This window comes from Staphylococcus croceilyticus (assembly GCF_002902575.1).
In the GTDB taxonomy this organism is placed as follows: domain Bacteria; phylum Bacillota; class Bacilli; order Staphylococcales; family Staphylococcaceae; genus Staphylococcus; species Staphylococcus croceilyticus.
On record NZ_PPRD01000020.1, the window covers coordinates 1 to 48,812 of the forward strand.

Sequence of the window (48,812 nt, forward strand, 5' to 3'; positions counted from 1 at the left end):
TAGTTGGACTGACGTTCCGCTAGAGTAGGACGTTGCCAGGCAATACCGAGACCGTAAGGTCTCTTTTTTTATGTCTAAAATTTATTTTATAGAACATATTTACGTTTATTTAGCTTTACGAAGAGAAAGCGTTTGAAGCTAATGAATTGAGAAAATAGCGGAGCGAATTTAGTAGGGCTAAATGAGCAAGATATTTTAGAAAATGAAGCAAGATGCGAGCGCTTGTCTCGAAGTAAAGGAAGCTCCTTAGCGCCGATGGTAGCAGACTGACGTTCCGCTAGAGTAGGACGTTGCCAGGCAATGAAATCGTATGGATGCGATGAGCCGATATCGAGACCGTAAGGTCTCTTTTTTTATGTCTAAAATTTAATTTATAGAACATATTTACGTTTATTTAGCTTTACGAAAAGAAAACGATTGAAGCTGATGAATTGAGAAAATAACGAAGCGAATTTAGTAGGGCTAAATGAGCAAGGTATTTTAGAAAATGAAGCAAGATGCGAACGCTTGTCTCGAAGTAAAATTAGAGTATTTAAATTTTAGAGGTTGAATTGTAAAGTATTTTCATATAGTATATGTGATATATTTAGTATAATAAATATATCAAAGGAGAATAAAATATAATGCGAATTGGTTTATTGTTAATTAGGCTTATGCTAGGTATTACTTTTATAATACATGGATCTCAAAAAGTATTTAGTGGCTTCCAACAACCAATGGAAATGATGTCTAATTTAGGTTTTCCAGCTTTTTTCGGAATTTTATTAGGTCTGTTTGAATTTATCGGTGGTATTTTGATGGTTATTGGATTATTTTCAAATTATATTGCTGCAGGTTTCATTGTTATTATGCTAGGTGCTTTATTTACAGTGCATCTCTCTCAAGGTTACATGGCATCTGAACTTGTAATTTTATTATTAGTTATGAGTATCTCTGTGATGATTTCATATGATTGGAAGAAAATACTAGAGTTTTATTAATCAATGAGTAATATAGCTCTTTAATTAAAAGAGGGTACGTTACGAGTAGTCGACTCAAAAACGTACTCTCTTTTTTATACAGTTAAAGATTTAATTAATACTTCTGTGTAATCTTCAAGTTGATGATTAGGTATCCCACCAAAGCCAATAATAAATTTTGGAAGTGCTTGTTGAACTTCTTCGTAATCATAGACATTTAATTTTAATTCATAATGTTGCGCATTATTTAAACATTCTTTTAAAGTCATACCGTTTTGTACTGTAATGGTAAAATGCATGCCGGTAAGTGCACCTTCAATTTTTAACTGATCTTTGTAAGGTTCTAATTTTTTTAAAATATAATTTAATTTATCACGATAAATTTTTCTCATCTTATTTAAATGACGTTCAAAACTACCTGAAGACATAAAGTTAGCAATAAGTTGTTGGATGTGGACGGGTACTGTATTACTTTCTTTATGTGATAGCTCATAATATTTTTTTAGTAATTTATTTGGTAATACGATGTAAGCAATGCGACAACTTGGATAGAGTGATTTTGAGAATGTACTTATATATATAACTTTTTGTTTTTTATCTAAGCTTTGTAATGCTGGAATAGGTTTACCATAATATCTAAATTCAGAATCGTAGTCATCTTCAATAATATAGCGTTTTGGAGTTTGATGTGCCCACTTAATAAGTTGAGTTCTTTTCTTTAAATTCATTACATACCCAGTTGGAAATTGATGTGATGGGGTGATATATAGGATGTTATTCTCTGAATGAACTACTTCACTTACATTAATGCCATCTTTTTCTACAGTTGCTTGAATATAATCACGATTTTGTTTATCTAATACATGCTTAATGGGAGGATAACTTGGTTTTTCGATAATAAATGATGAATCTTTTAATAAATCTATCACCATATTTAATAATTGTTCAGTTGAAGAACCAATAATGATTTGATTTGGATGACAAGTTACTCCTCTACTGTTAAATAAATAATGTGCGATTTGTTGTCTTAAACTTGCTTCACCTTGAATATCCCCTTTTTCTAAAAGAGAGAGTTGATTATCTTCAAAGACTTCTTTGGCGTATTTTCTAAAAAGATTGAGCGGAAAGTATTCAGCATCTATTTCTGCAAGATTGAAAGCATATCGGTATTGGCTATTCGTTGTTGAAGGTACCGCTTTTTCAATATTTGAATGAGGAACATTTATTATTGGAAGAGATTGAATATCAGATACATAATAGCCTGAACGTGGTTTTGAATATATGAAACCCTCATCTAATAAAAGTTGATAGGCATGTTCTATAGTAGTATGGCTTAGAGATAAATGTTCACTTAATTGACGTTTAGATGGGAATTTATCATTAGCTTGATATTGTCCTTCGATAATTTGATTTTTTAACTTTTCATAAAGAGAAATATATAATTTTTGCTTATTAGACATATTGAACTGACCCCTGATTTTATAAATAAATTGTACCTTTTTAAATATCAGTTTATAACTTACAATGAATTTAATCAATCGGAAAAGGGGTAAATTATATGTCTAAAATTGTAGGATCAGATAGAGTTAAACGAGGAATGGCTGAAATGCAAAAAGGCGGCGTTATTATGGACGTTGTCAATGCAGAACAAGCTAAAATCGCAGAAGAAGCCGGTGCAGTAGCAGTTATGGCTTTAGAACGTGTACCATCTGACATCAGAGCAGCTGGTGGGGTAGCACGTAGCGCTAATCCTAAGATTGTTGAAGAAGTTATGAATGCAGTATCTATTCCTGTTATGGCTAAAGCACGTATTGGTCATATTACTGAGGCACGTGTATTAGAAGCAATGGGCGTAGACTATATTGATGAATCAGAAGTGTTAACGCCAGCTGATGAAGAATATCATTTAAGAAAAGATCAATTCACAGTACCTTTTGTTTGTGGTTGCCGTAATTTAGGTGAAGCAGCACGTCGTATTGGCGAAGGTGCAGCAATGTTACGTACTAAAGGTGAACCTGGTACTGGTAACATCGTTGAAGCAGTAAGACATATGAGAAAAGTTAACTCTGAAGTTAGTCGTTTAGTAGTGATGAACGATGATGAAATCATGACATATGCTAAAGAGTTAGGCGCACCATACGAAGTATTAAAACAAATTAAAGATAACGGTCGTTTACCAGTAGTTAACTTTGCGGCAGGTGGTGTAGCAACACCTCAAGATGCGGCATTAATGATGGAATTAGGCGCTGATGGTGTATTTGTTGGTTCAGGTATTTTCAAATCAGAAGATCCTGAGAAATTTGCTAAAGCAATTGTTCAAGCTACAACTCATTACCAAGATTATGAATTAATCGGTAAATTAGCTGCAGAATTAGGTACTGCTATGAAAGGTTTAGATATGAACAAAATTTCATTAGAAGAACGTATGCAAGAGCGTGGTTGGTAAGATATGAAAATAGGTGTATTAGCATTACAAGGTGCCGTGCGTGAACATATTCGACACATTGAATTAAGTGGTCACGAAGGTATTGCAGTAAAAAAAGTTGAACAATTAGATGAAATAGATGGCTTAATTCTTCCTGGTGGTGAATCTACGACTTTAAGAAGACTTATGGATCTCTATGGTTTCACGGAAAAGTTACAACAATCTGATTTACCAATGTTTGGTACATGTGCAGGGTTAATTGTCCTTGCTAAAGATGTCGAAGGTGAAACAGGCTATTTGAAAAAATTAGATATTACTGTGGAACGTAATTCATTTGGTAGACAGGTTGATAGTTTCGAAGCTGAACTTGATATTAAAGGCATTGCTGAAGATATAGATGGTGTGTTTATTCGTGCACCACACATTTCTAGCGTAGAGGATGGTGTAGAAGTATTAAGTTCTGTAGGTGACAAGATTGTTGCCGTTAAACAAGGAAAATATTTAGGGGTATCATTCCACCCTGAATTAACTGATGATTATAGAGTGACACAATACTTTATTAATCATATGGTTAAGTAATATAAATTATAAGGAGGCGCTCAAAATGAGTGCCTCCTTTTTCAAAAATATAAACCTAGAACTTACGCGTTCTAGGTTTGTTTAAATTTTATATTAAATAAAGAATCCAGCGATTGCTGCTGAGATAAATGAAACTAATGTCGCACCGAATAATAGTTTAAGACCGAAGCGGGCTACGACGTCACCTTTCTCAGAGTTAAGTGATTTAATGGCACCTGAAATGATACCGATTGAACTGAAGTTCGCGAATGATACTAAGAATACTGATGTAATACCTTTCGCATGTTCAGAGATACCTTTTAAGTGACCTAATGATTGCATTGCAACGAATTCATTAGATAATAATTTAGTTGCCATGACTGAACCTGATTGAACAGCGTCTTCCCAAGGTACACCAGCTAAGAACGCTAATGGAGCAAAGACAAATCCAATTAATGTTTGGAAATCCCATTTAATTGCGCCACCAGATACTAAACTAAAGGCACCACTGACTAAACCATTTAATAATGCGATGATAGCAATATAACCAATTAACATTGCGCCAACGATAACGGCAACTTTAAATCCGTCTAAAATGTATTCCCCTAACATTTCGAAGAAGGATTGTTTTTTCGTTTCGCTTTCATCTACTAATAATTTATCGTCTTTTTCATTAACTTTATATGGGTTAATAATTGAAGCAATAATGAAACCACCAAATAAGTTTAAAACAACGGCTGTTACAACATACTTAGGTTCAATCAATGTGAAGTAAGCACCGATGATTGATGCTGATACTGTAGACATTGCTGAAGCTGTTAGTGTGTATAAACGTTGTTTTGGAATGTAAGGTAACTGTTGTTTTAATGAAATGAACACTTCAGATTGTCCTAAAATGGCAGCGGCTACTGCATTGTAAGATTCTAAACGTCCCATACCATTAATTTTAGAAATTAAGAAACCTAATACGTTAATGATCCAAGGTAAAATTCTAGTGTATTGTAAGATACCAATTAATGCTGAAATAAATACGATTGGTAATAATACGCTAAAGAAGAATGGTGGATTCTTAGGATCTACATATTTAAATCCACCAAATACGAAGTTAACCCCTTCTGCTGCTTTTTGTAATAAATAGTTAAACCCTTCTGAGATACCACCAATGACTGTAATACCTACTGTTGTTTTTAATAGAATAAACGCGAAAATAAGCTGGATAACAAGCAATATCCCAACATATTGCCAGCGGATATTCTTTCTGTCAGAGCTAAATAAAAAGGCAAGTGCTAAAAAGAAAATTATCCCTATAATCCCAATAAGAATATGCATGATTCTACTCCTTTAAATTTTTACTTTACCTTATATAATACAATAAATCAGTGTATGTAACATCATAATTTTTTAATTTATAAAAACAAATTGGTTGAAAAAGGTCAAATATGCTCATATAATATAGTCAAAGAAGGTCAAAAGAGGTGGTAAATCATGCACAACATGTCTGACATCATAGAACAATACATTAAAAAATTATTTGAAGAAACTAATGAAGACGTGGTAGAAATTCAACGAGCAAATATTGCTCAACGTTTCGACTGTGTGCCTTCTCAACTAAATTATGTAATTAAAACAAGATTTACAAATGAACATGGCTATGAAATAGAAAGCAAACGTGGTGGCGGAGGTTATATCCGAATCACAAAAATTGAAAATAAAGATGCAACGGGGTATATTAATCACCTAATGCAACTTATCGGTCCATCTATTTCACAACAACAAGCTTATTACATTCTTGATGGTCTATTAGATAAAAATCTAATTACCGAAAGAGAAGCTCGAATGATACAAGCTGTTGTCGATCGTGAAACTTTAAAAATGGATGTTATTGCTAGAGATATTATTAGAGCAAATATTTTAAAACGTTTGTTACCAATTATTAATTACTATTAATAGAGAAAAGCGAGGTGTCTATGTGTGCTTTGCGAAAATTGTCATTTAAATGAAGCAGAGGTTAAACTCACGGTTAAAAGTAAAGAAGGCTCTTCTGAAAAGTGGGTATGTTCGATTTGTGCGCAAGGAGATAATCCATGGCATCAAAATGAACATACATCGTCACATTCTCAGTTTCAAGATGATATAGAAGAAGCATTTGTGGTGAAACAAATTTTACAACATCTTGCTACTAAGCATGGAATTAATTTTCATGAAGTGGCTTTTCAAGAAGAAAAACGATGTCCAACATGTAATATGACGTTAAAAGATATAGCGCATGTAGGGAAATTTGGATGTGCCAATTGTTATGCAACATTCAAAGACGACATTATAGATATTGTGAGACGTGTACAAGGTGGACAATTTGAACATGTAGGTAAAACACCTCGCTCTTCACATAAAAAACTTGCTATAAAAAAACAGATTGAAGAAAAAACAAAATATTTAAATATATTAATAGAAGAACAAAACTTCGAAGAGGCTGCTGTGGTTAGAGATGAAATTAAAGCCTTGAGAGATGAAAGTGAGGTGGGACGTCATGAGTGATATCAACCCTCATATTAGTGAATGGATGAAAGAAACATCTGAAGCGCCTATCGTTATGTCATCACGTATTCGTTTAGCGCGTAATTTAGAAAACCATGTCCATCCATTAATGTTTCCATCTGAGCAAGCAGGTTTTAGAGTGATTAATGAAGTTCAGGATGCATTGCCTGAATTAGCATTGTTGAGACTAGATACGATGGATCAACAAAGTAAAATGAAACTTGTGGCGAAACATCTTATTAGTCCTGAATTAATTAAACAACCTGCCTCAGCGGTGTTATTAAATGAGAATGAATCGATGAGTATCATGCTTAATGAAGAAGATCATATTCGCATTCAAGCAATGGGAAGTGATTTGTCATTACATGATTTATATAAACAGGCATCTGAAATTGATGACCAGCTCGATGAAAAGCTTGATATAAGTTATGACGAGCATTTAGGCTATTTAACAACTTGTCCTACTAATGTAGGTACGGGAATGAGAGCAAGTGTCATGCTTCATTTACCTGGCTTATCCATTATGAAAAGAATGAATCGTATTGCTCAAACAATTAATCGTTTTGGATTTACGATTCGAGGTATATATGGAGAAGGTTCACAAGTTTACGGACATATTTATCAAGTTTCAAATCAGCTTACACTTGGTAAAACAGAAGAAGAAATTATTGATAATTTAACAGAAGTTGTTCAACAGATTATTAATGAAGAGAAACAAATTCGTGAACGTTTAACTCAATATAATGAACTTGAAACATTAGATCGTATCTATCGGTCATTAGGTATATTACAGAATAGTCGAATGATATCAATGGAAGAAGCGTCTTATCGACTAAGTGAAGTGAAATTAGGCGTGGATTTAGGCTATCTATCGTTAAATAATTTTAAATTTAATGAGCTGATGGTCAGCATTCAATCCGCATTCTTATATAATGACGAAGATGAAACAATATCTGTTAACCAACGACGCGGAGATATTTTAAGAGAACATACAAAATAGGAGGTATAGAACGATATGCTATTTGGTAGATTAACTGAGCGCGCACAACGTGTGTTAGCACATGCGCAAGAAGAAGCAATCCGTTTGAACCATTCAAATATAGGTACAGAACATTTATTACTTGGTTTAATGAAAGAACCTGAAGGTATCGCAGCTAAAGTTTTAGAAAGTTTTAATATTACTGAAGATAGAGTGATTGAAGAAGTTGAGAAGCTCATTGGTCACGGTCAAGAACAAACAGGTACGCTTCATTACACACCAAGAGCGAAGAAAGTCATTGAACTTTCTATGGATGAAGCTAGAAAGTTACACCATAATTTCGTAGGTACAGAGCATATTTTATTAGGTTTAATCCGTGAAAATGAGGGCGTAGCAGCACGCGTCTTTGCCAATTTAGATTTAAATATTACAAAAGCACGCGCACAAGTAGTAAAAGCATTAGGTAGCCCAGAAATGAGCAATAAAAATGCGACAGTAAATAAATCTAATAACACACCAACTTTAGATAGCTTAGCACGTGATTTAACGGTAATTGCTAAAGATGGAACGTTAGATCCAGTCATTGGTAGAGATAAAGAAATTACACGTGTCATTGAAGTATTAAGTCGTCGTACTAAAAATAACCCAGTTTTAATTGGTGAACCTGGTGTAGGTAAAACAGCTATTGCTGAAGGTTTAGCACAAGCAATCGTGAATAACGAAGTACCTGAAACATTGAAAAATAAACGTGTCATGTCATTAGATATGGGTACAGTTGTGGCTGGTACAAAATATCGTGGTGAATTTGAAGAACGCTTGAAAAAAGTAATGGAAGAAATTCATCAAGCAGGTAATGTCATCCTATTTATCGATGAATTACACACATTAGTAGGTGCTGGTGGTGCTGAAGGTGCTATCGATGCCTCAAATATTTTAAAACCTGCATTAGCACGTGGTGAATTACAATGCATCGGTGCCACTACATTAGATGAATACCGTAAAAATATTGAGAAAGACGCAGCATTAGAACGTCGTTTCCAACCAATTCAAGTGGATGAACCTACAGTAGAAGATACAATTGCTATTCTTAAAGGTTTACGCGATCGTTATGAAGCGCATCACCGCATTAACATTTCAGATGAAGCGCTTGAAGCGGCTGCGAAATTAAGTGACCGTTATATTTCTGATCGTTTCTTACCAGACAAAGCCATCGACTTAATTGATGAAGCAAGTTCTAAAGTAAGATTAAAAAGTCATACAACACCTAACAATTTAAAAGAAATTGAACAAGAAATTGAAAAAGTGAAAAACGAAAAAGATGCTGCTGTGCATGCACAAGAATTTGAAAATGCAGCGAACTTACGTGATAAACAAACTAAATTAGAAAAACAATACGAAGACGCTAAAAATGAATGGAAAACATCTCAAGGTGGCCAATCTACTTCATTATCTCAAGAAGATATCGCTGAAGTAATTGCTGGTTGGACTGGTATTCCATTAACTAAAATTAATGAAACAGAATCTGATCGTTTATTAAACCTTGAAGACACATTGCATCAACGTGTCATTGGACAAAACGACGCTGTCACTTCTATTAGTAAAGCCGTGCGTCGTGCTCGCGCTGGATTGAAAGATCCTAAACGTCCAATTGGTAGCTTTATCTTCTTAGGACCTACTGGTGTAGGTAAAACAGAATTAGCTCGTGCATTAGCTGAGTCAATGTTCGGTGAAGATGATGCTATGATTCGTGTTGACATGAGTGAATTCATGGAGAAACATGCAGTGAGCCGTTTAGTCGGAGCGCCTCCAGGTTATGTAGGTCACGATGACGGTGGTCAATTAACTGAAAAAGTAAGACGTAAACCTTATTCAGTTATTTTATTCGATGAAATCGAAAAAGCACATCCAGATGTGTTTAACATCTTGTTACAAGTACTTGATGATGGTCACTTAACGGACACTAAAGGACGTCAAGTTGACTTCCGTAATACAGTGATTATCATGACATCAAACGTAGGTGCACAAGAATTACAAGACCAACGTTTCGCTGGTTTCGGTGGCGGTTCTGATGGTCATGATTACGAAACGATTCGTAAAACAATGATGAAAGAATTGAAAAATGCTTTCCGTCCAGAATTCTTAAACCGTGTTGACGATATTATCGTCTTCCACAAACTTACTAAAGATGAATTGAAAGAAATCGTAACAATGATGGTTAACAAATTAACTAAACGTCTTTCAGAACAAGATATTGATATCGTGGTAACAGATAAAGCTAAAGAGAAAATTGCTGATGAAGGATATGATCCAGAATATGGGGCACGTCCGTTAATCAGAGCGATTCAAAAAACAATTGAAGATAACTTAAGCGAATTAATCTTAGAAGGTAATAAAATCGAAGGTAAAGAAGTTATCATCGACCATGATGGTAATGAATTTAAATATGATATTCGCGAAAAAAGTAACGATAACGCAACTGAAGAAGAAACAACTTCTGACGTTGAAGCGTAAACAATAATGAAAAGGTCAAGACGATAGGTCTTGGCCTTAATTTTATGTATAGATTTTTACTCCTCTTTATTTTCTATCTTTACATTTGTCATTATTAATCGATACATATAAAATAGATTTGTTCATAGAAAATTCGGAGGTGCAATTTTGGCCAAAAAGAAAGTGATTTTTGAGTGTATGGCTTGTGGCTACCAAACACCTAAATGGATGGGTAAGTGTCCCAATTGTGGTGCATGGAACCAAATGGAAGAAATAGTTGAAAAAGCTGCAAACCCTAAACATGGGGTTAAAGCAAAAGAGTCTAGCGCTAAAGTCCAAAAATTAAACAACATTAAACATGAAGCGACACCAAGAGTCCAAACAGAATCTAAAGAATTTAATCGCGTTTTAGGTGGCGGTATTGTCAGCGGTTCATTAGTACTTATCGGTGGCGATCCAGGTATCGGTAAATCTACGTTATTATTACAAATTTGTGCATCGCTATCGCAAAAATTAAACGTACTCTACATTACAGGTGAGGAATCGCTAAATCAAACTAAATTACGTGCAGATCGTCTTGAAGAAGATTCAAGTAATTTAAATGTTTTAGCTGAAACAGATTTAGAAGTAATTCATCAGACTGTACAACAAGAACAACCAGATATTTTAGTCGTGGATTCTATTCAGACGATATATCATCCTGAAATTAGTTCGGCTCCTGGCTCTGTGTCACAGGTGCGTGAAAGTACGCAAAGTTTAATGAATATTGCTAAACAAATGAATATTGCTACTTTTATAGTTGGACACGTGACTAAAGAAGGACAAATTGCTGGACCACGATTATTAGAACATATGGTAGATACAGTATTGTATTTTGAAGGCGATGAACATCACGCTTACCGTATTTTAAGAGCAGTTAAAAACCGTTTCGGCTCAACAAATGAAATGGGCATTTTCGAAATGAAACAAAGTGGGCTAAAAGGCGTACAAAATCCTTCTGAAATGTTCTTAGAAGAACGTTCAACTAATGTTCCAGGATCTACAATCGTTGCAACAATGGAAGGTACGCGACCACTGCTTATTGAAGTGCAAGCTTTAGTAACGCCTACCACATTTAATAATCCAAGACGTATGGCGACTGGTATTGATCATAACCGCTTAAGTTTATTAATGGCAGTATTAGAGAAAAAGGAAAATTATCTCTTACAACAACAAGATGCTTACATCAAGGTAGCAGGGGGCGTACGTTTAACAGAGCCTGCAGTAGATTTAAGTGTGATTGTAGCTACTGCATCAAGTTTCAAAGATAAAGCAGTAGATGGACTAGATTGTTATATTGGTGAAGTCGGTTTAACGGGTGAAGTTAGACGTGTTTCACGTATTGAACAACGTGTACAAGAAGCAGCGAAGTTAGGCTTTGAAAGAGTGATTATTCCTCAAACGAATATTGGCGGATGGACATTCCCAGAAGGTATTCGTGTAGTAGGAGTGTCAACTGTGCATGAAGCATTAAAATATGCATTTAAAGCATAATTAAGACAGCTAAAGAGGTGAGATTTATGAAGGTATTGAAGGGTATAGTCGTGATTATCTATATCATTCTTGGCACAGCCCTTGGTATTCTGTTAATACCCGAGATACTACGTGATTTAAATATTAAAGATTATCCTATTTTAACAAATTACTACGTTGATGGTTTCATAGGCATCGTGTTGTTTTTCTTAATATTTGGTTTGTTTATAAATAAAGTCACTAAGACATTAAAAGATGTAGAACAATGGATTCTACAACGTAGTGCAGTCGAAATCTTATTTGCCACATTGGGTCTTATTATTGGTTTATTCATCTCTGTGATGGCTTCGTTCATACTAGAAATGATTGGCAATTCAGTGTTAAATCATTTAGTGCCGATAATTATTACGCTATTATTATGTTACTTAGGTTTCCAATTTGGTTTGAAAAAGCGCGACGAAATGCTTATGTTTTTACCAGAGAATATGGCACGTTCAATGTCTAAAAATAATGTCAGTGCTATACCTAAATTACTAGACACAAGTGCGATTATTGATGGACGTATTTTAGATGTTATCCGTTGTGGATTTATTGATGGTGAAATTCTTATACCTCAAGGTGTGATTAATGAACTTCAAGTTGTAGCCGATGCTAATGATAGTGTGAAACGTGAGAAAGGCCAACGTGGTTTAGATATTTTGAATGAATTATATGACTTGGATTATCCAACACGTGTGATTCATCCTCAAAAGTCACATAGTGATATTGATGAGTTATTAGTGAAATTGGCGCAATCTTATCATGCGCATGTCATTACAACAGATTTTAATTTAAATAAAGTATGTCATGTACAAGGGATTAAAGCGTTAAACGTTAATGATTTATCTGAGGCAATTAAACCAAATGTGCATCAAGGTGATCGTATTAACATCTTATTAACTAAGATGGGTAAAGAGCCGGGCCAAGGTGTAGGTTATCTTGATGATGGTACAATGGTTGTTGTTGATAATGCGAAGCAACTTGTTGGTAAACAAGTAGAATTAGAAGTTATCAGTTTATTGCAAACGTCATCCGGACGTATTATTTTTGCTAAAAAATTAGATGATGTTAATTAGGCTGGTTAAGTGAGTTAGCTATTATAATATATGATTAGCATGAAACGCATGCGAGATGGATGAGGAATCAGAATTGATAGAGACGCATGGGTTTCATGTGGAACGCTAGCTGTTTAGGGCACTCTTTTAAAAAAATAAAAAATGCTGTATACAGAGATGACGTGAGACTTATCAAAGTGTTGATTTAGTGCTACAATAGTGTAGAAATGTGACGTTTTATCTAAGTATAGAGTGGGTGAGGAAAGTTATTCGAAAACGCGTCTTTATAGATAGTTTGGGATAGCTTTTTTCTAATGGAAGAAGATGTTTCTGAGGCGACAATAGTGTGCCCTGTGGTTAGATGAACCGTGATTGATTAATGAATAATTATTAGGAGTGAATATAATGAGTGAACGCGTAAGAGTTAGATATGCGCCGAGTCCAACTGGATATTTGCATATTGGTAATGCGAGAACGGCATTATTTAACTATTTATTTGCTAAGCATTATGATGGAGATTTCGTAGTGCGTATTGAGGATACTGATAGTAAACGTAACCTTCAAGATGGTGAAGCTTCTCAATTTGAGAACTTAAAATGGTTAGGTTTAGATTGGGATGAATCAGTGGATAAAGATAATGGTTATGGTCCATATCGTCAGTCTGAACGTGGTGATATTTATAATCCATTAATTCAACAATTATTAGATGAAGATAAAGCATATAAATGTTATATGACGTCAGAAGAGCTTGAAAAAGAACGTGAAGAGCAAATTGCACGTGGTGAGATGCCTCGCTATGGTGGTAAACATGCGCACTTAACTGAAGAAGAGCGTCAACAATTTGAAGCGGAAGGTCGTCAACCATCAATTCGATTCCGTGTGCCACAAGATAAAACTTATACGTTTAATGATATGGTTAAAGGCGAAATTTCATTTGATTCTAATAACATTGGCGACTGGGTTATCGTGAAGAAAGATGGTATTCCTACTTATAACTTTGCTGTAGCAGTTGATGATCATTATATGGAAATTTCAGATGTTATTCGTGGCGATGACCACGTATCTAACACACCTAAACAATTAATGATTTATGAAGCGTTTGGTTGGGAACCACCTCGCTTTGGTCATATGTCATTAATCGTTAATGAAGAACGTAAGAAATTAAGTAAACGTGATGGTCAAATTTTACAATTCATCGAGCAATATCGTGATTTAGGTTATTTACCTGAAGCGTTATTTAACTTTATTACATTATTAGGTTGGTCTCCTGAAGGTGAAGATGAGATCTTCTCTAAAGAAGAATTTATTAAGATTTTTGATGAAAAACGTCTTTCTAAATCACCAGCAATGTTTGATAGACAAAAACTTGCTTGGGTTAATAACCAATATATGAAAGAAAAAGATAGTGAAACAGTATTTGAACTTGCATTACCACATTTAATTAAAGCGAACTTAATTCCTGCTGAACCTAGTGAAGAAGAAAAAGATTGGGGCCGTAAACTTATTGCACTTTACCAAAAAGAAATGAGTTATGCAGGCGAAATCGTACCATTATCAGAAATGTTCTTTAAAGATATGCCTGAATTAGGTGAAGAAGAACAAGAAGTACTTAATGGTGAACAAGTACCTGAATTAATGTCTCACTTATACAGTAAATTAGAAGCTTTAGAACCATTTGAAGCTGCAGAAATTAAGAAAACAATTAAAGAAGTTCAAAAAGAAACTGGTATTAAAGGTAAACAATTATTTATGCCAATTCGTGTAGCTGTCACAGGCCAAATGCATGGTCCTGAATTACCAAATACAATTGAAGTATTAGGTAAAGACAAAGTGTTGTCACGCTTGAAAAAACATGTTTAAAATAAAGGTCTGAACAAAAGCGTTTAGGATTTGAGCAGAACCGAAAAGCGAGCAAAACTGATTTCCAAGTTTTGACGAGACTTTGAGTGTAACCCCAACTCGCGTTGTTCGTAGACTTTCTATTTGAAAGTCTTTATGTTGGGGCCCCGCTGCCGAGAATTCTGCTTTTGGGAAGCCGTAAATAAAGGTCTGAACAAAAGCGTTTAGGGTTTGAGCAGAACCGAAAAGCGAGCAAAACTGATTTCTAAAGCGGATGTATCTTTGTACTTGAAATTTTACATTAAAGCTCATATGATTAGGTTACACATGAAACAAAGGATTAGTAAATATCAGATAATGTATTCAGAGAGTGTGCGGTCGCTGCGAGCACATCATTATCAATATTGAATGCACCTTTGTATTAAGTATCAATTGAATATGTAAATGAGTATGATAAAGAGGCTGTCTTGATGAATTAAAGGATAGATGGGTTATCTTTATCTAAATACAGAGTGGAACCGTGCGGTAGCGCCTCTAGCATATATATGTGTTAGAGGTGCTTTTTTATTAACTAAAATTTAGATTGAGAAGTCGTAATTGTGGAATTGATTACTTTTAAAAACTGAGGGGGAGACAGTCTTGATAAAAAGAATTAGAGACGATGTGAAAATGGTATTTGAACAGGACCCAGCAGCACGTACAACATTTGAAGTTATTACAACTTACGCTGGTTTACATGCGGTATGGAGTCACTTGATTGCGCATAAATTATATAACAAAAAACGATATGTCCTTGCTAGAATCATATCTCAAGTTTCTCGCTTCTTTACAGGAATTGAAATTCATCCTGGGGCCAAAATTGGGAAACGTTTATTTATCGACCATGGTATGGGCGTCGTGATTGGAGAAACATGTACAATTGGCGATAATGTAACGATTTATCAAGGCGTAACACTAGGCGGTACGGGTAAAGAAAAAGGAAAACGTCACCCAGATATTGGCGATAATGTGCTAATTGCGGCAGGTTCAAAAATATTAGGTAACATTCAAATAGATTCTAATGTTAATATTGGAGCAAATTCAGTCGTATTACAATCTGTGCCTAGTTATACAACAGTAGTAGGTATTCCAGGCCATATTGTGAAACAAGAAGGGAAACGTATTGGTAAAACATTCGATCACCGTAATTTACCGGATCCATTATATGAACAAATTAAACAACTAGAAAAACAACTTGAAAAAGCTAAGAACGGAGAGATTAAAGATGATTACATTATATAATACATTAACGCGTCAAAAGGAGACGTTTGAGCCTATCGAACCAGGTAAGGTGAAAATGTATGTATGTGGTCCAACAGTATATAACTACATTCATATTGGTAACGCGCGTCCAGCTATTAATTATGACGTTGTACGTCGTTACCTTGAATATCAAGGCTATGAAGTCACTTATGTTTCAAACTTTACGGATGTAGATGATAAATTAATTAAACGCTCACAAGAGCTTAATGAAAATGTACCTGAAATTGCAGATAAATATATCAAAGCATTCTATGAAGATGTCGGTGCTTTGAATGTTAAAAAAGCCTCTTCAAATCCTCGAGTAATGAATCATATGAATGAAATTATTGCATTCATCAAAGAGTTAGTAGATGAAGGATATGCATATGAAAGCAATGGTGACGTCTACTTCAGAACACGTAAATTTGATGGCTACGGTAAATTAAGTCACCAATCAATTGATGACTTAAAAGTAGGTGCTAGAATCGAAGCGGGTGAACAAAAAGAAGACGCCCTAGATTTCACTTTATGGAAAAAAGCGAAACCAGGTGAAATTAGTTGGGAAAGTCCATTTGGTGAAGGACGTCCAGGTTGGCATATTGAATGTTCAGTAATGGCTTACCATGAACTGGGTAAAACAATTGATATTCATGCTGGTGGTTCAGATTTACAATTCCCTCACCATGAGAATGAAATTGCTCAATCTGAAGCACATAACCACGCACCTTTTGCGAACTATTGGATGCATAATGGTTTCATCAATATTGATAATGAAAAAATGAGTAAATCTTTAGGTAACTTTATTTTAGTGCATGACATTATTAAAGAAGTTGATCCAGATGTACTACGTTTCTTCATGATTAGTGTGCATTATAGAAGCCCAATTAACTATAACTTAGAATTAGTGAATGCTGCAAAAAGTGGCTTAGAACGTATTCGTAACAGTTATAAATTAATTGAAGAACGTGAAGCTATTGCGACAGATCTTACAGATCAGTCTGATTATATTGAACAAATTGATACTATTTTAGAACAATTTGAAACAGTGATGAATGATGACTTTAATACTGCCAATGCAGTAACTGCTTGGTACGATTTAGCGAAACTTGCGAATAAATATGTATTAGAGAATACAACATCAACACAAGTAATCGCCCGTTTTAAAGAAGTTTATCGAATTTTTAGTGATGTTCTTGGCGTGCCACTTAAAGGTAATGACTCAGACGTGTTATTAGATGAAGATATTGAAAAGCTTATCGAAGAACGTAATGAAGCACGTAAAAATAAAGACTTTGCTCGCGCTGATGAAATTAGAGATATGTTGAAAGAACAAAATATTATTTTAGAAGATACGCCTCAAGGTGTGCGTTTCAAACGTGGTTAATATGGAGCCAAAATTATTAAACCCTTTAACGTTAGCATATATGGGGGATGCAGTATTGGATCAACATGTGCGACGTTATATTGTCTTGAAATTACAAAGTAAACCTAACCGTTTACATCAAGTATCTAAGCGTTATGTTTCTGCTAAAAGTCAGGCGCAAACATTGGAAACGTTGATTGAAGCACAATGGTTTACGGACGAGGAAATGGACATCGTTAAAAGAGGTCGTAATGCTAAAAGTTATACCAAAGCTAAAAATACAGATATACAAACATATCGCAAAAGTTCAGGCTTAGAAGCAGTCATAGGATTTTTATATTTAGATCATCAAGAGACTAGATTAGAAGCGTTGCTTGATGAAATTGTTCAATTAGTCAATGAAAGGGAGTGAAATCAGTGGAAGATATCGTAATTGTTGGTAGACACGCTGTTAAAGAAGCGATTGTCTCTGGACATACCATCAATAAAATTTGGATTCAAGAAGGCATAAGAAAACAACAAATTAATGACATCTTACAAAATGCAAAAGAACAAAAATTAATTGTTCAAACAGTGCCAAAATCGAAATTAGATAATTTAGCAAATGCACCTCATCAAGGTGTAGCAGCATTAATTGCACCATACGAATATGCAGATTTCGATCAATTTGTTAAAGCGCAAAAAGAAAAAGAAGGTCTATCTACAGTTGTTATTTTAGATGGTCTTGAAGACCCACATAACTTAGGATCTATTCTGAGAACTGCTGATGCTAGTGGTGTCGATGGTGTCATCATACCTAAAAGACGTTCTGTTGCCTTAACTCAAACAGTGGCAAAAGCATCAACAGGTGCCATTCAACACGTACCAGTAATGCGTGTGACTAACTTAGCTAAAACAATCGATGAGTTGAAAGACAATGGTTACTGGGTAGCTGGTGCTGAAGCGGATAATGCTACTGATTATCGTGAGATGGCAGCAGATATGCCGTTAGCGATAGTGATTGGTAGTGAAGGTCAAGGTATGAGTCGATTAGTTAAAGATAAATGTGATTTCTATATTAAGATACCAATGGTTGGTCATGTTAATAGCCTTAATGCGTCAGTAGCAGCCAGTTTAATGATGTATGAAGTGTATCGTAAAAGACATCAACTCGGAGATAACGCATGAAGGATAGATATTTAATTATCGATGGCTATAATATGATAGGGCAATCTCAAAAATTGAGTAAGATTGCACGTGAGAATTTACAAGAAGCACGTGAACAATTGCTTGATGCCATTGCCAATTATAATGCTGTTGTTGCAGATGAGATTGTATGTGTATTTGATGCTTATGAACAATCAGGTATTGAAAGAGAGTATATTTATCACGGTGTGAAGACAGTTTTTACTAAAGAAAAAGAAACTGCAGATAGCTATATCGAACGCTATGTTTATAATTTGTATAATAAGCATACAACGCATATCACAGTTGTAACGAGTGATATGAGTGAACAACATGCGATATTTGGCGCGGGTGCCTATCGTGTGTCATCTAGAGAAATGTGGCGTGATTTGAAAGAAAATGCAATCACAGTGAGTAAGTCTTTAGATGATTTTAGTGAAAGTAAGCCAAGAACTCGAATTTCGCTATCAAATGATGTTTTAGCAGAATTTGAAAAAATAAGACGTGGCAACCATAAAAAAGAGTAAAGTTGGCCACTTGCCATTTAATATCAGTCCTTTATACACTATGCCTAATTTAATATGAAAGGTATAGTGTATGACTCAAAATTTCAAACAACTAGAACAAGCATTCATTAACTTCCAACAAAGTACAAATCGTCGTGAACAAGAACAATTATTTACATTTATAGTAAGCCAGTTACATTTAAGTCTTTCAATAAAGTTTAAGCAAGCGGGTGTGTCTGTTTCAGATATTGAAGATTTAGTACAAGAATTATTTATTAGAACGTATTTGTCACTGCAAACTTTTGATTTTACGCTAAACATTCCATTTGAGCACTACTTGAATTGTATGGTTCGCTCGCTTAGGAATGATTTTTGGAGAAAAAGATATGCAGAGGCTAATAGAAATGAATCTTTAATAAATGAATATGTTGTGAGATATAAATGGAACAAATCTTCTAACCAAACTGAAGCATATTGCTTAACACAAGCTCAAAGCGAGGAAATACGTGAGAGCTTATTGTATTTGAGTGACTTAGAAAGACGTGTAGCGCAATTAATGTTAAGTGATTATTCTCCAACAGAGATAGCTAGAAAGTTAAACATTAAAGATAAAGTAGTTTACAATAGTATTCAACGTTGTAAAATGAAAATGAGAAACTATTTAAATTAGTATTATTGCTAGCTAATTAAAGCAACGGCACTACTGTGCTAGTTTGACATTTCTTGTGAAATTTATGTATAGTATACTGGTATTAAAATGAGTAAAGGTGAATTGTTGTGAAAAAAGTACCTTTAATTTGTGAAGTTTGCGGTAACAGAAATTATAATGTCCCGAAAAATGAAAATTCTGCAACGAGATTAGAATTAAAAAAATATTGTCCAAGATGTAACGCTCATACGACTCATAAAGAGTCAAAATAAGCTTGGTAATGAGTAATATTTTAGATAGATGGCTAATCAACGGTAAGTATGGAGGTAATTTTGATGGCTAAAGATAAAGGCACAGGTAAAGAAAAAGAAAGTTTCTTCCAAGGCGTTAAAAGTGAAATGGAAAAAACGAGTTGGCCTACTAAAGAAGAACTTTTCAAATATACTGTAATCGTAGTATCTACAGTAATTTTCTTCATGGTGTTTTTCTGGTTGTTAGACGTAGGTATTGGTAATTTAATTCAATTATTTAGATAAGAGTAATAATTAAAAATAAGTTTATCGACAATGTAATTTTAAGTATAAAGACTGAAAGTTTTATCTGAAGTCTGAGAGAAGGAGTGACAACATGTCTGAAGAAGTCGGCGCAAAGCGTTGGTATGCCGTGCATACGTATTCTGGATATGAAAATAAAGTTAAAAAGAATTTAGAAAAAAGAGTAGAATCAATGAATATGACAGAGCAAATTTTTAGAGTTGTCATACCTGAAGAGGAAGAAACACAAGTTAAAGATGGAAAAGCTAAAAAACAAGTTAAGAAAACATTTCCTGGTTATGTGTTAGTAGAACTAGTTATGACAGATGAGTCATGGTACGTTGTACGTAACACACCAGGCGTAACTGGTTTCGTTGGTTCAGCAGGTGCAGGTTCTAAGCCTAATCCATTACTTCCAGAAGAAATGAGATTTATTTTAAAACAAATGGGTCTTAAAGAAAAAACTATTGATGTCGAATTAGACATTGGTGAACAAGTTCGTATTAAATCTGGTCCTTTCGCTAATCAAGTAGGCGAAGTACAAGAAATTGAACCTGATAAATTTAAATTAACTGTATTAGTTGATATGTTTGGTAGAGAAACACCAGTTGAAGTTGAATTTGATCAAGTTGAAAAATTATAAATTTTAATCAGAAGAAAAAAGACACTGAAAAACAAAGTCTCTTAAAAAAGATGAAATTTTACTATTGATTTTTAAGTGAATTCAGTGTTAAAATAATGTGGTCGCGTTTTTAGAACGCTCATTTCGTCACGAAATGTTTATGAGTGGGAGGGCAAAACTGAGCCCTGTGACCACATCACGATATCAAGGAGGTGCACATCGTGGCTAAAAAAGTAGAAAAAGTAGTTAAATTACAAATTCCTGCAGGTAAAGCGAACCCAGCACCACCAGTTGGTCCAGCATTAGGTCAAGCAGGTGTGAATATCATGGGATTCTGTAAAGAATTCAACGCACGTACGCAAGAACAAGCAGGTTTAATCATTCCGGTAGAAATTAGTGTATATGAAGACCGTTCATTTACATTCATTACTAAAACTCCACCGGCTCCAGTACTACTTAAAAAAGCAGCTGGCGTAGAAAAAGGTTCTGGTGAACCTAACAAAACTAAAGTTGCTACAGTAACTAAAGATCAAGTACGTGAAATTGCACAAACTAAAATGCAAGACTTAAACGCTGCAGACGAAGAAGCAGCTATGCGTATTATCGAAGGTACTGCACGTAGTATGGGTATCACTGTACAATAATTTTTGAACATAAAAGTTAGATTATCGAAATAAAATTAAGAGGTTGAAACAAAAGTTTGTTTTTAGGACGCCGTTAATCGGTTCTTAGAGTATAAACGATTATGTGTAAACCTCGTTAGACGATGGCAGGTAACAGAAACGACAACCAATAATATTGTCTGTGATGAATTTTGTAAGTTTTGAAACCTTAAGGTAATTTGAAACGTGAAATATTCATCTGTTATCTGCTCTTAACTTGTGTAATACACAAGTAAGCGTGGGAGGAAATTCCGCTAAAACCACTAAAGGAGGAACAATAAATGGCTAAAAAAGGTAAAAAGTATCAAGAAGCAGCTAATAAAGTTGATCGTACTAAACACTATAGTGTTGAAGAAGCAATCAGCTTAGCTAAAGAAACAAGCATTGCTAACTTTGACGCATCAGTTGAAGTAGCTTTCCGTTTAGGAATTGATACACGTAAAAATGACCAACAAATCCGTGGTGCAGTAGTATTACCAAACGGTACTGGTAAATCACAACGTGTATTAGTATTTGCTAAAGGTGACAAAGTCGCTGAAGCAGAAGCAGCAGGCGCAGATTACGTAGGTGAATCTGAATATGTGCAAAAAATCCAACAAGGTTGGTTCGACTTTGACGTAGTAGTAGCTACTCCAGACATGATGGGCGAAGTTGGTAAATTAGGTCGTGTATTAGGACCTAAAGGTTTAATGCCAAACCCTAAAACTGGTACAGTAACTATGGACGTTAAAAAAGCTGTTGAAGAAATCAAAGCTGGTAAAGTTGAATACCGTGCTGAAAAAGCTGGTATCGTACATGCTTCAATCGGTAAAGTTTCATTCAGCGATGAACAATTAGTTGAAAACTTTAAAGCTTTACAAGATGTGTTAACAAAAGCTAAACCATCTTCAGCTAAAGGTACTTACTTCAAATCTGTTGCTGTAACTACAACAATGGGTCCTGGAGTTAAAGTAGACACTGCTTCATTCAAATTATAATTTAAATAATATATGATATAGATTAAAGACTGAGAGAATTTGATGTAATTTCGGCATAGCACATATGATTATATATTTGCTTAAGAAGTTTAAAATTAATTTCTTTCAGTCTTTAAAAAAATGTTGACATATCACAATAAACAGGTTATATTACTTATTGTGATTATTTTACCTAAGACAGTAGGAGTTATATAATAACTTAAAATTTATCCTACCGAGGCTAAATTGACTTGAACGTGATGATTATTAAAATGATCTTTCAAGCACTTTTTGCCGTGGGTAGAAAGTGCTTTTTTTATTGAAAAATAAAAAAAAGCACCAAAAATAAAAATGGAGGTGTCTGAATGTCTGCTATTATTGAAGCTAAAAAACAACAAGTTGATGTTATTGCTGAACAACTTAAAAATTCAGTTTCAACTGTTATCGTTGACTACCGTGGCTTAACTGTTGCCGAAGTAACGGAACTTCGTTCACAATTACGTGAAGCTGGTGTTGAGTATAAAGTATACAAAAACACAATGGTTCGTCGTGCAGCTGAACAAGCAGGTATCGAAGGCTTAGATGAATTCTTAACTGGTCCTACAGCGATCGCTACTTCTACTGAAGATGTAGTTGCTCCAGCGAAAGTTATCGCAGGATTTGCTAAAGAACACGAAGCTTTAGAAATTAAAACAGGCGTTATGGAAGGTAGCGTTATCTCAGCAGAAGAAGTTAAAACTGTTGGTTCATTACCTTCACACGATGGTCTTGTATCTATGCTTTTATCAGTATTACAAGCTCCAGTACGCAACTTCGCTTATGCGGTTAAAGCTGTTGGAGAACAAAAAGAAGAAAGCGCTGAATAACTGCGCGTAAAATATTAAAATAAATGGAGGAATAATAAAATGGCTAATCAAGAACAAATCATTGAAGCAATTAAAGAAATGTCAGTATTAGAATTAAACGATTTAGTAAAAGCAATTGAAGAAGAATTTGGTGTAACAGCAGCAGCTCCTGTAGCAGCAGCTGGTGCAGCTGGTGGCGGCGACGCAGCAGCTGAAAAAACTGAATTTGACGTTGAATTAACTTCAGCTGGATCTTCAAAAATCAAAGTTGTTAAAGCTGTTAAAGAAGCAACTGGCTTAGGCTTAAAAGATGCTAAAGAATTAGTTGACAACGCTCCTAAAGTAATCAAAGAAGGCGTTGCTAAAGAAGAAGCTGAAAAACTTAAAGAACAATTAGAAGAAGTTGGAGCTACTGTAGAATTAAAATAATTCTAGTATCTTAACTTAATATTAAAGTTATCTATATAACTCATTACTTTCTAAAGCAAAGAGGCTAAGATAGCTTGAATTCTTTGAGAAATTAAAACCCCGTTATCACGATAACGGGGTTTTTACTTCATTTTCTAGCAAATAAAAGATGAACAATGATAGAGAGGTGTAATAATGGGGCATTATTATGATGAGAATCCTGAAGTTCAAAGTGATGAAAAGGTGATTCATTACCATTATCACCAACATGAATTAACTTTAACTACGGATGCTGGTGTGTTCTCTAAAGGGAAAGTTGACTTTGGTTCTGATACGCTTGTTCAAACATTTCTAAATGAACATCCTCCAGGTCCAAGCAAAAAGGTTATTGATGTTGGCTGTGGTTATGGGCCAATTGGTCTGATGATTGCAAAAGTTTCACCACATCATCACATCACAATGGTTGATGTGAATCAACGTGCTTTAAACTTAGCTGAAAAGAATAGAAAAGCGAATCACATAGATAATGTAGAGATAAAAGAAAGTGATGGCTTATCGCAAGTTGAAGATAATAGTTATGATTTTGTTTTAACTAATCCTCCTATCCGTGCAGGTAAAGAGGTTGTTCATCGTATTTTTGAAGAGGCATATTCAAAGTTAAAAGATCAAGGTGAATTATATGTGGTCATTCAAAAGAAACAAGGTATGCCTTCTGCTAAAAAGAAAATGGAAGAGATATTTAATAATGTAGAAACTGTGAATAAAAATAAAGGCTACTACATCTTGAAAAGTCGAAAAGGTTGATTTCAAGGTAGTATTCTGATATAGTTATAAAATGTAAAAATTTATGTTCAATAAGTGTGTACTTTTACGCAAAATGAGTACGTAAAACAAGAATAATTGCAGAATCGAAAATGGTGTCATCAGTTGTGTTGCCGTTTTCTTTTTGTCTTGTTATGCGACTTTTTGTTTTGTGTATCAGTTTAGCACGCAATATTTGAGGGGTGAATCTGTTTGGCAGGTCAAGTTGTCCAATATGGAAGACATCGTAAACGTAGAAATTATGCGAGAATTTCAGAAGTATTAGAATTACCAAACTTAATAGAAATTCAAACTAAATCTTACGACTGGTTCTTAAAAGAAGGTTTATTAGAAATGTTCCGTGACATTTCACCAATTGAAGATTTCACTGGTAACCTTTCTTTAGAATTTGTAGATTACAGATTAGGTGAACCAAAATATGATTTAGAAGAATCTAAAAACCGTGACGCTACTTATGCTGCACCTCTTCGTGTTAAAGTACGTCTAATTATCAAAGAAACTGGAGAAGTCAAAGAACAAGAAGTGTTCATGGGTGACTTCCCATTAATGACGGATACAGGTACGTTTGTAATTAATGGTGCAGAACGTGTTATCGTTTCTCAATTAGTACGTTCACCATCCGTTTATTTCAATGAAAAAATCGACAAAAATGGTCGCGAAAATTATGATGCGACAATCATTCCTAACCGTGGTGCATGGTTAGAATACGAAACTGATGCTAAAGATGTAGTTTATGTTCGTATTGATAGAACACGTAAATTACCTTTAACAGTATTATTACGTGCTTTAGGTTTCTCTAATGATCAAGAAATTATTGATTTATTAGGTGATAGTGAGTATTTACGCAACACACTTGAAAAAGACAGCACTGAAAATACTGAACAAGCATTATTAGAAATTTATGAACGTTTACGTCCTGGTGAACCACCAACAGTTGAAAATGCTAAGAGTCTATTATACTCACGTTTCTTCGACCCTAAACGTTATGATTTAGCAAGTGTTGGTCGTTACAAAACAAACAAAAAATTACACTTAAAACACCGTTTATTCAACCAAAAATTAGCTGAACCAATCGTTAATAGCGAAACTGGTGAAATTGTTGCTGAAGAAGGCACAGTTTTAGACCGTCGTAAATTAGACGAAATTATGGAAGTTTTAGAAACAAATGCTAATAGTGAAGTGTTTGAATTAGAAGGTAGCGTTATTGACGAACCTGTTGAAATTCAATCTATTAAAGTATATGTACCAAATGATGAAGAAGAGCGTACAACTACTGTAATCGGTAATGCTTTACCAGATTCAGAAGTGAAATGTATTACTCCTGCTGACATCATTGCCTCAATGAGTTATTTCTTTAACTTATTAAATGGCATTGGTTATACAGATGATATTGACCATTTAGGTAACCGTCGTTTACGTTCAGTTGGTGAACTTTTACAAAACCAATTCCGCATCGGTTTATCAAGAATGGAACGTGTTGTACGTGAAAGAATGTCAATTCAAGACACAGATTCAATTACGCCACAACAATTAATCAATATCCGTCCTGTAATTGCATCAATTAAAGAGTTCTTCGGTAGCTCTCAATTATCTCAATTCATGGACCAAGCTAACCCATTAGCTGAGTTAACACATAAACGTCGTCTTTCTGCCTTAGGACCTGGTGGTTTAACACGTGAACGTGCTCAAATGGAAGTACGTGACGTTCACTATTCTCACTATGGTCGTATGTGTCCTATCGAGACACCAGAGGGACCAAACATTGGTTTGATTAACTCATTATCAAGTTATGCGCGTGTTAATGAATTTGGTTTCATTGAAACACCATATCGTAAAGTAGACTTAGATACTAACTCTATTACAGATCAAATCGATTACTTAACAGCTGATGAAGAAGATAGCTATGTAGTTGCCCAAGCGAACTCTCGCTTAGATGAAAATGGCCGTTTCTTAGACGACGAAGTTGTTTGTCGTTTCCGTGGTAACAACACAGTTATGGCTAAAGAAAAAATGGACTACATGGACGTATCTCCTAAACAAGTAGTATCAGCTGCGACAGCATGTATCCCATTCTTAGAAAACGATGACTCTAACCGTGCGTTAATGGGTGCGAACATGCAACGTCAAGCGGTACCATTGATGAATCCAGAAGCACCTTTCGTAGGTACTGGTATGGAACACGTAGCAGCACGTGACTCAGGTGCGGCAATCACTGCTAAACACAGAGGTCGTGTTGAACACGTTGAATCTAATGAAGTATTAGTACGTCGTTTAGTTGAAGAGAACGGTACTGAACACGAAGGTGAATTAGACCGTTACCCATTAGCTAAATTCAAACGTTCTAACTCAGGTACTTGTTACAACCAACGTCCAATCGTTTCTGTTGGCGATGTAGTTGAATACAACGAAATCTTAACTGACGGACCTTCAATGGAACTAGGCGAAATGGCTTTAGGCCGTAACGTTGTAGTTGGTTTCATGACTTGGGACGGTTATAACTACGAGGATGCTGTAATCATGAGTGAACGTTTAGTTAAAGATGACGTTTACACTTCAATTCATATTGAAGAATATGAATCAGAAGCGCGTGATACTAAACTAGGACCTGAAGAAATCACTCGTGATATTCCTAACGTTTCTGAAAATGCACTTAAAAACTTAGACGATCGCGGTATCGTTTATGTTGGTGCTGAAGTTAAAGACGGTGACATCTTAGTGGGTAAAGTAACGCCTAAAGGTGTAACTGAATTAACAGCTGAAGAAAGATTATTACACGCTATCTTCGGTGAAAAAGCACGTGAAGTACGTGATACATCATTACGTGTACCACATGGTGCAGGCGGTATCGTACTAGATGTTAAAGTATTCAATCGTGAAGAGGGCGATGATACTTTATCACCAGGTGTAAACCAATTAGTACGTGTTTATATCGTTCAAAAACGTAAAATCCATGTTGGGGACAAAATGTGTGGTCGTCACGGTAACAAAGGGGTTATCTCTAAGATCGTTCCTGAAGAAGATATGCCTTACTTACCAGATGGACGTCCAATTGATATCATGTTAAACCCACTTGGTGTACCATCACGTATGAACATCGGACAAGTTTTAGAGTTACACTTAGGTATGGCTGCTAAAAACTTAGGTATCCATGTTGCATCACCAGTATTCGATGGTGCTAACGATGATGATGTATGGTCAACAATTGAAGAAGCTGGTATGGCTCGTGACGGTAAAACTGTCTTATACGATGGTCGTACTGGTGAACCATTCGATAACCGTATCTCTGTTGGTGTAATGTACATGCTTAAACTTGCACACATGGTTGACGACAAATTACACGCTCGCTCAACTGGTCCATACTCACTTGTTACACAACAACCACTTGGTGGTAAAGCACAATTCGGTGGACAACGTTTCGGTGAGATGGAGGTATGGGCACTTGAAGCATACGGTGCTGCATACACATTACAAGAAATCCTAACTTACAAATCTGACGATACTGTAGGTCGTGTTAAAACTTACGAAGCTATCGTTAAAGGTGAAAACATCTCTAGACCAAGTGTTCCAGAATCATTCCGCGTATTGATGAAAGAATTACAAAGTTTAGGTTTAGATGTAAAAGTAATGGATGAACATGATAACGAAATCGAAATGGCTGACGTTGACGATGAAGATGCAACTGAGCGCAAAGTAGACTTACAACAAAAAGATGTTCCAGAAACTCAAAAAGAAACTACTGACTAATTAGCAATTAAGTATAGAAATAATACGAAGTAAAAGATAAAGGTTCTAAGGAAAGTTAAGGTCCCTACTTTAACTTTCCTAGACGCTATCTTTTCTGACTTATTTTTAGTTTCAATAAATGTGAATCAATCAAATAGCACAGCTAATCTAAATTGAAGGAGGTAGGCTCCTTGATTGATGTAAATAATTTCCATTATATGAAAATCGGTTTAGCCTCACCTGAAAAAATCCGTTCTTGGTCTTACGGTGAAGTTAAAAAACCTGAAACAATTAACTATCGTACTTTGAAACCAGAAAAAGATGGTCTTTTCTGTGAAAGAATATTTGGACCTACAAAAGACTGGGAATGTAGTTGTGGTAAGTACAAACGTGTACGTTACAAAGGCATGGTATGTGATAGATGTGGCGTAGAAGTAACTAAATCTAAAGTACGTCGTGAAAGAATGGGACATATTGAATTAGCAGCTCCTGTATCTCATATTTGGTATTTCAAAGGTATCCCAAGTCGCATGGGTCTTTTATTAGACATGTCTCCTAGAGCATTAGAAGAAGTTATTTACTTCGCTTCTTATGTTGTAGTAGATCCAGGTCCAACTGGTTTAGAGAAAAAATCTCTATTATCTGAAGCAGAATTCAGAGATTACTATGATAAATACCCAGGCCAATTTGTAGCTAAAATGGGTGCTGAAGGTATTAAAGACTTATTAGAAGAAATTAACTTAGACGAAGAATTAAAAACGTTACGTGATGAGTTAGAATCTGCGACTGGTCAAAGATTAACTCGTGCCATCAAACGTTTAGAAGTTGTAGAATCATTTAGAAATTCTGGTAACAATCCTTCATGGATGATTTTAGATGTACTTCCAATCATCCCACCAGAAATTCGTCCAATGGTTCAATTAGATGGTGGCCGTTTTGCTACAAGTGACTTAAACGACTTATACCGTCGTGTTATCAACCGTAACAACCGTTTAAAACGTTTATTAGACCTTGGTGCTCCTGGTATCATCGTTCAAAACGAAAAACGTATGTTACAAGAAGCAGTAGATGCTTTAATTGATAACGGTCGTCGTGGTCGTCCAGTAACTGGTCCAGGTAACAGACCATTGAAATCACTTTCTCACATGTTGAAAGGTAAACAAGGTCGTTTCCGTCAAAACTTACTTGGTAAACGTGTTGACTACTCTGGACGTTCAGTTATCGCAGTAGGACCAAGCTTGAAAATGTATCAATGTGGTCTACCTAAAGAAATGGCGCTTGAATTATTCAAACCATTCGTTATGAAAGAATTAGTTCAACGCGAAATTGCTACAAACATTAAAAATGCTAAAAGTAAAATTGAGCGTATGGATGACGAAGTATGGGATGTATTAGAGGATGTTATTAGAGAACACCCTGTATTACTTAACCGTGCACCTACACTTCACAGATTAGGTATCCAAGCATTCGAACCTACTTTAGTAGAAGGTCGTGCAATCCGTCTTCACCCACTTGTAACAACTGCTTACAACGCGGACTTTGACGGTGACCAAATGGCCGTTCACGTACCTTTATCTAAAGAAGCACAAGCTGAAGCTCGTATGTTAATGTTAGCTGCTCAAAATATCTTGAACCCTAAAGATGGTAAACCAGTAGTTACACCATCACAAGATATGGTATTAGGTAACTATTACTTAACTTTAGAACGTAAAGATGCTGTTAACACTGGTGTTATTTTCAATGACACTAACGAAGTGCTTAAAGCTTATGGAAATGGTTATGTTCATTTACACACTCGTATTGGTGTACATGCTAAATCATTTAACAATCCAACGTTCACTGAAGAACAAAACAATAAGATCTTAGTTACATCAGTAGGTAAAGTTATCTTCAATGAAATCATTCCAGATTCATTTGCTTACATTAATGAACCTAGTCAAGCTAACCTTGAAGGTCAAACACCAGATAAATACTTCATCAATCCAACTGAATTAGGTGAAGGTGGTCTTAAAGAATACTTCGAGGATAAAGAACTTATTGAACCATTCAATAAAAAATTCTTAGGAAATATTATCGCTGAAGTCTTCAACAGATTTAGCATTACAGATACATCTATGATGCTTGACCTTATGAAAGACTTAGGTTTCAAATATTCATCTAAAGCAGGTATCACAGTTGGTGTATCTGACATCGTGGTACTTCCAGATAAACAACAAATCTTAGATGAACACGAAAAATTAGTTGAACGTGTATCTAAACAATTTAATCGTGGTTTAATTACTGAAGATGAACGTTATAACGCTGTTGTTGAAATTTGGACTGACGCTAAAGACCAAATTCAAGGCGAATTAATGCAATCTCTTGAGAAAACAAACCCAATCTTCATGATGAGTGACTCTGGTGCCCGTGGTAACGCATCTAACTTTACACAATTAGCCGGTATGCGTGGATTAATGGCTGCGCCATCAGGTAAAATTATCGAGTTACCAATCACATCATCATTCCGTGAAGGTTTAACAGTATTAGAATACTTCATCTCTACACACGGTGCGCGTAAAGGTCTTGCCGATACAGCCCTTAAAACAGCTGACTCAGGTTACCTTACTCGTCGTCTTGTTGACGTTGCACAAGACGTTATCGTTCGTGAAGAAGACTGTGGTACTGACCGTGGTTTATTAGTTTCTGATATCAGAGAAGGTACAGAAATGATTGAACCATTTATCGAACGTATCGAAGGTCGTTATTCTAAAGAAACTATTCGTCACCCTGAAACAGATGAAATTATCATCCGTCCAGACGAATTAATCACAGCAGAAATTGCTAAGCAAATTACAGATGCTGGTATCGAACAAATGTACATCCGTTCAGCATTTACTTGTAACACTCGTCACGGTGTTTGTGAAAAATGTTACGGTAAAAACCTTGCTACAGGTGAAAAAGTTGAAGTGGGTGAAGCAGTTGGTACCATCGCCGCTCAATCAATCGGTGAACCAGGTACCCAACTTACAATGCGTACATTCCATACAGGTGGGGTAGCCGGAAGCGATATCACACAAGGTCTTCCACGTATCCAAGAGATTTTCGAAGCGCGTAACCCTAAAGGTCAAGCGGTAATTACGGAAATCGAAGGTGTAGTTGAAGATATTAAATTAGCTAAAGATCGCCAACAAGAAATCGTGATCAAAGGTGCTAACGAAACTAGATCTTACTTAGCTTCAGGTACTTCAAGAATTGTAGTTGAAATCGGTCAATCAGTTGAACGCGGTGAAGTATTAACTGAAGGTTCTATCGAGCCTAAGAACTTCTTAGCTGTTGCTGGTTTAAATGCGACTGAAAGCTACTTACTTAAAGAAGTACAAAAAGTTTATCGTATGCAAGGTGTAGAAATCGACGATAAACACGTTGAAGTAATGGTTAGACAAATGTTACGTAAAGTTAGAATCATCGAAGCTGGTGACACTAAACTATTACCAGGTTCATTAGTTGATATTCATAACTTTACTGACGCTAACAGAGAAGCATTCAAAGAACGTAAACGCCCAGCTACTGCTAAGCCAGTATTACTTGGTATTACTAAAGCTTCTCTTGAAACAGAAAGCTTCTTATCAGCTGCTTCATTCCAAGAAACTACTCGTGTACTTACTGATGCTGCTATCAAAGGTAAACGTGATGACTTATTAGGTCTTAAAGAGAACGTAATTATCGGTAAGTTAATCCCAGCTGGTACAGGTATGAGACGTTATAGTGACGTTCAATATGATAAAGCTGGAACACCAGTGTCTGAAACTGAAGAAGTTGAAGTTACTGAATAATAGATGAGATAAAATCTGTTTAAGATTTATCTTCATTACTGACGAGACGGGGCTTATCAATCTTTTGAGAATGAAGCCTCGCTCTCGTTCTTTATTTTTTGAAAATGAGTAAAAAGTCTGTAAAAAATGTTGACTTGATATGTTTAAAAGTGTTACTATATTAAAGGTTGATGCAAGCAGAACTTTGGAGGATATTTTAATGTCTAATGAAAAAGTTGCACGCTTTAACAAACAACACTTTGTGGTTGGTCTTAAAGAAACGCTTAAAGCGTTGAAACGAGATCAAGTTGCATCATTGATTATTGCTCAAGACGTTGAAGTCCATTTATTGGCTCGCGTATTTAGCCAAATCAATCATAAAAATATATCTATTTCATATTTTCAAAGCAAACAAGCTTTAGGGAAATATGTAGGTATCAATGTTAATGCAACAATTGTTGCGTTATTGAATGAGAATTAGTAAGTATATTGCTTACTAAATTTTATTTAACCTAAAAATGAACCACCTGGATGTGTGGAATTAAAAAGTGAAGAGAGGAGGACATTTCAATGCCAACTATTAACCAATTAGTACGTAAACCTAGACAAAGCAAAACTAAAAAATCAGATTCACCAGCTTTAAACAGAGGTTTCAATAGTAAAAAGAAACAATTTACTAACTTAAACTCACCTCAAAAACGTGGTGTTTGTACTCGTGTAGGTACTATGACACCTAAAAAACCTAACTCAGCTTTACGTAAATATGCACGTGTGCGTTTATCAAACAATATTGAAATCAATGCATACATTCCTGGTATCGGCCATAACTTACAAGAACACAGTGTTGTACTTGTACGTGGTGGACGTGTAAAAGACTTACCTGGTGTGCGTTACCATATCGTACGTGGTGCGCTTGATACTTCAGGCGTTGATGGACGTAGACAAGGTCGTTCATTATACGGAACTAAAAAACCTAAAAATTAAGATTAAGATTGTGTAAATTTTAATATCAATTTTTGAGAATATACTATAATAGGAAGGGAGGATTTTCATTATGCCTCGTAAAGGATCAGTACCTAAAAGAGACGTATTACCAGATCCAATTCATAACTCTAAGTTAGTTACTAAATTAATTAACAAAATTATGTTAGATGGTAAACGCGGAACAGCTCAAAGAATTCTTTATTCAGCATTTGACCTTGTGGAACAACGCAGTGGTCGTGATGCTTTAGAAGTATTCGAAGAAGCAATCAACAACATTATGCCAGTATTAGAAGTAAAAGCTCGTCGTGTGGGTGGTTCTAACTACCAAGTACCAGTTGAGGTACGCCCAGAACGTCGTACTACTTTAGGATTACGTTGGTTAGTTAACTATGCTCGTCTTCGTGGTGAAAAAACTATGGAAGATCGTTTAGCTAACGAAATCTTAGACGCTGCTAATAATACAGGTGGTGCAGTTAAAAAACGTGAGGATACTCACAAAATGGCTGAAGCGAACAAAGCATTCGCTCACTACCGTTGGTAAGATAAAAGCTTTAACCCTGAGTGTGTTCCGTCGACAAATTGGTTTACCAAGCTAAGATGGTTCATGCTTAGGGCATCGCCATATTCTATAGTACTTATTCAGTAATAACTGGAAGGAGAAAAACAATGGCTAGAGACTTTTCATTGAAAAACACTCGTAACATCGGTATCATGGCTCACATCGATGCTGGTAAAACAACTACGACTGAACGTATTTTATACTATACAGGTCGTATCCACAAAATTGGTGAAACACACGAAGGTGCTTCACAAATGGACTGGATGGAACAAGAACAAGACCGTGGTATTACTATCACATCTGCTGCTACAACAGCACAATGGCAAGGCCACCGTGTAAACATTATCGATACTCCAGGACACGTAGACTTCACTGTAGAGGTTGAACGTTCATTACGTGTACTTGACGGTGCTGTTACTGTACTTGATGCTCAATCAGGTGTAGAACCTCAAACTGAAACAGTTTGGCGTCAGGCTACTACTTATGGTGTACCTCGTATCGTATTCGTAAACAAAATGGATAAATTAGGTGCAAACTTCGATTACTCTGTAAGCACAATTCACGATCGCTTACAAGCTAACGCTGCACCTATCCAATTACCAATTGGTGCCGAAGACGAATTTGAAGCTATCATCGACTTAGTTGAAATGAAATGCTTCAAATATACAAACGACTTAGGTACAGAAATTGATGAAATTGAAATTCCTGACGATCACAAAGATAGAGCAGAAGAAGCTCGTGCTAACTTAATCGAAGCAGTTGCTGAAAGCAATGACGAATTAATGGAAAAATATCTTGGTGACGAAGAAATTTCAGTTGAAGAATTAAAAGATGCTATCCGTCAAGCTACTACTGACGTAGAATTCTACCCAGTACTTTGCGGTACAGCATTCAAAAACAAAGGTGTTCAATTAATGCTTAACGCAGTAATCGATTACTTACCATCTCCTTTAGATGTTAAACCAATCGTTGGACACCGTGCTGAAAATCCTGAAGAAGAAGTAATTGCTAAACCAGATGATTCAGCTGAATTCGCTGCATTAGCATTCAAAGTTATGACTGACCCTTACGTTGGTAAATTAACTTTCTTCCGTGTATATTCAGGTACATTAACATCAGGTTCTTACATTAAGAACTCAACTAAAGACAAACGTGAACGTGTAGGTCGTTTATTACAAATGCACGCTAACTCACGTCAAGAGATTGATACTGTTTACTCAGGTGATATCGCTGCTGCAGTTGGTCTTAAAGATACAGGTACTGGTGACACATTATGTGGTGAAAAGAATGACATTATCTTAGAATCAATGGAATTCCCTGAACCAGTTATCCACTTATCAGTAGAACCAAAATCTAAAGCTGACCAAGATAAAATGACTCAAGCTTTAGTTAAATTACAAGAAGAAGACCCAACATTCCATGCTCACACAGATGAAGAAACTGGACAAGTTATCATCGGCGGTATGGGTGAGTTACACTTAGACATCTTAGTTGACCGTATGAAGAAAGAATTCAACGTTGAATGTAACGTAGGTGCTCCAATGGTTTCATACCGTGAAACATTCAAGCAATCTGCACAAGTTCAAGGTAAATTCTCTCGTCAATCTGGTGGTCGTGGTCAATACGGTGATGTTCACATTGAATTCACACCTAACGAAACTGGCGCAGGTTTCGAATTCGAAAATGCTATCGTTGGTGGTGTAGTTCCTCGTGAATACATTCCATCAGTTGAAGCTGGTCTTAAAGATGCTATGGAAAATGGTGTCTTAGCTGGTTATCCATTAATTGATGTTAAAGCTAAATTATTTGATGGTTCATACCATGATGTCGATTCATCTGAAATGGCCTTCAAAATTGCTGCATCATTAGCACTTAAAGAAGCTGCTAAAAAATGTGATCCAGTTATCTTAGAACCAATGATGAAAGTTACAATCGAAATGCCTGAAGAATACATGGGTGACATCATGGGTGACGTAACAGCTCGTCGTGGACGTGTTGATGGTATGGAACCTCGTGGTAATGCACAAGTTGTTAACGCTTATGTACCACTTTCAGAAATGTTCGGTTATGCAACTTCATTACGTTCTAACACTCAAGGTCGCGGTACTTACACTATGTACTTTGACCACTATGCAGAAGTTCCAAAATCAATCGCTGATGACATCATCAAAAAAAATAAAGGTGAATAATTAAACTTGTTTTAACTAGTAAATCTAGTTAAAATACAGCTTGAGCTTATTATTTAAGCTATCATCTTTATGAATTGATTTTTTGTGAAAAATGCATTATAAAAGAACTATGAATTCTTTTCAGAACAATCATTATTTCTCATGATGGTGAGAAACTATCATGAGAGATAATATTGAAATAACTTTTACTAGAATAGGAGAGATTTAATAATGGCAAAAGAAAAATTTGATCGCTCAAAAGAACATGCCAATATTGGTACTATCGGTCACGTTGACCATGGTAAAACTACTTTAACAGCTGCTATCGCAACTGTATTAGCTAAAAATGGTGACACTGTTGCACAATCATATGACATGATTGACAACGCTCCAGAAGAAAAAGAACGTGGTATTACAATCAATACTGCACACATCGAATATCAAACTGACAAACGTCACTATGCTCACGTTGACTGCCCAGGACACGCTGACTATGTTAAAAACATGATCACTGGTGCTGCTCAAATGGACGGCGGTATCTTAGTAGTATCTGCTGCTGACGGTCCAATGCCACAAACTCGTGAACACATCTTATTATCACGTAACGTTGGTGTGCCAGCATTAGTAGTATTCTTAAACAAAGTTGACATGGTTGACGATGAAGAATTATTAGAATTAGTTGAAATGGAAGTACGTGACTTATTATCTGAATACGACTTCCCAGGTGACGATGTACCTGTAATCGCTGGTTCAGCATTAAAAGCTTTAGAAGGCGATGCTCAATATGAAGAAAAAATCTTAGAATTAATGCAAGCAGTTGATGATTATATTCCAACTCCAGAACGTGATTCTGACAAACCATTCATGATGCCTGTTGAGGACGTATTCTCAATCACAGGTCGTGGTACTGTTGCTACAGGCCGTGTTGAACGTGGTCAAATCAAAGTTGGTGAAGAAGTTGAAATTATTGGTATCCATGATACTTCTAAAACAACTGTTACAGGTGTAGAAATGTTCCGTAAATTATTAGACTACGCTGAAGCTGGTGACAACATCGGTGCATTATTACGTGGTGTTGCTCGTGAAGACGTACAACGTGGTCAAGTATTAGCTGCTCCAGGTTCAATCACACCTCACACTAAATTCAAAGCAGACGTATACGTTTTATCTAAAGACGAAGGTGGACGTCACACTCCATTCTTCTCAAACTATCGTCCACAATTCTATTTCCGTACTACTGACGTAACTGGTGTTGTTAACTTACCAGAAGGTACAGAAATGGTTATGCCTGGCGACAACGTTGAAATGACAGTAGAATTAATCGCTCCTATCGCTATTGAAGACGGTACTCGTTTCTCAATCCGTGAAGGTGGACGTACTGTAGGATCAGGCGTTGTAACTGAAATCATCGAATAATTTTAATTATTCTTTGTTTCAAAGACTCCCTTAGGGGAGTCTTTTTTTATATACATAAAAATGGGCAATTTTGCCTTTTATTCGGTTAATCGCTCTCATGTTACACTGTGTAAATCTCATATCCTATAATAAATAAAGAAATGTCTATGATTAACTCAATGTAAGAGTCAACAAAGACATTTCTTTATAAAATCAATCTCTATCCAATTTTAAAACACGTTTTCAATTTCTAATATTTTCAAGAATTCACTAGCTGCATACTTAAATGCGGCTTCATCTATATCGAAATGGGGGTTATGATGAGGGGCTGTAATTCCTCTATCTTTATTGCCACAACCTGTTAAGAAAAATGCCCCTGGGCGAACTTTTAAATAATGAGAGAAGTCTTCGCCAATCATCATAAGCTCTGATTCATTGAAGCGTAAATGCATTTCATTAGCTGCTTGTTTCACTACCTCATAGCCACTGTTATGATTATGCACCGGTAAGTATCCACGAATATATTCCATCTCATAAGTAATATCGTTTGCTAAGGCAAGACCTTGCAATAACTTATCCATTTTATTTTGAATGTGCGCCTGTAACGCTGTATCAAACGTACGTACAGTACCTTTACAAAAAGCAGAATCTGGAATGACACTATCTGAAGAACCCGCTTGTACCATGCCAAAAGTCAACACAGCTTCTTTAACTGGGTCGATGGTACGTGATACTATCTTTTGTGCACTAATAATAAACTCAGCCATAATTACAATAGGATCAATCGTTTCATGAGGTTTTGCGCCATGGCCACCTTTACCTTTAATTGTAATTGAGAATTCATCTGGAGAGGCCATAATCGCCCCAGGACGTGAATAAATGGTACCTGTAGGGTAACCACTCCATAAATGCGTTCCATATATTTTATCGACATCTTTGAGGCAACCATCATCAATCATTTCTTGTGAACCACCAGGCATAATTTCCTCGCCATATTGAAAGATAAATACAACATTCCCTTTTAATAAATGACGATGCTCATGAACAATTTCTGCCACACCTAATAGAATGGCTGTATGTCCGTCATGGCCACATGCATGCATAAAGCCATCATTTTTAGATTTATAAGGAACATCATTTAACTCCTGTATAGGCAACGCGTCAAAATCAGCTCGGAACGCTACAGTTGGACCATTTCCTTTACCTTTAAATATAGCCTTAATACCATTACGTCCTACTGGCGATTCAATTTCGCAATCTAAATGACTTAATTGATTAAGTATATAATTATGCGTCTATGTTTCCTCGAAAGAAGGTTCAGGATATTGATGCATATAACGACGCATCTGAATCATTCTACTTTCCTTTTTACTGGCTAATTGAAACCAATCCATTACACTCACGCCTTCTTCCTCTTTATTATGATTTTTAGTATATCAAATTCTTAATTCTCTCAATAGTTCCTTTTTTTATTTTTTGAAAATGGAGTTCTAAAACACCTAAAATTCTGTAATAAATACACATTGAAAATACAGTTGTACATGGTATGAAGAATATGAAATATATTGAATTTACAGGCATGATAGTGCTTTCATGTTCATCAAAAATCAGTTATGATAATGTTGATAAATAAATAAAAGGGGAAATGACAATGGTTCAATCTTTACACAACTTTTTAGAAGAAAATATCCAATATTTAAAAGATAATGGGTTATACAATGAAATTGATTCAATTGAAGGTGCAAACGGCCCAGAAATTACTATCAATGGAAAACAATATATTAACTTATCTTCAAATAACTATTTAGGACTAGCTACAAACGAAGATTTAAAAACTGCTGCTAAATCAGCAATTGATTCTCATGGTGTAGGTGCGGGTGCCGTACGTTCAATTAATGGTACTTTAGATTTACATGATGAATTAGAAAAAACATTAGCTGAATTTAAAGGTACTGAAGCAGCTATCGCTTATCAATCAGGATTCAACTGTAATATGGCTGCTATTTCAGCAGTAATGAACAAAAATGATGCTATCCTTTCAGATGAATTAAACCACGCATCTATTATTGATGGTTGTCGTTTATCAAAAGCTAAAATCATCCGTGTTAACCACTCTGATATGGACGATTTAAGAGCGAAAGCAAAAGAAGCTGTTGAATCTGGTCAATACAACAAAGTTATGTACATCACTGATGGTGTATTTAGTATGGATGGAGACGTTGCTAAATTACCAGAAATCGTTGAAATCGCTGAAGAATTTGGTTTAATCACATACGTTGACGATGCACACGGTTCTGGTGTAATGGGTAAAGGTGCAGGTACAGTTAAACATTTCGGTTTACAAGATAAAATCGACTTCCAAATCGGTACACTTTCAAAAGCAATTGGTGTAGTTGGTGGTTATGTAGCAGGTAGTAAAGAACTTATCGACTGGTTAAAAGCTCAATCAAGACCATTCTTATTCTCAACTTCATTAGCGCCTGGCGACACTAAAGCTATTACTGAAGCTGTAAGAAAATTAATGGCTTCTACTGAATTACATGATAAATTATGGGATAACGCTAAATACTTGAAACAAGGATTAGAAAAATTAGGTTTCAATACTGGCGAATCAGAAACACCAATTACTCCAGTAATTATCGGTGACGAAAAAGAAACACAAGAATTCAGTAAACGTCTTAAAGATGAAGGTATCTATGTTAAATCTATCGTCTTCCCAACAGTTCCACGTGGTACTGGTCGTGTAAGAAATATGCCTACTGCAGCACACACTAAAGAAATGTTAGATAAAGCTATTGCAGCTTATGAAAAAGTAGGTAAAGAACTAGGAACAATTAAATAATAAAACGACTACGTTTTAATAATGTTATAACATCCATAGGCTACTAGGCTTGTGGATGTTTTTTATATTATAGAGTGATAAACTAAAAATAATATAACGTATAAACATTTTAGAAAGAGAGATAAGTTTATGCATGAATTAAGACAATTAAGTTATCAAGATGAAGAAGCATTAGTGCAGTATTTAAAAGAGTGGTATGACAATGAGGAAAAAATTGTACCAGCTAATACGGATTTAGCGAAATACGATTCTTTTAAACAAATGGTTGATGAGCTTAATAAAGAAGACGCAGATGTAGATTGGGTGCCTACCACAACATTGTTTTATTTTAAAGATAATCAAATTGTAGGAGCTGTCGATATTCGTCATAAATTAAATAAACGTTTAACTAATATAGGCGGGCACGTAGGTTACGGTGTAAGGAAATCATTTAGAGGCCAAGGTATCGCTTCAACAATGCTTATAGAAGCTTTAAAAGTTTTGAAGACGTTAGATGTTGAGACCGTATTAATGACATGCAACCCTAAGAATTATGCTTCACAAGCAGTTATGAAACATTGTGGAGGGTACGAAATAACACCTTATACAAAGAAAAATGGTAACTTGGTTAGTCGCTTTGAAATACCGAATGATTGAAAGGAACAGTGTATGAAAGATCTTAAAGTAGTTTACGCATTAATTCAAAATGAAAATGGCGAGGTATTACTTGTTCATAATACAGATGACGATGGATGGTCATTACCAGGTGGTAAGGTAGAATATGGTGAAACACTAGTGGAAGCATTAGAACGTGAAGTGATGGAAGAAACTGGTTTGACTGCTAAAGTAGGTGATATCGTTAGTATCAATGAAGGTAAATCAACTCGTATGGATGTACATACTTTATTTATTATGTTTAAAGTAACAGTGGATGAGTATAAAACAGAAATCCATATGAAAGATGAAATTGCAGAATTACGTTGGCTAACAGTTGAAGAAGCGGATGAGAAGTTAGTCTACTATCATCATAGTTTGAAGGAGTTCTTGTCTAATAAAGCGACGTATTATAACGAAGGCTACGTGGATTAAACTTAGATAGTTTTTAGTTTAGAAAAAATCATTCTTCACTGGTGAAGAATGATTGGCGTCAAAAGTTTATAAATAGTTTCATAGTAATATGAAATCGCAAGGTTTCTCTAATGAGTGTCCTTTTATTTATAGTATAAAGATAACACCATTTAAACATCTTCACAATACTCAGTTAATGTTTTTTATAAAATAAATTAATATTCACAGTTTTGTTTTTTTTAAGTTCGAAAATGTATTTATTTGACTTGGTTGTAGGGTAATTAGTTAATAATTATGAATATACATATATGGGGGCGTTTAAATGCTAGTATTAAATGAGCAAGATCAACAGCAATTGTTGAATATGGAAGAAGTCATTGAGGAAGTAGCGCAGTCGTTGCAAGCATTTTCAGAGGGAAAAACAGAAACACCATTACGCTATGTCTTACCATTCAATAATGAAAATAGATATTTAGTTATGCCAGCACTCTCAGATGAATTAAAAATAGTTGGCATCAAAACTGTAACATTTGCACCGGATAATCCTAAAAAAGGCAGAAAAACAATTACAGGATCTGTGTTATTAAGTGATTACGAAACTGGAGAAACGTTAGCGGTGTTAGATGGTAGCTACTTAACTAAAATTCGAACTGGTGCAATTTCAGGCGTAGCTACTAAATATTTAGCACGTGAAGATGCGAAAATATTATGTGTGATTGGTGCAGGAGACCAAGCTGAGGGTTTAATTGCAGCAGTGATGGCAGTTAGAAACATAGAAACTGTGCACTTCTCAAGTCGAACTAAAGAAAATGCGGAACGTTTAGCTCAAAATGTAGAGAAAGAATATAACGTGTCTACAAAAGTATTTGATGAGGCAGACGATGCAATGGAAGAAGCGGATATCGTAGTGACAGCAACTAATTCAACAAAACCAGTATATTCGCATTCATTACATCCTGGCGTTCATCTGAATGCAGTCGGTTCGTTCAAACCAGAAATGCAAGAATTGCCATCTGAATCCATGTTAGTTGCTAATAAGATTGTAGTAGAATCTGTCGAAGCAGCCATGGAAGAAACGGGTGATTTAAAAGTACCTCAAGAAGAAGGTATTATCACACAAGAATCACTATATGGAGAACTTGGCGATATCGTAGCAGGTAAAATCCCTGGACGTGAAGATGATAAAGAAGTCACTTTATTTAAGTCAGTAGGCTTGGCAATTGTAGATATTGTAGTAGCGAATTATTTCTATAAAAAAGCAGTGGAAAATAGCGGAAAGTAATAAATAGAAATATATAAATAGAAAACCGTGTAGATGGCACTTAATTGTACCATTTACACGGTTTTATCATTATTGAAATAAGTTTATGCTGATTTTTTACGGTTACGTAAGTAAACTAAACCGGCACCTGTAATAACTAATACGATAGCAATGCCATGTTCTGCAATATCTCCATTTTTACCAGTGTTAGGCAATTGAGTAATAGGAGTGTGATGAGATGTCATAGGTGCGTTAGTTGCTGTATTCTCATTACTTTTAGCAATATTGCGTGACTCATGTGATTGAGTTGCATCTAATTGCTGTTTATCGAATGCAGTTTTTCCTTCTTGAGAAGGTTGGTTTATCGATACTACGGTGTTAGATGATGTATCTGATTTCTCATTAGTATGTGTGACTTTATGGCACACGCTTGTTGCGTCATTATGATTAGCTGCTTGATGATGCGTTTTAACTTCGTTTGTTTTAGCATCTTGTCCTTTTGTTTCTACTTGATCTGAAGTGTGATCTTGATGTTGCGTAGGGAAGGTGATGATGTTATCGCCTTCATGGTGGTTATGTTTACCACTTGCTACGTGTTCTTTTGTTGCTTCATTTTCAGAAGAAGAGTGGTTATCTGAACAGTGGTGTGCGTCTTGATCTTCATGGTGGGCCACTTCGCCGTTATGTTTAGGCGCATCCACGTTCGCTCCTCCATCAGTATTTCCAGGTTGAGGTGTGCCGTTAGCGTTATTGTGATTATCGCCAGTGTGAGCGCCTGTATTAGGCTGTTCATCACTTTCAGGCTGACCGTTAATAATACGTACAGGCTCTATCGTATCATATTTGCTTAAATCCGCTTCTTTAATATATTGTGCCACGACAGCATCTAGAGAAATGCCTTCTTCGCGTTGTCCGCCAAACATATCATAGCCATCGCCTTGATTAGCTGTGAAATCATTTGTTGTGACATAATATGTGCGATTTGGATCTAAGTCTTCGTACGCACCTGTTTCTTTATTTAATACTTTAATCGCATTCACGCGATGTCCTGCTTTTTTGTTGATATCAAAGTATACGCGAATGGAGTCTGACACTTGTAAGAAGCCACCGTTTGGAGCTAATACCGTTTTGCCATCTTGCGTTTCTGTGTCTGAACCAAGACTATGTTCGAATGCTTTTTCCACATCTGAACCTTTAACTTGAATTTGTGAAATTAAGTTTCCGAACGGTAATACTGTAATAATGTCGTTTTCTGTTATTTTACCTTTTTCAATAGAAGCGCGAATTCCGCCACCATTTGTCACCGCGAAGTCTGGTTGGTGTGAGAAGTTCTTAGCGCCATATGCTTCCATTGCATCTGTAATTAAGTTGCCTAAATTGGTTTCTTGTGTACGCGCTTGAGCACGTTCTCCATTAAATGTCACGGTGTTATTAGGAATTACCACTGTAGACGTTTCTTTCAAGAATTCATCGTTGGCTTTCTTCGTTTGAGCTTCAATTTGAGGATCAGCTGTCACATCTTTAGCGTCCGCCACATTGATTAGTGAAGCATTAACGTTAGAAGCTTTTTTATTTTGAAAATTAAAATCAACACGGCCTACATTAGCTAGTGCCGTTCCAGTCTGAGCAAGGACATTGTTTGTACCGTAATGTTCACCATGTTCAATGACAGTGTGTGAATGTCCATCTAATACAAAAATTGGTTGTTTGAAAGCGCCATTTTTAGTTAATTGATCGATAAGATAATCGCCACGCCAAATAGACTTTGTCGATTTATCTACACCTAAATGCGATAAAATGACGAACACATCGACCTTATTTTTAATATCTGTCATTGCTTGCGTCACACTAGGAAGCGGGTCTTTGAATTCGACTCCTTCTACCGCAGTAGGAGACGTCTTTGTCTTCGTTTCAGGTGTTGTCACACCTACAATTCCATAACGAATATTATTTTTATTGACGATAGTAGAAGGTTGGAACACTCGCTGTCCGTTTTTATAAATATTAGATGAAACCATTGGGAAGTTAACTTGTTTCTGTAAACGCATTAATTGATCATAACCAAAGTCAAATTCGTGGTTTCCGATAGTCATCGCGTCGTAGCCCACGCCGTTCATCGATTTAGCCATTTCTTTACCTTTAGATTTGTTAGAGACTGGTAACCCTTGAAAAGCATCGCCAGAATCAACGACTAAATCTGGATGATATTGTTCTTTGAGGCCTTTAACTTTAGCCATACCAATTACTCTACCTTCATCTTCTACAAAACGGCCATGAATGTCATTAGTATGTAAAATTGTATGCTTTGCAGTATTAGTAGAAGTCTTAGGAGTTGGTGCAACTGCTTTTATTGATGGTTTAGCAGATTTTGATGATTTTGTTGCTTGAGTTGTGTCTTTGGGAGTCTCTGTTTTAACTTTTTGTGTTGTGTCTGCGGTAGTATTTGATGTTTCTGTAGTGTTGTTATTTTGTGGTTGTCGCACTGAATCTTGTGTAGTTTTTGAACTTTTGTTCTCTTGCGTAGAAGGTTGAGTTGCCACTTCTTGAGAAGGTGCTTCAGTAGATGTTTTTTCTTCAGTTTTTGAAGATGTTGCCACCTTATGAATTGTTGGCGAAGCAGTTTTGTTAACTTCTTGAGAAGGTGTTTCTACCGATGCTTCATTTTTTGAAAAGGCAGAACCTTGAGATGAATCAGAGGGCTTCTCTGAAGTAGCCGGTTGTGTAGAAGGTGACGTCGCATCTTGATGTGATGCCGTATCTTGTTGTGATGATTTCACTTCTTGATGTGTGGTGGTTGTACCTTGTTGAGAAGGTGTTTGTACTGATGTAGTTGTTTCAGTACTAGCAGCATTATTAGACGAGTTAGTATCTTGTGTTTCGGCAGCGTAGGATGTACCAGATACTAAACCGAATGCTAAAAATAAAATAAGTATGAATGGAACGAGATACTGTTTCATATTAGCCTCCTTTATGAATAAAATTTACATTTTCATCTTAGCATAAGGCGAGGGATATAAAGCTTTCTTGTGGGATTATTTACGTTAATTTTAAAAATAATTAATAAATATGGTGTTTTGGGTGCTAAGTATCTCTGACTTTTCAAAAAAAGAGAAAAGTAAAAAGGATGTATTTTGTGAGTATACAAGAAAGCGCTTTTATACTATAATAAACATGTAATCAGGGACTATGTATTCTCTGGAAGGACAATTATACGTGTAGAACACACAAAGGGAGCTTTTATTTATGGAAAGAATAGTTATTACAGGAGCGCTTGGTCAAATTGGGACTGAGTTGGTATTAAAATGTCGTGAAATTTATGGGAATGATAATGTTTTAGCGACGGATATTAGAGAGCCTGAAGAGGGTTCAACGGTTGCTAATGGACCGTTTGAAATTTTAGACGTTACTGATCGCGATAAAATGATGCAAATCGTTGAGAACTTTAAAGCGGATACGTTAATGCATATGGCAGCGTTATTATCTGCGACTGCTGAAAAGAATCCTATTTTAGCATGGGATTTAAATATGGGCGGTTTAATGAATGCTTTAGAAACTGCTAGAAAATATGATTTACATTTCTTCACGCCAAGTTCTATTGGTGCGTTTGGTGATTCTACGCCTAAGAAGAATACGCCACAAAATACGATTCAACAACCTACTACAATGTATGGTGTGAATAAGGTTGCTGGTGAGTTATTATGCCAATATTACTTCAAAAAATTCGGCGTGGATACGCGTAGTGTGAGATTCCCTGGTCTTATTTCTCATGTTAAAGAGCCAGGTGGCGGTACGACTGACTATGCGGTTGAGATTTACTTTGAAGCGGTTAGAAAAGGTCGTTATACAAGCTATATCGCGAAAGACACTTACATGGATATGATGTATATGGATGATGCGATTGATGCGATTATTAAATTGATGGAAGCGGATGCTGACAAGCTTGAAACGCGTAATGGTTATAACTTAAGTGCGATGAGTTTCGAGCCTGAGGAAATTAAAGCTGCGATTCAAAAACATTATCCTGATTTCGTGTTAGATTATGAAGTGGACCCAGCACGTCAAGCGATTGCGGATAGCTGGCCTGATAATATTGATACTAGTTATTCTCGTAAAGAGTGGGGCTTTGATCCTAAATATGATTTAGCTGGTATGACTGAATTAATGTTAAAAGCGATTGAAGAAAAAGAGAAAAATAAATAAGTTTGATGTATTGAACTAGCAGGGTCGTCGTGCCCTGCTAGTTTTTTGTGTGAAGGAGAGTTCTAAGATAGATTTCACTCTCTTTAGTTGCTCGATTTCCTGGGGTGCTGTCTCAGCCTGTAGTCTTCGACTAGCACTGCTCCCCTAGGAGTCTCGCAACTACGTTTCGCTATCTATCTTAGGACTTCTTATATAACTCTGTGTGCACATACTTTCTATATATATAGTATCTCTATTATTTTAACTAATTTAATTAGTAATATTTACATAAATTTTATTAACAAAATTTAAGTATAATATCTTTAATAATTATTAATTTTCAATTTCAAAGAATAGTTTAGGAGCAATGAAGGATTTAAATTAATTGTTAATGTATGTTATTTTTGAAGAAAGGGTTTACAATAAGGATTTAGTTTGAATTTTTTGAAAATTTATTGAATAGAAAATATGAGATTGCTATAATTTAAGTTACTATTAATCAGGAAAACAGTAGGAGGTTTTCATCATGTCAGAAAAAGTTAAATTTGAACAACGCGAGACACTTAAAGAAAAACCAGAAGGCAATTTGGGATTTGGTCAGTACTTCACAGATTATATGCTAAGTTTTGATTATGATGCAGAAAAAGGATGGCATGATTTAAAAATCGTTCCTTATGCACCATTTGAAATTTCTCCAGCAGCACAAAGTCTTCACTATGGTCAAGCTGTATTCGAAGGATTAAAAGCCTATAAACATAATGGCGAAGTTGTATTATTCCGTCCAGATCAAAACTTCAAACGTATCAACGATTCATTAGCTCGTTTAGAAATGCCTAAAGTAGATGAAGAATTATTATTAGACGGATTAAAACAACTTGTTGATGTTGAACGTGATTGGGTACCTGAAGGTGAAGGTCAATCACTATATATCCGTCCATTCGTTTTTGCGACTGAAGGTATCTTAGGTGTAAGAGCATCAAAACAATATAAATTATTAATCATCTTATCTCCATCAGGTGCATATTATGGTGGCGATACATTAAAATCAACTAAAATCTATGTTGAAGACGAATATGTGCGTGCTGTACGTGGTGGTGTAGGTTTCGCTAAAGTAGCAGGTAACTATGCAGCAAGCTTATTAGCACAAACTAACGCAAACCAATTAGGCTATGACCAAGTATTATGGTTAGACGGTGTTGAACGTAAATACGTTGAAGAAGTAGGTAGTATGAATATTTTCTTCGTTGAAAATGGAAAACTTGTTACACCAGCATTAAATGGTAGTATCTTACCAGGTATCACACGTAAATCAATTATTGAATTAGCTAAAGAACTTGGCTATGAAGTTGAAGAACGTAAAGTAGGCATCGATGAATTATTCGAAGCATACGATAAAGGTGAGTTAACAGAGGTATTCGGTTCAGGTACAGCAGCAGTTATTTCACCAGTAGGCGTATTAAAATATGAAGACCGTGAAATCGTAATTAACAATAATGAACCAGGTGAAATCACTAAAAAATTATATGACACTTACACAGGCATCCAAAGTGGTAAATTAGAAGACAAACACGGCTGGAGAGTCGTAGTACCAGAATATAAATAATAGAGAATTTATTGAGCTAGAAACGCTAGAATAAAGCAGTTTCTAGCTTTTTTGTTTTATTTGAGGAATGATGAATGGATACGATTTTGAATACTACTTTTATAAAAATAATTAATTATTATTTGATAAAAACTTAAAAACTACTTTTAAAAAAAGAGTAGGTGAAAATTAGTAAAAAAAATAAAATCATATTAGCAATAGTTTATTAAGAATAAATAAGTTTTCAATAATATAGACAAATAAATATATAAACTAAATGATATAATATCAATGAATAGAGAACTCTAATTAAAATGCTTCTTTTAGATAATATATATAATTAAAAGTTTGTAAAATAATTAAAGGTGAGTAAAATGGACAATTATATCTTGAAACTAGGATTAGGTCTTTGGAAATCTTTATTACTATTATTAATAATTTATCTTGTAAAAGAAATAGTAAGATTAATAGTTGAAAACGAAATAAATAAAAGAAAAAATAAAGAAGAAATTCAATATAAATACGCGGAAAAATTACTAGACAAAAAAGTGCCGGTCTATATTGAACATTATTCTTTTTTGAAGCAATCAATAGGAATTTATAAACATATAGTTGAAAATTATAATGATTTTAATAATTGGAATGATAAAGTATATGATAATCTAAAAAATAATAAGATATATGATTTTAAAGATTCAGATAAGGCATATCGAGAAAGTGTAGGTTACAGAACTTGTGAAAATTTAAGCCATTATATTAGTGTAGCAGAAGACTTTAAAATAAAATCCATGAATAAATTAAGTCTTAATCAGTTATTTATTAATGATCGTTTAATTGAAAAATCTAATAAAATTAATAATTTAATAGATAAAGAGCTAACGAATTTAATTAAAATAAGAGATACACTTGAAGAGCAATACGAATTAACTAATGAAGAATTTTTAGAACTATTTAATAAGGAAATGACTGCAATAAATAGTGAAATATTTATCAAAGAAATAGAACGTTACTTGGAAAAAGTTAAAAGCGAATTCTATATAGAGTATAATGTTGAAAAACAAAAAGACTATATATAATAT

General features: G+C 35.3%; 41 protein-coding genes, 1 pseudogene and 1 other annotated feature. Of the genes and pseudogenes, 38 read left to right on the plus strand and 4 right to left on the minus strand.

All coding sequences use genetic code 11. The features are described 5' to 3' along the window. Nucleotides 1-623: 623 nt before the first annotated feature. On the plus strand, nucleotides 624-980 hold the full coding sequence (locus tag CD128_RS04135) for a DoxX family protein (RefSeq protein ID WP_103328812.1): 357 nt from the start codon (nucleotides 624-626) through the stop codon (nucleotides 978-980). Nucleotides 981-1,054: 74 nt separating this feature from the next. On the opposite strand, the gene pdxR is transcribed toward CD128_RS04135, so the two are convergent. Further along, nucleotides 1,055-2,419 carry a MocR-like pyridoxine biosynthesis transcription factor PdxR gene (gene pdxR / locus CD128_RS04140; RefSeq protein ID WP_103328813.1) on the minus strand — a complete coding sequence of 455 codons (1,365 nt, stop codon included), beginning with the start codon at nucleotides 2,417-2,419 and terminating at the stop codon, nucleotides 1,055-1,057. Between the two features lie 98 nt (nucleotides 2,420-2,517). Between pdxR and pdxS the strand changes: the two genes are divergently transcribed. Next, a complete protein-coding gene (pdxS, locus tag CD128_RS04145) occupies nucleotides 2,518-3,405 on the plus strand; it encodes a pyridoxal 5'-phosphate synthase lyase subunit PdxS (RefSeq protein WP_103328814.1) in 888 nt (295 codons plus the stop codon). 3 nt (nucleotides 3,406-3,408) lie between these two features. After that, nucleotides 3,409-3,963 (plus strand): pyridoxal 5'-phosphate synthase glutaminase subunit PdxT, encoded by a 555-nt coding sequence (gene pdxT, locus CD128_RS04150; protein ID WP_103328815.1) that lies wholly within the window; start codon nucleotides 3,409-3,411, stop codon nucleotides 3,961-3,963. Between the two features lie 93 nt (nucleotides 3,964-4,056). Here the strand turns inward: pdxT and CD128_RS04155 are convergent, their stop codons facing one another. Further along, nucleotides 4,057-5,271, minus strand: a complete 1,215-nt coding sequence (locus CD128_RS04155; protein ID WP_103328816.1) for a NupC/NupG family nucleoside CNT transporter — start codon at nucleotides 5,269-5,271, stop codon at nucleotides 4,057-4,059. Nucleotides 5,272-5,427: 156 nt separating this feature from the next. On the opposite strand from CD128_RS04155, the gene CD128_RS04160 reads away from it, so the two are divergent. From CD128_RS04160 to tuf, 28 genes are all read left to right on the plus strand, one after another. Then, nucleotides 5,428-5,889: a CtsR family transcriptional regulator gene (locus tag CD128_RS04160; protein ID WP_103328817.1), complete on the plus strand. Its 462-nt coding sequence runs from the start codon at nucleotides 5,428-5,430 to the stop codon at nucleotides 5,887-5,889. Between the two features lie 24 nt (nucleotides 5,890-5,913). Next, nucleotides 5,914-6,477: a UvrB/UvrC motif-containing protein gene (locus CD128_RS04165; RefSeq protein ID WP_103328818.1), complete on the plus strand. Its 564-nt coding sequence runs from the start codon at nucleotides 5,914-5,916 to the stop codon at nucleotides 6,475-6,477. Beyond that, nucleotides 6,470-7,477 (plus strand): protein arginine kinase, encoded by a 1,008-nt coding sequence (locus CD128_RS04170; protein WP_103328819.1) that lies wholly within the window; start codon nucleotides 6,470-6,472, stop codon nucleotides 7,475-7,477. Before CD128_RS04165 ends, CD128_RS04170 begins: the two co-directional genes overlap by 8 nt. Nucleotides 7,478-7,492: 15 nt before the next feature. Beyond that, the gene (locus CD128_RS04175) at nucleotides 7,493-9,967 is read left to right on the plus strand and encodes an ATP-dependent Clp protease ATP-binding subunit (protein ID WP_103328820.1); all 2,475 of its coding nucleotides are present in this window, start codon (nucleotides 7,493-7,495) and stop codon (nucleotides 9,965-9,967) included. 147 nt (nucleotides 9,968-10,114) lie between these two features. Next, nucleotides 10,115-11,479 (plus strand): DNA repair protein RadA, encoded by a 1,365-nt coding sequence (radA, locus tag CD128_RS04180; protein WP_103297551.1) that lies wholly within the window; start codon nucleotides 10,115-10,117, stop codon nucleotides 11,477-11,479. A gap of 26 nt (nucleotides 11,480-11,505) precedes the next feature. Then, nucleotides 11,506-12,573, plus strand: a complete 1,068-nt coding sequence (locus tag CD128_RS04185) for a PIN/TRAM domain-containing protein (RefSeq protein ID WP_103328821.1) — start codon at nucleotides 11,506-11,508, stop codon at nucleotides 12,571-12,573. Between the two features lie 384 nt (nucleotides 12,574-12,957). Next, the gene (gltX, locus tag CD128_RS04190) at nucleotides 12,958-14,412 is read left to right on the plus strand and encodes a glutamate--tRNA ligase (protein ID WP_103328822.1); all 1,455 of its coding nucleotides are present in this window, start codon (nucleotides 12,958-12,960) and stop codon (nucleotides 14,410-14,412) included. Nucleotides 14,413-15,030: 618 nt separating this feature from the next. Further along, the gene (gene cysE / locus CD128_RS04200; protein ID WP_103297554.1) at nucleotides 15,031-15,672 is read left to right on the plus strand and encodes a serine O-acetyltransferase; all 642 of its coding nucleotides are present in this window, start codon (nucleotides 15,031-15,033) and stop codon (nucleotides 15,670-15,672) included. Then, on the plus strand, nucleotides 15,656-17,056 hold the full coding sequence (gene cysS / locus CD128_RS04205) for a cysteine--tRNA ligase (RefSeq protein WP_103328824.1): 1,401 nt from the start codon (nucleotides 15,656-15,658) through the stop codon (nucleotides 17,054-17,056). Before cysE ends, cysS begins: the two co-directional genes overlap by 17 nt. 1 nt (nucleotide 17,057) lies before the next feature. Continuing rightward, the gene (locus CD128_RS04210) at nucleotides 17,058-17,447 is read left to right on the plus strand and encodes a Mini-ribonuclease 3 (RefSeq protein WP_103328843.1); all 390 of its coding nucleotides are present in this window, start codon (nucleotides 17,058-17,060) and stop codon (nucleotides 17,445-17,447) included. Nucleotides 17,448-17,452: 5 nt separating this feature from the next. Further along, nucleotides 17,453-18,202: a 23S rRNA (guanosine(2251)-2'-O)-methyltransferase RlmB gene (gene rlmB, locus CD128_RS04215; RefSeq protein ID WP_103328825.1), complete on the plus strand. Its 750-nt coding sequence runs from the start codon at nucleotides 17,453-17,455 to the stop codon at nucleotides 18,200-18,202. After that, a complete protein-coding gene (locus CD128_RS04220; protein WP_103328826.1) occupies nucleotides 18,199-18,726 on the plus strand; it encodes an NYN domain-containing protein in 528 nt (175 codons plus the stop codon). The genes rlmB and CD128_RS04220 overlap by 4 nt, the downstream gene beginning before the upstream one ends. A gap of 70 nt (nucleotides 18,727-18,796) precedes the next feature. Next, entirely contained in the window at nucleotides 18,797-19,375 is a 579-nt protein-coding gene (locus tag CD128_RS04225; RefSeq protein ID WP_103328827.1) for a sigma-70 family RNA polymerase sigma factor, read from the plus strand. Nucleotides 19,376-19,482: 107 nt separating this feature from the next. Further along, nucleotides 19,483-19,626 carry a 50S ribosomal protein L33 gene (rpmG, locus tag CD128_RS04230; RefSeq protein ID WP_103297560.1) on the plus strand — a complete coding sequence of 48 codons (144 nt, stop codon included), beginning with the start codon at nucleotides 19,483-19,485 and terminating at the stop codon, nucleotides 19,624-19,626. Nucleotides 19,627-19,689: 63 nt separating this feature from the next. Further along, nucleotides 19,690-19,890 (plus strand): preprotein translocase subunit SecE, encoded by a 201-nt coding sequence (gene secE / locus CD128_RS04235; RefSeq protein ID WP_103297561.1) that lies wholly within the window; start codon nucleotides 19,690-19,692, stop codon nucleotides 19,888-19,890. A gap of 91 nt (nucleotides 19,891-19,981) precedes the next feature. Beyond that, a complete protein-coding gene (gene nusG, locus CD128_RS04240) occupies nucleotides 19,982-20,530 on the plus strand; it encodes a transcription termination/antitermination protein NusG (RefSeq protein ID WP_103297562.1) in 549 nt (182 codons plus the stop codon). 200 nt (nucleotides 20,531-20,730) lie between these two features. Then, the gene (rplK, locus tag CD128_RS04245; protein WP_001832298.1) at nucleotides 20,731-21,153 is read left to right on the plus strand and encodes a 50S ribosomal protein L11; all 423 of its coding nucleotides are present in this window, start codon (nucleotides 20,731-20,733) and stop codon (nucleotides 21,151-21,153) included. A gap of 299 nt (nucleotides 21,154-21,452) precedes the next feature. Beyond that, nucleotides 21,453-22,148 carry a 50S ribosomal protein L1 gene (gene rplA / locus CD128_RS04250; protein WP_103328828.1) on the plus strand — a complete coding sequence of 232 codons (696 nt, stop codon included), beginning with the start codon at nucleotides 21,453-21,455 and terminating at the stop codon, nucleotides 22,146-22,148. A gap of 153 nt (nucleotides 22,149-22,301) precedes the next feature. Next, nucleotides 22,302-22,453 (plus strand) — a sequence feature (ribosomal protein L10 leader region). Between the two features lie 39 nt (nucleotides 22,454-22,492). Further along, entirely contained in the window at nucleotides 22,493-22,993 is a 501-nt protein-coding gene (rplJ, locus tag CD128_RS04255) for a 50S ribosomal protein L10 (RefSeq protein WP_103328829.1), read from the plus strand. A gap of 39 nt (nucleotides 22,994-23,032) precedes the next feature. After that, entirely contained in the window at nucleotides 23,033-23,401 is a 369-nt protein-coding gene (gene rplL / locus CD128_RS04260) for a 50S ribosomal protein L7/L12 (RefSeq protein WP_011276720.1), read from the plus strand. Between the two features lie 174 nt (nucleotides 23,402-23,575). Beyond that, a complete protein-coding gene (locus CD128_RS04265; RefSeq protein WP_103328830.1) occupies nucleotides 23,576-24,184 on the plus strand; it encodes a class I SAM-dependent methyltransferase in 609 nt (202 codons plus the stop codon). Between the two features lie 210 nt (nucleotides 24,185-24,394). Further along, nucleotides 24,395-27,946 (plus strand): DNA-directed RNA polymerase subunit beta, encoded by a 3,552-nt coding sequence (gene rpoB, locus CD128_RS04270; RefSeq protein ID WP_103328831.1) that lies wholly within the window; start codon nucleotides 24,395-24,397, stop codon nucleotides 27,944-27,946. Nucleotides 27,947-28,143: 197 nt separating this feature from the next. Then, entirely contained in the window at nucleotides 28,144-31,737 is a 3,594-nt protein-coding gene (gene rpoC / locus CD128_RS04275) for a DNA-directed RNA polymerase subunit beta' (RefSeq protein ID WP_167797505.1), read from the plus strand. A gap of 199 nt (nucleotides 31,738-31,936) precedes the next feature. Beyond that, entirely contained in the window at nucleotides 31,937-32,197 is a 261-nt protein-coding gene (locus CD128_RS04280; RefSeq protein WP_103297568.1) for a ribosomal L7Ae/L30e/S12e/Gadd45 family protein, read from the plus strand. 89 nt (nucleotides 32,198-32,286) lie between these two features. After that, on the plus strand, nucleotides 32,287-32,700 hold the full coding sequence (gene rpsL, locus CD128_RS04285) for a 30S ribosomal protein S12 (RefSeq protein ID WP_103328833.1): 414 nt from the start codon (nucleotides 32,287-32,289) through the stop codon (nucleotides 32,698-32,700). A gap of 70 nt (nucleotides 32,701-32,770) precedes the next feature. Beyond that, entirely contained in the window at nucleotides 32,771-33,241 is a 471-nt protein-coding gene (gene rpsG, locus CD128_RS04290) for a 30S ribosomal protein S7 (RefSeq protein ID WP_001137495.1), read from the plus strand. 125 nt (nucleotides 33,242-33,366) lie between these two features. Then, nucleotides 33,367-35,448 carry an elongation factor G gene (gene fusA, locus CD128_RS04295; RefSeq protein WP_103328834.1) on the plus strand — a complete coding sequence of 694 codons (2,082 nt, stop codon included), beginning with the start codon at nucleotides 33,367-33,369 and terminating at the stop codon, nucleotides 35,446-35,448. Nucleotides 35,449-35,658: 210 nt separating this feature from the next. Further along, a complete protein-coding gene (tuf, locus tag CD128_RS04300) occupies nucleotides 35,659-36,843 on the plus strand; it encodes an elongation factor Tu (protein WP_103328835.1) in 1,185 nt (394 codons plus the stop codon). Between the two features lie 209 nt (nucleotides 36,844-37,052). On the opposite strand, the pseudogene CD128_RS04305 reads toward tuf, so the two are convergent. After that, nucleotides 37,053-38,216, minus strand: a pseudogene (locus CD128_RS04305) (M20 family metallopeptidase). 257 nt (nucleotides 38,217-38,473) lie between these two features. Between CD128_RS04305 and CD128_RS04310 the strand changes: the two are divergent. From CD128_RS04310 to CD128_RS04325, 4 genes are all read left to right on the plus strand, one after another. Then, the gene (locus CD128_RS04310) at nucleotides 38,474-39,664 is read left to right on the plus strand and encodes a glycine C-acetyltransferase (protein ID WP_103297573.1); all 1,191 of its coding nucleotides are present in this window, start codon (nucleotides 38,474-38,476) and stop codon (nucleotides 39,662-39,664) included. A gap of 129 nt (nucleotides 39,665-39,793) precedes the next feature. Next, nucleotides 39,794-40,300 (plus strand): GNAT family N-acetyltransferase, encoded by a 507-nt coding sequence (locus CD128_RS04315; protein ID WP_103328836.1) that lies wholly within the window; start codon nucleotides 39,794-39,796, stop codon nucleotides 40,298-40,300. A 12-nt stretch (nucleotides 40,301-40,312) separates the two neighbouring features. Next, complete coding sequence (locus CD128_RS04320; RefSeq protein ID WP_103328837.1) at nucleotides 40,313-40,732, plus strand: NUDIX hydrolase; 420 nt, start codon at nucleotides 40,313-40,315, stop codon at nucleotides 40,730-40,732. A 301-nt stretch (nucleotides 40,733-41,033) separates the two neighbouring features. Further along, nucleotides 41,034-41,993 (plus strand): ornithine cyclodeaminase family protein, encoded by a 960-nt coding sequence (locus CD128_RS04325; protein WP_103328838.1) that lies wholly within the window; start codon nucleotides 41,034-41,036, stop codon nucleotides 41,991-41,993. Nucleotides 41,994-42,076: 83 nt separating this feature from the next. Here the strand turns inward: CD128_RS04325 and CD128_RS04330 are convergent, their stop codons facing one another. Continuing rightward, entirely contained in the window at nucleotides 42,077-44,929 is a 2,853-nt protein-coding gene (locus tag CD128_RS04330) for a 5'-nucleotidase C-terminal domain-containing protein (RefSeq protein WP_103328839.1), read from the minus strand. A gap of 286 nt (nucleotides 44,930-45,215) precedes the next feature. On the opposite strand from CD128_RS04330, the gene CD128_RS04335 reads away from it, so the two are divergent. The 3 genes from CD128_RS04335 (at nucleotide 45,216) to CD128_RS04345 (ending at nucleotide 48,809) form a co-directional block, all read left to right on the plus strand. Beyond that, on the plus strand, nucleotides 45,216-46,172 hold the full coding sequence (locus CD128_RS04335; RefSeq protein WP_103328840.1) for an L-threonine 3-dehydrogenase: 957 nt from the start codon (nucleotides 45,216-45,218) through the stop codon (nucleotides 46,170-46,172). 505 nt (nucleotides 46,173-46,677) lie between these two features. After that, nucleotides 46,678-47,754 carry a branched-chain amino acid aminotransferase gene (locus CD128_RS04340; protein WP_103328841.1) on the plus strand — a complete coding sequence of 359 codons (1,077 nt, stop codon included), beginning with the start codon at nucleotides 46,678-46,680 and terminating at the stop codon, nucleotides 47,752-47,754. Nucleotides 47,755-48,122: 368 nt separating this feature from the next. Continuing rightward, the gene (locus tag CD128_RS04345) at nucleotides 48,123-48,809 is read left to right on the plus strand and encodes a hypothetical protein (protein WP_231917254.1); all 687 of its coding nucleotides are present in this window, start codon (nucleotides 48,123-48,125) and stop codon (nucleotides 48,807-48,809) included. Nucleotides 48,810-48,812: the final 3 nt, after the last annotated feature.

Bases quoted from the DNA above. Each gene is read 5' to 3' on its own strand.
- pdxT (WP_103328815.1), top strand. From the start codon at position 3,409: ATGAAAATAGGTGTATTAGCATTACAAGGTGCCGTGCGTGAACATATT.
- gltX (WP_103328822.1), top strand. From the start codon at position 12,958: ATGAGTGAACGCGTAAGAGTTAGATATGCGCCGAGTCCAACTGGATAT.
- rpsG (WP_001137495.1), top strand. From the start codon at position 32,771: ATGCCTCGTAAAGGATCAGTACCTAAAAGAGACGTATTACCAGATCCA.
- fusA (WP_103328834.1), top strand. From the start codon at position 33,367: ATGGCTAGAGACTTTTCATTGAAAAACACTCGTAACATCGGTATCATG.
- cysS (WP_103328824.1), top strand. From the start codon at position 15,656: ATGATTACATTATATAATACATTAACGCGTCAAAAGGAGACGTTTGAG.
- pdxR (WP_103328813.1), bottom strand. From the start codon at position 2,419: ATGTCTAATAAGCAAAAATTATATATTTCTCTTTATGAAAAGTTAAAA.
- CD128_RS04185 (WP_103328821.1), top strand. From the start codon at position 11,506: ATGAAGGTATTGAAGGGTATAGTCGTGATTATCTATATCATTCTTGGC.
- CD128_RS04170 (WP_103328819.1), top strand. From the start codon at position 6,470: ATGAGTGATATCAACCCTCATATTAGTGAATGGATGAAAGAAACATCT.
- tuf (WP_103328835.1), top strand. From the start codon at position 35,659: ATGGCAAAAGAAAAATTTGATCGCTCAAAAGAACATGCCAATATTGGT.
- CD128_RS04175 (WP_103328820.1), top strand. From the start codon at position 7,493: ATGCTATTTGGTAGATTAACTGAGCGCGCACAACGTGTGTTAGCACAT.
- CD128_RS04310 (WP_103297573.1), top strand. From the start codon at position 38,474: ATGGTTCAATCTTTACACAACTTTTTAGAAGAAAATATCCAATATTTA.
- CD128_RS04335 (WP_103328840.1), top strand. From the start codon at position 45,216: ATGGAAAGAATAGTTATTACAGGAGCGCTTGGTCAAATTGGGACTGAG.
- CD128_RS04225 (WP_103328827.1), top strand. From the start codon at position 18,797: ATGACTCAAAATTTCAAACAACTAGAACAAGCATTCATTAACTTCCAA.
- rplL (WP_011276720.1), top strand. From the start codon at position 23,033: ATGGCTAATCAAGAACAAATCATTGAAGCAATTAAAGAAATGTCAGTA.
- nusG (WP_103297562.1), top strand. From the start codon at position 19,982: ATGTCTGAAGAAGTCGGCGCAAAGCGTTGGTATGCCGTGCATACGTAT.
- CD128_RS04320 (WP_103328837.1), top strand. From the start codon at position 40,313: ATGAAAGATCTTAAAGTAGTTTACGCATTAATTCAAAATGAAAATGGC.
- rpoC (WP_167797505.1), top strand. From the start codon at position 28,144: ATGAAAATCGGTTTAGCCTCACCTGAAAAAATCCGTTCTTGGTCTTAC.
- CD128_RS04265 (WP_103328830.1), top strand. From the start codon at position 23,576: ATGGGGCATTATTATGATGAGAATCCTGAAGTTCAAAGTGATGAAAAG.
- CD128_RS04315 (WP_103328836.1), top strand. From the start codon at position 39,794: ATGCATGAATTAAGACAATTAAGTTATCAAGATGAAGAAGCATTAGTG.
- CD128_RS04210 (WP_103328843.1), top strand. From the start codon at position 17,058: ATGGAGCCAAAATTATTAAACCCTTTAACGTTAGCATATATGGGGGAT.
- CD128_RS04330 (WP_103328839.1), bottom strand. From the start codon at position 44,929: ATGAAACAGTATCTCGTTCCATTCATACTTATTTTATTTTTAGCATTC.
- secE (WP_103297561.1), top strand. From the start codon at position 19,690: ATGGCTAAAGATAAAGGCACAGGTAAAGAAAAAGAAAGTTTCTTCCAA.
- CD128_RS04325 (WP_103328838.1), top strand. From the start codon at position 41,034: ATGCTAGTATTAAATGAGCAAGATCAACAGCAATTGTTGAATATGGAA.
- rplA (WP_103328828.1), top strand. From the start codon at position 21,453: ATGGCTAAAAAAGGTAAAAAGTATCAAGAAGCAGCTAATAAAGTTGAT.
- CD128_RS04155 (WP_103328816.1), bottom strand. From the start codon at position 5,271: ATGCATATTCTTATTGGGATTATAGGGATAATTTTCTTTTTAGCACTT.
- CD128_RS04135 (WP_103328812.1), top strand. From the start codon at position 624: ATGCGAATTGGTTTATTGTTAATTAGGCTTATGCTAGGTATTACTTTT.
- CD128_RS04280 (WP_103297568.1), top strand. From the start codon at position 31,937: ATGTCTAATGAAAAAGTTGCACGCTTTAACAAACAACACTTTGTGGTT.
- rpsL (WP_103328833.1), top strand. From the start codon at position 32,287: ATGCCAACTATTAACCAATTAGTACGTAAACCTAGACAAAGCAAAACT.
- pdxS (WP_103328814.1), top strand. From the start codon at position 2,518: ATGTCTAAAATTGTAGGATCAGATAGAGTTAAACGAGGAATGGCTGAA.
- rplJ (WP_103328829.1), top strand. From the start codon at position 22,493: ATGTCTGCTATTATTGAAGCTAAAAAACAACAAGTTGATGTTATTGCT.
- CD128_RS04160 (WP_103328817.1), top strand. From the start codon at position 5,428: ATGCACAACATGTCTGACATCATAGAACAATACATTAAAAAATTATTT.
- CD128_RS04340 (WP_103328841.1), top strand. From the start codon at position 46,678: ATGTCAGAAAAAGTTAAATTTGAACAACGCGAGACACTTAAAGAAAAA.
- CD128_RS04220 (WP_103328826.1), top strand. From the start codon at position 18,199: ATGAAGGATAGATATTTAATTATCGATGGCTATAATATGATAGGGCAA.